This is a genomic window from Nocardia sp., assembly GCF_025465275.1.
Taxonomy (GTDB): Bacteria; Actinomycetota; Actinomycetes; order Mycobacteriales; family Mycobacteriaceae; genus Nocardia.
In genome coordinates this window covers 1-57,671 of sequence record NZ_JAODNK010000074.1, presented here as the reverse complement: position 1 = coordinate 57,671, position 57,671 = coordinate 1, and the positions used below count along the sequence as shown (strand labels likewise).

The following is a 57,671-nucleotide window of genomic DNA, read 5'->3' as shown; positions in this document are numbered from 1 at the left end:
GGTCGTGGCCAGCATCTGTCCCGAATTCCCGATATCGGCGATGAGGTTCTGCGCCTGCTCGGCATGAGCGCCGACCAGTTCTTCCAAGTTGTGCTGCTGCCCCAGGGTGATTTCGCGCGATTCCTGCGCGCCGACAACGAAGATCGGGAAAAGCTCCTCGAAAAGCTTTTCGACACCGAGCGATTCGGCACCGCCGAACAGTGGTTGATCGATAAGCGCCGCGCCGGCTCCGCCGATCTCGATACCCGCAAACAGGGCATCGATCGCCTCATCGCCCGGGTCGGCACCGCCGCGGGCCTCGCCGGCACCGAAACCGCCGGTCCCCTCGAATCCGTCGACTGGTCGCAGCGCCTGCTGGCAGCCGCCCGTGCGGCCCTGACCGGCACTACGACGGAACACGAACAGCACCAGTCGAATTCCACCCGGGCCCACGCGGCGGCCGAAGAACAGCGCCGCCTCCACGACCGCCACCGCCGTCTCACCGAGGCTCGCACCCAACTCGAGGCCTACGCCTCCGGCGCAACCCACCGCGACACCCTGCAAACCGAACTCGACCGAGCCCGCCGCGCCGAGCCCGTAGCCACCGCCCTCGCCGAGGCCCGCTCCGCCGCCGTGGCCCTCCGCCGCCGCGAAGACGACGCCACCCGCACCGCCGAACAACTCGCCGACCGCCTCCTCGAACCAGCCAGTGTCGAACTCGACGGAACTGCCTGGGCCGCAGCGGATCTGGCGACCGGTGAACTGTCGGCCAGTGAGCTCGCTCTGGAATTGGAGAGCATCGAACCGCCTGCGGCGGAGCCGGGCTCGGATTCGGTCAGGCGGGGGCTGGAAGCGGCTGCGCAGCGGTGGAGTGCGCAGATGGGGGCCTTGGACGAGGTGCGGGCGGATGCGGAGTCGGCTACGCGGCTGACGGGGGAGTTGGCGCGGCTGCGGGAGGAGCAGCGGGAGCTGGCCGAGACGGTGCGGAAGGTTACCGAGCGGCGCGCCAAAGTTCCGGAAGTTATTGCGGGGGTGGAGGTTCGACTGCGAGCGGCTACCGATGCCGCCGCGGGGCTGCCGGTGCTGGAGGCGGAGCGGGAGCGGCTGCGAGCGGCTGCCACGGCTGCGCTCGAATTGGAGCGGCGGCAGGGGGAGCTGACGCGGGGCAAGGCGAACTTCGAAGGGAAGCGGACCGCACATCTGGATGCGCGCGAGCGCACGCTCGCGCTGCGGGAACAGCGGCTGGCGGGGATGGCAGCCGAGCTGGCCGGGGCGCTCGTGGACGGAGATCCGTGCGCGGTGTGCGGGTCGGCCGAGCATCCCGCGCCCGCGCGAGCGGGTGAGCTGGCGGTGTCCAATGAGGCGGAAGACGCTGCGGTGAAGGTGGAACGGGCCGCCGAGACCGCGCGGGAACAGGCCGGGCAGCTGGTTGCGGAGCTGGAGCGCACCATCGAAGTGCTTGTCGAACGCGGTGGTGATGCGGATAAGGCGGAATTGGCGAGCGGACTGGCGGCCGCCGAGGCGCGTTGGGCCGAGGCGCGGGACCGGGCGAAGCTGGCGGACGGTCTGGCCACCGAACTTGATCGGCTGCGCGCCGAGGAAACCCGGCTTCAGGACGAGTTGCGGGACAGTGAGAGTCGCGGCAGCGCAACGATGGAACGCATGGTCGCTACCGACCGCCGGCTGGCCGAACTCACCGAGCGGCTGACCACCGCCGCGGGTGCGGACGGCACCGTGGATCGTCGCCGCGCACGCCTCGATGCGCTGGTCGCGGCCGCCACGGCATTGCGTGAGGCGCGCACGGAATCCGTACTCGCTCGCGAACAGGTCGCGGCACTGGCTGTAAGGGTCGAGAAGCTTTCGTACGACGCGGGTCTGGTCGAAACTGCCCCGCCGGTCATGGGCGAGAGCGGCCCGGATTACAGCGTCCTCGCCGAGTACGCCCGGGCCGTTGATGCCGCCTCGCGCACGGCACAGCGGCAGGCCGATATCGAAGCCGAACTGGTCGCTGCCGACCGTGCTCGCTCGCATGCGGAAACCGTGCTGGCCGAACCGGAGATCCAGGCCGCAGCCGGTATGGCACTCGGAGATCTGGCCGGGCTGGAAGCCGCTGTGACACAGGCGCAAACGGCTCTCGAGCTCGCCGTTGCCGCACACACCGTCGCCGCCCGCCGGGTCGAGCAACTCGAAGAACTGTGCACACAGCTGTGGGCGGCTGTGGACAGAATCGCACCCATCCAGCAGGCACACGACGAACTCGCCCGCCTGTCCGACGTAGTGTCCGGGCGAGGTGAGAACAACCGCCGAATGTCTCTGCGCTCCTACGTACTCGCCGCCCGTCTCGAAGAGGTGGCAGTCTCCGGTTCGGTCCGCCTCCGCCGAATGTCCGGCGGCCGTTACGAATTCGTCCACACCGATGCCGCCGGCCCCCGCGGCCGTCGCGGCGGCCTGGGCCTCGACATCCGTGACGACTACACCGGAGCGATCCGCCCCGCCAAAACCCTCTCCGGCGGCGAAACCTTCATGGCCTCACTATCTCTCGCCCTAGGCCTGGCGGATGTAGTCGCCGCCGAATCCGGTGGTCTCGTCCTGGACACTCTCTTCATCGACGAGGGTTTCGGCAGCCTCGACGCCGACACCCTGGACGCCGTCATGGGCGTCCTCGACGAACTCCGCTCCGGCGGGCGCGTAGTGGGGGTTGTGAGTCATGTGGATGAAATGCGCCAGCGCATCCCCAGCCGCCTGCACGTCATCCGCGGCCGCACCGGCTCCCGCCTCGAAACCGCCCTCGGCTGACCCCCTCAGACCAGCTTCGATTCCCGGTGGGGCTTGTGCGGGTGGCGGGTTCGACCGCGTCGCAGCGGTTACGACCCGGGGGGAAGCTACGGTCTCGACGACTGCCTGACTGGCGCTGGCGCAGGCCTTCGACGCCGTCGACGGCAAGGACGTGCGCATCGGCGGCGGCGTGGCCACGGTCCGGGCTTTTCTCGAGGCCGATCTGATCGACCAGATGCACTGTGCTGTGTCACCGGTCGAACTCGGTAGCGGCGAACGGTTGTGGACGAATCCCGGCGAACTCACCGACCGCTTCCACCTGGAGCAGATTCCGAGCCCGAGCGGGGTTGTGCACCACCTGTTCTGGCGCCGGTAACTGTCACGGCCGGTCAGTGCGCCTCGTGGTCGAGCAGCCAGCGCTTGACCGGCAGGCCCCAGCGGAAGCCGCCGAGAGTGCCATCGGTGCGGATGATGCGGTGGCAGGGGACGAACAGGGCTGCCGCATTGCGCGCACAGGCATTGGCGGCGGCCCGGGTGGCGGCGGGGCGACCGGAGGCAGCGGCGAAATCGGTGTACGTAATCGGTTCCCCGCCGGGCACTTTGCGCAGGACCTCCCAGGCGTGTACGAGGAATGGGCCGGAGAGCTGGCGGACGGTGATGGCGTCGATGGCCGTGATATCGCCTGCGTGAAAGTCAGTGACAGCCTTGGTGACTGCGCCGAGCGAATCGCGTTCGCGAAGTTCGGCGGGTCGCAGGGTGGCGTGGATGAGCCCGCGGAGGTTCTCCGCATCGGCGGTCCAGCCGGCCGCCAGGACCGCGCCGTCCGGGTCGACGAGGGCGGTAAACGGGCCGACGGGGGTGGTCACGGTGGCGAAATCGGCGGTCACAGAGACGGATTGAGTCACGGTACTGTTCTCGCTTTCCGGGCGCCGGGGGCGCCATCGGGGACGGTGGCAGGGTGGGCCAGGGCGTGCTTCCAGAGATGCATGGTCAGATAGGAGCGCCAGGGCGCCCAGCGGGCGGTATCGGTCAGATCGATGCCGAGCAGCCCGGCGCCGCGGCGGACGATCAGATCGGTGTGCAGCAGTACGTCCGGATCGGCCAGTAGCCGCATGGTGACGTAATCGGCGGTCCACGGGCCCACACCATCGAGGGCCAGCAGATCGCGCCGGAGTTCGGTGGCGGTGCGGCCCGCGTGCAGGATCAGGTCACCCTCGGCGAGGGCGCGGGCGGCGGCAACGATGGCTTCGATGCGCTTGGCCGGGCCGGTCAGCACCTCGGCGCCGTGTTCGGCAATGGCCGCGGCGGTGGGGAACAGGTGCGGGACCGGTCCGGGGATGGATTCGCCCAGGTGCTGCACCAGCCGGGCGCTGTGGGTATTGGCCGCCGCGACGGAGATCTGCTGTCCGATCATGGTGCGCAGCAACAGTTCCGGTCCGTCGAGGCAACCCGGTACCCGAATTCCGGGGGAGAGCGCCGCGCCCGCACTGTTTCCGGCCATACCCGCGGCCAGGGCCTCGTCGATGCCGACCGGGTCGGCGTCGAGGTCGAGGAAGTGGCGTAGTCGGGCGACGGTCGGCGCGAGGTCGCGCATATCGTGCAGCGCCAGCGAGGCGCGGACGTGCCCGGGCTGCACGGACATGCGAACGGTGGTGTGGCCGTGCGGGGTTCGCAGGCTACGGGTGTAGACCCCGTCCTCCCACAGTTCCAGTCCGGGCACGGCGTGCGAGGACAGGAACCATTCCAGCCAGGGCTTGTCGAGCGGCTCCCGGTACGGCAGTCGCAGTGTCAGCAGGCCATTGGTGGCGGGCAGCGTATCGCCGTTGCGGCGGCGGGATTCGTCGCGCAGCGTGGTCGGGCTGACCGCGAACACCTCCCGCACGGTGTCGTTGAACTGCCGGATGCTCGCGAAGCCCGCGGCGAACGCGATATCCGACATGGACAGCGGGGTGGTCTGGATGAGCAGCCGGGCGGTGTGCGCCCGGTGCGCCCGGGCCAGCGCCAGGGGTCCGGCGCCGAGTTCGCTGGTGAGGACCCGGGTGAGCTGGCGTTGTGAATAGCCGAGGGTGTCGGCCAGGGCGGGCACGCCGCCGCGTTCGATCACGCCGTCGGCAATCAGCCGCATGGCGCGGGCGGCCAGGTCGGCGCGGGTGTTCCACAGCGGGGAGCCGGGGGCCGCGTCCGGCAGGCAGCGGCGGCAGGCCCGGAATCCGGACTGCTGGGCCGCGGCGGCCGTGCGTAGGAAGGTGACGTTGGCAGGTTTCGGGGTTATGGCGGGACATGAAGGGCGGCAATAGATTCCGGTGGTGCGCACCGCGGTCACGAATTGCCCGTCGAAGCGGGCATCCTTGGTTGCCACGGCGCGGTAGCACCGCTCGAAGTCCAGCTCGTTCGCACTCACAGGAACCACGATCGCAGGATGCGCCCAACTTCGCTAGCGGAAATAGGACATGACTATCGGCGGAAATCGGACAAGTCGGATGCCAACGCGCCAACTGATTTCGCAACGGTCGGGGTAACTCCCTGGGTACGCCCAAAATTTGGTCGGCTCTGTACCGCCGGCACGCGTACTGAACGGTCAACGGCTCTCAGCCGGGCGCTGAAGGTCCGGGGAGTCGGGTTAGCAGCAGCGGTTGGCCGGGTTACGGGCTGCTGCGTCGTGGCGGTCGCGCCAGTAGTCGCGTTCGCTCGGGATCGGGGCGTCCGGGTGTTGCAGCCGCAGGTGCTGGACGTAGCGCTGGTAGTCGTTGCCGCCGAGGATCGAGTTGAACCACCAGATCACGGCGCGTGCGGCGCGGAGAACGGCGCGCCCCGCCGCCCGCAGCGGGGCTGCGGAGGACGGGGCGGTCGGTTCGGTCATCGGGAGATCACACCATCAGTGTGCGTGCGCCGCGGCCCCGCTCGCACGCACCTTGCCCTGTGCGACGAGATCGTCCCATTCCTTCTGCACTTCCTTCTCGGCCTTGGTGGCCAGGAACGAACTCGGCCCGAAGATCTTCGACGGCTGCTCCGGCGATTCGGTGCTTTCGCCGCCACCCTTGCGCAGCGCGCGAATACACACCCACAGCCCGATCAGCGCCACGATCAGCACCAGCACCGCGAACACGATCGACAGCGTGCCCTGGATGAAGGTATTGCGAATCGTCTTGTCCAGGTTCGAGATCTGCGTATTCAGCGCGGCGAGATTCGCCACGCCCTTGGGCAGCTGCCCGGAGTCGCGCGCGGCGACGTAGGCGTCGTGGGTGCGGACGGTGTTGTGGTGCAGTGTCCAGTACCCGATCTTCGGATCGCCCGAGAAGATCTTCTGGAACGACGCCGTCATGGTGACGATCAGATCCCAGACCAGCGGTACCGCCGGAATCCAGGCCCATTTCACCAGGCCCTTCTTCACCACGATGGCCAGCACCACGGTCAGCGCGACCGCCGCCAGCAGCTGGTTGGAGATGCCGAACAGCGGATAGAGCGTATTGATGCCGCCCAGCGGATCGGTGACGCCCATGAGCAGTACCGAGCCCCAGGCCGCGACCACGATGGCCGAGCAGATCCAGGCGCCGGGCAGCCACGACGGATCCTTGAAGCGCTTGGCCCCGGGCAGATTGCCGATCGAATCCGACAGCATGAAGCGCGCCACGCGGGTGCCCGCGTCGATGGTGGTGAGGATGAACAGCGCCTCGAACATGATCGCGAAGTGGTACCAGAACGCCTTCAGGCCCGAGCCGCCGATGAGCTTGTGCAGCACCTCCGACATGCCGATGGCCAGCGTCGGCGCGCCACCGGTGCGGGAGACGATATTGGCCTCGTCGACCCCGGCCGCTGCCGAATTCAGATCGGCGGCGGTGATCGGATTCCCGCCCAGCCCCAGGCCGTTCACGTAGGTGGCGGCCTTGTCGGCGCTATTGCCGGTGAGGGCAGGGCTGGCATTGATGGCGAAGTACAGGTGCTGGTCGATGATGCTGGCGGTGATGATCGCCATGACCGCCACGAACGACTCCATGAGCATGCCGCCGTAGCCGATCATGCGGGCCTGCGACTGCTTCTCCAGCAGTTTCGGCGTGGTGCCCGAGGACACCAGCGCATGGAATCCCGACAGCGCACCACAGGCGATGGTGATGAACAGGAACGGGAACAGATTGCCCGCGAACGACGGACCACTGCTGTTGCCCGCGAACTGCGAGATGGCGGGAGCCTTCAGCACCGGCATGGTGACGAGCACGCCGATGGCCAGCAGGGTGATGGTGCCGATCTTCATGAACGTGGACAGGTAGTCGCGCGGGGCGAGTAGCAGCCACACCGGCAGCACCGAGGCGATGAAGCCGTAGATGATCAGCATCCAGGCGATGCTGGTGCCGGACATGTTGAACCAGTCACGGCCCCAAGCGGATCCGGCCACCCAGTTGCCGGAGATGATGGCGAGCAGCAGCAGTGCGAAGCCGACGATGGAGATCTCGCCGACCTTGCCCGGCCGCACGAAGCGCAGGTACACGCCCATGAACAGGGCGATCGGAATGGTCATGGCGATGGAGAACACGCCCCACGGGCTACCGCCCTCGAGCACCCCGGTTTTCGCATTCGGGGTGGCGGCGAGCGCATTGACCACCACGATGCCGAGCACCGCGAGCAGGATCATCATGATGACCAGCACGGCCACGATAGCGGCCACGCCACCGACCACGCCGAGCTCGTCGCGGGCCATCTGCCCGAGACTGCGGCCGCGGCGTTTCACCGAGGCCCACAGCACCAGATAATCCTGCACCGCACCGGCGAACACGACGCCGACAATGATCCAGATGGTGCCCGGCAGATAGCCCATCTGCGCGGCCAGTACCGGTCCGACCAGCGGTCCCGCGCCGGCGATGGCGGCGAAGTGGTGCCCGAAGAGCACGCGCCGGTCCATCGGCATGTAGTCGCGGCCGTTCTCCAGCTCCTCGGCCGGAGTGGCGACGTCATCGCGCGGTTTGGTGATCTTCCATTCGATCAGCCGCGAGTAGAACTGGTACGCCAGCACATAGGTACAGAGGGCGGCCACCACGATCCACACCGCATTGACGTCCTCGCCGCGCGCTATGGCGAGGACCGTCCAGGCGATGGCGCCGAGAACGGCGACGGCGAAGAAGATGCCCTTCTTCGCGGGGGTCATGGGCGTCCGGTCCACGACGCCGACCGGGGGTAGGTCGGGGTCTGTCCGGAGGTATTCGATGGTCGCCATGCGACAACCCTCCCGTGCGGCGGATCTGAGTGCTGCAGATCTAAGTGCTGTGGATTTAACTGAAATGGGACAAACGTAGCGGACTGCACCCGCTTGGGAACCGGCTTTGCCCAGCCGTTCACCAAGTGTCGTACCGACAGGTATGGATGGCCCGGCGGATGCTTACGCCGGGGAACGCGGTGACGAGATCCGGCGCGGGGGCCCGCGAGTCCGCGTGTTCTCCGCGTGTCGCAGGTTGCGCTCCGTATGCTGCCATGCTGGCTCGAGACCTGCGTCACGTGGTCCCGCAGATGGGATCCGGCGCACTGCCGCGCCATGCGTAAACCGTGTTTCCACGACAGAGGAGACCTGGATGACTCTTGCCGGTACTGAGCTACGAATGCCCGACACGCTGTGAACAGGACCGTCACTCGGCGCACCCTGCTCCGCTCGGCGGCGGCAGCGTCGCTGGCCGCGGCCATGAGCGGGTGCGGTGGTGGTGACGACGATGCGGTGACCTTCTTCTTCCAGGCGCGGCCGGAGGAAGCGCGGTCGCGGTTGCACATCATCGACGAATTCCGCAGGCGGCGACCGGATATCAAGATCCGGACGATCATGTCCGGCCCCGATCCGCTGCAGCAGATGCTCACCTACTGTGCGGGCGGCAAGTGCCCGGACGTCTTGATGTCGTGGGAGCTGCTCTACGCCGGACTCGCCGAACGCGGCGTCCTGGTGGATCTGCGGGAATTCCTGGACCGCGATCCGCAGTACGCGGCTCAGCTGCACGAGGACGGGTATGCGCCGCTGCGGGACACCTTCCGGTGGCGGGGCGGGCAGTACGCGCTGCCGGAGCAATGGTCGGGGGTATTCCTCTACTACAATCGAAAGCTGTTCGCGGAGGCGGGAATCCAGCCCCCAGCGCGCTGGTCGGAGGCTTGGAGTTTCACCGAATTCCTCGCCGCGGCCACCGCGCTCACCCACCACGAATCCGGCGGCCGCACCCAGCAGTGGGGTTTTGTGGATGCCTGGGTGCCGTACTTCTCGGCCGCCTGCTTCGGTATGAACAATGGGGCCGAATGGTTCAGCCCGCCCGTGCAGCCGGTGCGGACCAATATCGGCGATCCGCGTTTCGCCGAAGGGCTGCAGTTCTATGCCGACCTCGCGGTGCGGCACGGTGTAGCTCCGACTGTCGCTGACCGGCAATCGGTTTCGGCGCAGGACCTGTTCCGCAATGGCAAGGCCGCCATGCTCATGGGCGGGCACTGGCTGTACTCGGAATTCACCGGGCACGGCGGGCTCGACTTCGATGTCACCGTGCTACCGGTCGGACCGCACGGGGGACCGGGGGCCATTACCGATGTCGGCAGCACCGGACTCGCCATTGCCGCCGCCAGTCCGCGCCGCGAACAAGCCTGGGAATTCGTGAAATTCGCGACCGGGCCGGAAGGTCAGGCCTTGATCGCAGCCTCCGGGCTGTTTGTGCCGGTGCTCAAATCCGCCATGTACACCACGGGTTTCGCTGATGCGCACCGCGGCATCCGGAATCTGGAGGTGTTCACCGAGGGGCCCGCGAATTCGCGTCAAATGGCCGTTACGCCCCAGTGGGGAAAGGTGGAGGCGCTGCTCGAACGTGGCTGCAATCGGGTGCTGCGCGGCGCGGCGACCGCGGATTCGCTCGGTGGCCGCACCGCCTCTGATATCGACGCTGTCCTGCGGGCGGCGACATGAGCGGCGTCGGGCGGGGAGCGACGGGGTGCTGAGCGGCGAGACTGCCGCCGGAGCCGAGGTGCGGCCGCCCATTACCGAGCGTGGCCAGGGTCGCGGCCGGGCGGGTTCTACGGCTCTGGCCAGGCGGCGGGCGCGGGCCGGAGCGTTGTTCATTGCGCCGAATCTCGCGGCTGTAGCCGTGTTTCTGCTGTTCCCGTTGGGGTTTTCGCTCTACCTGAGCTTCCATTCGTGGGATCTGTTCAGTGCACCGCGCTTTGTGGGTGTGGATAACTATCGACGGCTGTTTTCCGCCGACCCGCTCTTCTATATCGCGCTGCGCAATACGGCGGTATTCACACTGCTCACGCTGGTGCCGACAGTAGTGATCAGCCTCGCTGTGGCCGGTCTGCTGAATCGAAAGCTGGCCGGTATCGCGATATTCCGGACGATCGCCTTCCTGCCGCTGGTGGCCTCCACGGTGGCGATGGCGGTAGTCTTCCGCTTCATCTTCGCCAGCGATGACGGACTGCTGAATCGCCTGCTCGGCTGGATCGGTCTCGGTCCCGTGCCGTGGCTGACGGATCCGGACTGGGCGCTGGTATCGCTGAGTCTGGTCACGGTGTGGAAGAGCGTGCCCTTCGCGACGGTCATTCTGCTGGCGGCCATGCAGGGTGTACCCGAAAACCTTTACGAGGCAGCGGAAATCGATGGTGCGGGCGCGTTCCGGCGCTTCCGGTCGATCACCGTGCCGCTGATTCGCGGCGCGCTGTCCTTCGTTTTTGTCATCACCATTATCAATTCGGTGCAGGCGTTCGATCAGGCGTATGCACTGACGGGCAGTAACGGCGGTCCGGAGACTGGGACCTATGTGCTGGGAATCATGTTGTTCCAGAACGCTTTCCGCTTCTACGAGGTCGGCTACGCCTCGGCACTGGCCTGGGTGATATTCGCAATCCTGTTGGTACTGACGCTGATTCAGCTGCGACTGTCGCGCCGGGCGGAGGCGGACCTGTGAGGCGTACTTCCGGCCGCCGCTTCCTGAGTGGCGCGCTGATCTACCTGGCCTTGATCGTGGTGGCCTGGTGCGCGCTGCTGCCCATCCTGTGGGCCGTCTCGGCGTCGCTGAAGTCCGACGGCGAACTGCTCGATGCGGCACCGCTGCCCGCGCATCCCCAATGGTCCAATTACGCCGATGTTTTCGACGCCATCCCGCTGGGCCGCATGCTGCTCAACACCACTATCTACGCCGGCTGCGTGACGGCCGGTCAGGTCTTCTTCTGCTCCCTGGCCGGATATGCCTTCGCCCACTTGCGTTTTCCGGGCCGCGAGGCCCTCTTCCTCGCCTACCTGGCCACCCTCATGGTGCCGCTGACCGTCACCGTCATACCGCAATTCCTGCTCATGCGGGCCCTCGGCTGGATGGACACGCCCTGGTCCATGATCGTTCCCGGCCTGTTCGGCAGTGCCTTCGGCACCTATCTCATGCGTCAGTTCTTCCAAACCCTGCCCACCGAATTGGAAGAGGCGGCCACCCTCGACGGCTGCACGCCCTGGCAGATCTATTGGCGGGTCCTGCTGCCGCACGCCCGCCCCGCCGTCATGGTCCTGGCGGTCCTCACCTGGATCACCGTCTGGAACGACTTCCTCTGGCCGCTGATCATGATCCAGCGCAACGAATACGCCACCGCGACCCTCGGCCTCATCCGCCTGCAAGGCCAGTACTCCACCAACTGGCCCCTCCTCATGTCCGCCGCCATCCTGCTGCTCCTGCCCCTCCTGCTCCTCTACGCCCTGGCCCAGCGCTCCTTCGTCAAAGGCATAGCCATGTCTGGCCTCGGCGGCCGCTGACACCCCCGAAATTCGGTGTGCCGGGACGGCCGTGCATGGTCCATGCCAGTCGGGCCGAATGTTCGATGGCTCCGGCTGTCGGCCTCGATGCGGCGGACCCGGCCCAGGCTCGTGACTTTCTTATGGGAGCGGCACGCTCGCGGTGAACGGCGGGGTGGCGGCTGTATAGCGGCGGGCGAGGGTGCGGACGTGGTCGACCAGTTCGGGTGGGCTGTCTACTCGGAAATCCATCATGAGCATGCTCAGGTAGATGGCTATGGTTTCCAATCTGTCTGCGCCGGTGAGTAGTTGGCAGGTGTGGGCGTCGATCGGTTCCACGACGCCGACGGTGGGGTTGATGCGGGCTATGACGGTGTCGGCGGGTTCGAGAATCGTGACTCGGGCGTGGACTTCCCAACCGGTGGAGGCGATTTCGCGGAGGACGAAGGCGGCGAGGTCGTCGGCGGGGAGCGGGCGGGGCGCGAAATGGCGGGTGGCCGGGGTGAGCCGGCTGATGCGCGATACGGGGAGGGCTTGCCAGGTGTGGGTTTCCAGGCTGTAGGCGACCAGGTACCAGCGGCGCTGCCAGCTGATCAGGCGGTAAGGCTCGAGCTCGATCTCGTCGGCGTGCAGGGTGGTGGCGGCGCGGATGGCGGCGGCGAGAGTGGTCAGCGTGGCGGCGGGGACCGGGGCGTCGGGTTCGATGGAGCCGGTGACCGCCTGGCCGATATCGGTGGCGCCGCGGAGCGCGGTCACCTTGCGCTGCAGTCGTTTCGGCATGATTCGTTCCAGCTTGGCCCAGGCCCGCGTCATGCTCTCGCCGATATCGGCGATGCCGGTGGAACCGTCCTCGGCCAGGCCCACCGCGACGGCCACCGCGACCGCTTCGTCGTCGTCGAGCAGCAGCGGCGGCATATTCGCGCCCTGACCCAGGCGATACCCGCCGATGGGGCCGCGTTCGGCGTGCACCGGATAGCCGAGCTCACGCAGGCGGGTGATGTCCTGACGCAGCGTGCGGTCGGTGACCGCCAGGCGGTCGGCCAGGTCACGACCGGTATAGGTGTGGTCCTGCAGGAGCGAGAGCAGGCGCAGCAGCCGGGTTGTGGTCGAGGTCACATCGCTCCTTCTTCATCGGCCCAATAATTAGGAAGAAAACCAGCCTAATCGACTCATATCTTTATCTCAACGGATCGAAACAACCCGAGAGGCAAGAACAATGAGCACCAACTCGCAGACCGCCACCACCCCCGCCGCCGCCCTCGCCCCCGTCTGGCGGGATGTGCTCGCCACCTCCTACCGCGCACTCACCGACGCGGTCGCCGGTGTCGGCGCCGACCAGTGGCAGCTGATCACCCCGTGCTCGGAGTGGACCGTCACCCAGGTCGTGCAGCACGCCGCCGCCGACCAACTGGCCTACGCCCTGTCTCTCGGTATCGGCGAAGGCCCGGCCTACGACCCGTTCTCGCCCTCCGGCACCGTCGACGGCACTCCGGCCGAATTGGTCGCCGCCGCAGTCGAACAGACCACCGCCGCCTGGTCCACCGTCACCGACGCGGCCGAAACCGTCCCCACCCCGCTGCCGCACGGCGCGCTGCCGACCCCGGTCGCGGCCGTCATGTGCGCCCTCGACGCGGCCGTGCACGCCTGGGATATCGCCATCGCGACCGGGCAGCCGTCACCGCTGACCGCGGAGCTGGCTGGCCATCTGCTCACCGCCGCAACGGGTCTGGTGGAACCGCTGCGCCAGTGGGGCGCCTACGCCGCGGTTGTCGAATCCGATTCCGCGAGCGCCACTCCCGTGGTCGATGAGCTGCTCGGCTACCTGGGTCGCGACCCGCGCGCCTGAACCGCCGCGATAAATCGGCCACTCAGTGCCAAGCTGGGTGCGTGCATGAACTCGGTCTTGCGGGTGCGGCCCGGTCGGCAGGGGGCTGATGAAGGCGATCCCTGTCGTGCGCATTGTCGCCGCCCTCTTCACGCTGCTGGTTGTGCTCGCCGGAGCCACCGCCGCCGCACCGGTCGCCGTGCCGGGGTGGCAGGCGGTGTGGGCGACCGGCACGCAGCGGCCGGGTGACAACAGTTTCACGCCCAACTGGTCGATGGTCGGATTCGGGAATCAGTCGGTGCGCCAGGTGATTCGGGTCAGCGACGGGGGAACGCAACTCCGGCTGCGATTGTCCAACCAGTTCGGCACGAAACCCTTGCAGGTGACCGGCGCGACCGTCGCGCGCAGTGCCGGCGGTGCGGCCGTGGATCCGGATAGCCTGCGGCAGTTGCTGATCGGCTCCGAGTCGGCGTTCCGAATCGCGCCGGGGAGCACGGCGGTCACGGATCCGATCACCCTGCCGGTCGAGCCTCTGGAGCTGCTGACGGTGACGCTGTTCTTCGCCGATCCGACCGGCCCCGGGACGTATCACGCACAGGTGCTGGGCACCTCCTACCTGGCCTGGGGCGACCATCGATCCGATACCGCCCCAACGGCATTCACCGTGACCTCCTCGTCCTACTACTACCTGGCGGCGGTGGAGACCCAGCAGCTACGGCCGCGTTCCTCCGGGGTTGCGCTGCTGGGCGACTCCCTCACCGAGGGTGTCGGCTCCACCATGGACGCCCACCACACCTACCCGGAGGTACTTGCCGAAAGTCTTGTCGCACAGGGAAAGCCGCGTCCGATACTCAATCTCGGCATCGGCGGCAACTGTGTGACCGCGGATTCGCAGTGGATGGGGGAGAGCGCGATATCCCGCTTCCGCCGCGACGTCCTCGACCAGCCCGGTATCGGCGCCGTGGTGGTCCTGGAGGGCATCAACGACATCTGGCTCGGTGGCGGGAATCTGGCGACCGGAGGTCCGGGCCCCGGCGTCTCCGCGGAGCAATTGATCGCCGGCTATCGGTCCCTCATCACCCTGGCCCGCGCGGCGGGCATCCAGATCATCGGCGCGACCATTCCGCCCGCCGCGGGTTCCACCTTCGGTGACGGTGATCTAGTCCGTTACGACGACCGTGAGGGTGTCCGTAAGGCGGTGAACGACTGGATTCGCACCTCGGGCGAGTACGACGCAGTGGTGGATTCGGCTGTTGTGCTCGCAGATCCGGCCGATCCCGAGCGGCTCGCGCCCGCCTTCGACAGCGGCGACCATTTGCACCTGCGCGATGCCGGATATGTGGCCCTGGCGGCAGCCGTCGCGACGGTGCTCGACTGACCCGCGTGACCGCGAACGGCTCGAACTGCCCGGCCCGGGTCCGTTCCGCCCGAACTGCGCAGGTAGAGTCTTGTTCTCGTGAGTCTCACCCTCGGAATCGTCGGCCTGCCCAACGTCGGAAAATCGACGCTGTTCAATGCGTTGACCCGCAACGACGTGCTGGCGGCGAACTACCCCTTCGCCACCATCGAGCCGAACACCGGCGTCGTTTCGCTGCCCGATCCGCGGCTGGCCAAGCTCGCCGAGATCTTCCACTCCGAGCGCCAGCTCCCCGCCGTGGTGTCCTTCGTCGACATCGCCGGCATTGTGAAGGGCGCCTCCGAGGGTGCGGGCCTGGGCAATAAGTTCCTCGCCAATATTCGTGAGGCCGACGCCATCTGTCAGGTGGTGCGCGTCTTCGCCGACGACGATGTGATCCACGTCGACGGCAAGGTCGATCCGCTCGCCGATATCGAGGTCATCGAGACCGAGCTGATCCTCGCCGATATGCAGACCCTGGAGAAGGCGGTCGTCCGCCTCGACAAGGAAGCCCGCGTCAAGAAGGACCGCAAGCCGGTCGCCGATGCCGCCAAAAAGGCGCAGGAGATCCTCGACGCCGGCCGCACCCTGTTCGCGGCGCGCAAGGAACTCGATGTCGAGCTGCTGAAGGAACTTTCGCTGCTCACCATCAAGCCCTTCCTCTACGTCTTCAATGCCGACGAGGCGATCCTCACCGACGAGGCCAAGAAGGCCGAGCTCGCGGCCGCCGTCGCCCCCGCCGACGCCGTCTTCCTGGACGCCAAGGTCGAGTCCGAGCTCATCGAGCTCGACGAGGAATCCGCCGTCGAACTGCTGGAATCCATCGGCCAGACCGAGCCGGGCCTGCATTCGCTGGCCCGCGCCGGTTTCCACACCCTCGGCCTGCAGACCTACCTCACCGCCGGCCCGAAGGAATCGCGCGCCTGGACCATCCACCAGGGCGATACCGCCCCCAAGGCGGCCGGCGTCATCCACACCGATTTCGAGCGCGGCTTCATCAAGGCCGAAATCGTCGCCTTCGACGACCTCATGGCAGCCGGTTCCATGGCCGCCGCCAAGTCCGCCGGCAAGGTCCGGATAGAGGGCAAGGACTACGTCATGGCCGATGGCGACGTGGTCGAGTTCCGATTCAACGTTTGATCCTGCCCTGATCTGACGAACCCGCCTACGCGGCACGACATCCCGTCGGCGCGTCGCGCGGAGCGGCGAAGTAAATTTGCGCGCCGCCTGCCTTGTTGTGCGCCCGTGTTCCGCTATCGTTCATCGCACTGTTCGATGCTGCTACTGGCGCGCCTAGGCTGATTCGTCGTTTCCGGAGCACACGGCCGGTGCGGCACTGTCTGAGCGAGCCCCCGACCGTATCCGAAAGATCGAGGGAACGTGCCTGTACCCCTTTCTCTGAACGGCCGTCTGGTACGGCTGGAACCCCTTGCACCGCACCATGCTTCGGGTATATCGGAAGCAGCAGCGGGCGATCGGGACGATTTCGCGTTCACGCCTGTCCCACACAGTGTGGACGAGGCGCTGGAATATGTGGCGCAAGCGCTATCCGGGCATGCCGCCGGAACCTCGCTCGCCTTCGCCATTATCGCCGTCGCCAGTGGCCGGATCCTGGGCTCCACCCGGTTCACCCGATTCGACTACTGGCAGGGGCCGATGGTGTGGCCACCATTGCACGGAGCGCCGCCGGGGGATGCCCTGATGGCAGTGCCGGATGCGGCCGAGATAGGCAATACCTGGTTGTCGCCGGAGGCTCGTGGCACCGGCATCAACCTGGAGTCCAAGATGCTGCTGCTGCAGCACGCCTTCGAGACCTGGCAGGTGCGACGTATCACCTTCCGGGCGGATGTGCGAAATCACCGCTCGCGCTTGGCAATCGAGAGACTCGGCGCTACCAGCGACGGGGTCCGGCGGGCGCATTCGCGCGGGCTGGACGGTGAGGTCCGCAGTACGGCCTTCTACTCGATCCTGGAGGACGAGTGGGCGACTGTCCGGGCCACCATCGAGGGGCAGTTCGGCGGGCAGCCCGCGCCCAATCGGCTCATCGACGCCTGATCGATCGTTTTCCGGCGGTGCCGGCCCAGGTCGGCACCGCCGGAAAAGCAACGGACCTATCGGAAACCGATCGGTTTGGTTAACTGTCGGCGACTATACTTCTCGACGTTGCACAGGTCGGCGTCGAGCAGACAGGTCCGAGTCGGGTTTCTCGGCGTCCGGCACAACTTTCGGATGTGAAGCCAGTACCCGGGCGCGGGTCCGCACAGCGGTCCCTCTTTCTCGAAGGAGAAGCGCATGCCCGACCCCACGACCACCAAGGTCTATCTCTCGGACAGGCTGTCCGGTTCTCCCGCGCTGACCCTGTTCCTCGTGCCCGACCCACTCGTCCCCGGCCGCAGCATGCTGCATCTGCTCGAACAGACGCCGCTGACCGGCCGGATTCCCCGCCCGAACGCCACCCTCGTGGACTGGCTGCAGGTGCACTGCTCACCCGCCGTCCGCACCCGATTCCGGGCCTTCCGGCCGGGTATTCACGATCCGGGCCGGGCGCGCGCTGTACTGCACGATCACTTCATCGCCGATCCCGCCCCGATGGGCCTGGATATCGACGATCCCGCGGAAATGCTGCGGCTGGCGCTGCTACCCGAACACGATCTGGGTGTGCGGCGCATCGACGACTTCCACGATCGGGCCGTGCGCAATGCCATGCTCGCCGTCTACCGGCATTTCGGGGTGGATCGGCGCATTCCGCTCGTGTATCACGGGTTCGCCGAACCCGAGGACGGCTGGTTCGAGGAGCCCGCTGCGCAGGCGTGAGCCGGGCTCAGTTGGCCGGCACCACGGTCAACAGCGACCAGGGCCGGCGCGGCGCCTGGAATTGGAAGGTCTGCACATACATGCGGATCTCGGCGCGGGTCTCCGGTTCGTGCATGAGCAGCGTCCGCTCGCGCTCCTCGTTCGGGGTGGCGGCCTCGTTGTGCCACAGCCGATCCCACTCCGGTGCGCGCCGGCACAGATTGAGAATCTCCTCACGCCGCTCCGGGGTGATCACATCCGGCGCCATCGTCCGGAAGGTGGAGACCATGATCTGCGCCTCCGCCTCCCAATCGCCGAGCCGGTAGCGGGACATGGGTTCGAGCATGATGGCGGTCAGTAGATTCGCGCCGGGTCCGGTGCCCGGGAAGATCTCGCTGAAGGCGCTGTTCGCGGCCACCACGTCGTAGGCGCCGTCATGCAGGCACGCCGGATACGGGAGGCTGTGCAGCACCGCGAGATCGGCGGGCGGAAGCCGGGAGGGGTCGGACACCCTAGGCAGTGTGCGGTACAACTCTTCGGATCCACTTCGTATCTGGTTAAGCCGGATCACAAGACTGGGTGTTACCGCAGAATTTCTGCCATATTGGACACCCGGTTTGGTTTTAATTCGTAGTGGGTATTGGGGGTGGCTCGGCTCGATGGCGGACACGCGAATCGGTGTGCTGGGTCCATTGCACATCAGCATCGACGACCAGCGGGTGCCGCCAGGGGCACCCATGCAGTGCGCGGTGCTGGGCAGATTGGTCGCGGCGGGCGGGCGCGTGGTGCCCACCGACCGGCTCATCGACGACCTCTGGAGCGGTGATCCGCCCACCAAAGCCGTTGCCGCCCTGCAGGTGTACATTCACAACCTGCGCCGCGTGTTCGAACCCGACCGGCCGCGCCGGGCCCAGTCCCGCATCATCGTCTCCGAATCCCACGGCTATGCGCTGAATTTGGAGCCGGAGCAGGTGGATTCGTGGCACTTCGAACAGCTGCTGCACGGGCACGAATCGGCCATGCGCGATCCGGCCGTGCGACCCGACCCGCTGGAGCAGGTCCGCGTCCTGGACGCGGCACTGGGTTGCTGGCACGGTGGCGCCTTCGAATCCTTCGCGGGAATGCCCTGGGCCGCACAGGAAACCGCCCGCCTCGCCGCACTGCGGCTGACCGCCGCCGAATTGCGCGCGCAGGCCGCGCTGGAGATGAACCGGCCCGCCGAGGTGGTGCTTGCGCTGCGACCCATCTTCGAGGAGTTCCCGGGCCGCGAAGAGTGTGCGCGACTGCTGGCGCTCGCGCAGTATCGGCTCGGGCAATCCCTGGACGCGCTGGCCACGGTGCGGCACAGCCGCGAATTCCTCACCCTGGAGTTCGGCGTGGATCCCGGTCCCGGACTGCGGGATCTGGAGACCGCCATCCTCACGCATTCGGTGGAAACCGAGGTGCCGGCCCCGCCGATCGTGGTGCGGACGGCCGACCCGGACGTGCTGCTATCCCAGGATCCGCTGCGGGACAGTGGATATGCCGAACAGCGGGCCGGATTGCTGGCCGCCGCCGAGTCGGCCGCCGCCGGACAGGTGCGCCTGGTCTGGCTCTCCGGTGAGGCCGGAGCGGGCAAGACCACCCTCGCCGCCACCATTGTCACGCAGCTGGCCGGACAGTCCTGGACCACCGTCTTCGGGCGCTGCCCCGAGGTGGAGGGCGCACCGCCCGCCTGGGCGTGGTCCGAGGTGCTCACCGGACTCGATGCCGCCGATCCCGAAAGCTATACCGCCGCCGATGCTTTCACGCTGGCCCGGCGCGTGGTCCGCTCCTGCCGGGAACGGGCGGCCACCGGACCCGTCGCCATTGTGCTCGAGGATGTGCACGGCGCGGATACCGCCACCCTGCAGGTGCTGCGGCAGGTGGTGAACTGGCTGCGCGATCGGCCCATCTTCATCATGGCCACCATGCGCGGCACCGAAGCCGGTCCCGGCGTGCGTGATACCGCCGCGGCGCTGGCGCTGTTCACCGCCGATCGCATCGAACTCGACGGGCTCGATCTGGCCGGGACCCGGCGGGCCGCGGCCGCGGCCGGGCTCACCACGCTCGACGACCGCACCGTGGAACTATTGCGCCGCCGCACCGGCGGCAATCCGCTGTTCGTCCGCGAACTCGCGAAACTTGTTGCCGGGCAGGGCAGCACCGACGGTCTGCCGGACAGCGTGCGTGACCTGCTGGGCCGTCGCATCGCGCAACTACCGGACCAGGTGACCGAACTGCTCCGGCACATGTCGGTCTGGGGCGAGCACAGCGACGTCAATACCCTCGCCGCTTCCGCCGGCCACACCGCCGACACCGTCATCGACCTGATCGCCGGTGCCGAATCGGCCCGCCTGCTGCGTACCGAGCGCAGCGGCCGCATCGCCTTCGATCATGCCCTGGTCCGCGAAACCGTCTACTACGACATCCCGGTCCTGCGCCGCGCCCGAATGCACTGGGCCGCCTTCGAACTGCTCTGCTCCCGCACTCCCGCCGCGCCGTCGGCGCCCCCGATCACCGCCATCGATGCCCTTGCCCACTCGGCAGCGGTATCGAAAATCATTGCAGCGCAATCGGATAACGAGGCCGATTCCCCGGCAGTGCCGAGCAGGCGGGAGTTATCGCCCGGCAGCAGAATCGATGCCCTCGGCCATTCGGCGGCGGTATCGAAGGCGATAGTGCAGCCTTCCCTCGGTGGCGCTGCGCGCGTTGCTGATTCGCCGACGGAAGCGCCGGCGGTATCGGACGGCCATGGGTCGTCGTCCAGGGACGTGATAGAGGCGCTTGCCGATGCCGTGGGAATCTCGGGCGGCCGTGGGTTGTCGCCCGGCGATGTGATCGAGGCGTTCGCTGATGCCGCGGCAGGTTCCGAGGGTGGATCAGCGGCGTCATCGTCGTTGTCCAGCAGTGCTATCGATGCACTCACTGCTGCTATCGCGACACCGCGTAATGGAGACGCCGCGCGAACAGCTCTGTCCGGCAACGCTATTTACGCTGCTACGGACACTGCGGCTCCGGGAACGACCGGTACCGCACGGCCGAAGGCCTCCCGCACCGCTATCGATGCGCTTGTTCATGCGGTGGCGGTGCCGGGGAGTGTGCGCACCATCGCACAGGCATCGCCCGGTACCGATATCGATGCCCTCGCCCATCATGCGTCGCTCGGGGCGAATGCCGAAACCGCCGTGCGGGCACTGGAATTCGTGCGGGCCGCGGCTCGGCGGTGTGTGGAGCGCCGCATGCGGGCGGATGCGGTGCGCCGGTGGCGTTCGGTGCTGGCGCTGCACGATATGGCGGGTCATGGCGCCGCCACGGCCGCTCGGGCCGATCGGGCCGCGCTGCTGGAGGCGCGCTGTGAATTGGTGACGGCGCTCGCCTACGACGGGCAGCACATCGCCGCTCGCGCTGCCCGCGAGCAGGCGCTGGATCTTGCCGAATCGCTCGGTGGCACAGAGTTTCTGGCGCGGGCCGCGACCTGCTGGCCGACCCCGCTGATCTGGTCGGTGCACGATTGGCACACGCCCGATCCACGCCTTCGGGAACCGCTGAGCTCAACGCTGGCGGACCCGCGCCTACCGGTGTCCACTCGCATTCGTATTCGGGTCAATATGGTTTTCGACCGGGCGCTCGACGATCCGGCGGCCGCCGGTGTGGCCGCCGCCGACGCGAGTGCGCTGGCCGCGCCCGGTGCCGATCCGGAACTGCTCTGCACGGTGCTGAACGCGCAGGCGTTCGCGGCCTTCGCGCGCAAGGGTTTTCTGCGCGCCGACGATCTCAAACGCCATGCGACCCGCATGCTCCGCATTGCGACCGAGGCGGAACTCACCGAGTTCCGCGCGCTCGCGCACTATCTGCTCTTCCGTGCCACGCTCGCCGATGCCGACCTGGTCGCCGCCGCCGAACATGCCCGCAGCGCAGGCGAATACGCCACCGACGGCCAGCTCCGCCATCTGCTCGACGCCCTCGCACCCTTCGATATGGTGCTGGAATTGTTGCGCGGCAATACCGAGGGTGTGGCGCTCATGCTCGCCGTCGAGCCGGCGGCCGCCGCCGAGCTCGTGGCGCACTCGGCCGAGGGCGCGGCCGAACCGTCCCGTGAACCCAATGCCCTGCATATCGGCATTGCCATCTCGCTCGCGTGGGCGCGCAATGACATGTCCGAATTCGTCGACGAACTGCGCGAGCGGGCCCTGATCAAACCCGAACTGTTCGTCTACGGTTACGCGCTCGCCCTGCTGCACTCCGGCCAGGAGGAGGCCGCCCGGAGCGTGCTGCGCGAATCTCCGCCGCTCGCCCCGCAGTTCTGGACCACCTTCACCTCGGTGCGGGCGCGCCTGGCCATCGGCCTCGCCGATCGGGACTGGGCGCACGAGCTGTACGACCAGCTGTTGCCGTACGCCGGCACCATCGCCGGCCTGGAGAGCGGGGCCACCGTCCTGGGACCGATGGATCTCACGCTGGCCGAGCTGGCCGAATTCCTCGGCGACCCGGAACGTGCTGCCGCACACCGCACCGCCGCGGCCCGGCTGCGGGAGCGCATCGCCCTGGACCTCGCCCTGCTCGACGAACGTGCTGCCCCCAGCCGGGTTCCGGTGCGCACCCACCAGGTCCGCGAGGTTTCGCTGAGCCAGTCCTGCCGGGTCCCGGACCCCTCCGACTGACCGCCGGTGGGGGCGGCGTGCGCATTTCGTGGAGATCCTGTGGAGACGGGAACCTGTGATCATCGCGGGACGTCGAATACGTAGGGGCCGAATACCGGCGCCGGGATGCTGGGGAGGATCCGCATGACATTGCCTCGCGAAGAAGAGATACTGCGCGACGAAGAGACGCAGCGCGAACGGGAGAGTCGAACCGGCCGGGGGAGAGGGCGCTGGCTGGTGCTGATCGTCGTGCTTGCCCTGCTGGCGACCGGCGGTGTGGTGGGAGCCCGCTGGTGGCAAGCATATTCGAACGACAGAGCGCTGGCCGGGAAGCGCCTACAGGAATTCCCGGCGATCGACCGCTCCGGTCTCGATAACGTCCAGCTGCGGGTGCTGGATGTGGCGCAGCGCGAATACGGGCAGCAGCACGGCGGCACCACCTATTCCGAGGGCATCAAGGAACCGTGGTGCGCGGACTTCGTGAGCTGGGTGATGCGCGATGCCGGGCAGCCGCTGGAGAATCCGAATTCCGGGTCCTGGCGAATTCCCGGCGTCTCCACCCTGGAGCAGTTCTACCGCGAACAGCACCGTTTCGAAGAGCCGGGATATCAGCCACACCTGGGTGATGTGGTGATGTACGCGCCCGGAAGTTCGTTCGGCCAGCACACGAATATCGTGATCGCCGATGCGGCAGGCACGCTGACCACGGTGGGCGGCAATGAATTCGGCCGAATCAGCATTCATCGGTTCCGCCCGGCCGACCTACCGGGCGTGGTCGGATTCGGTCGATTGGGAACATAGCAGTTCCACATTATTGAAAAGCTGGCGCGGGAGGGTGGGACTTGCTGGGTATTCCGCTTACGATGGTTGTCGGCGGCGCCCGGCAGCGTCGCCGATCGATCCCTGCCCTGCTGCCCCCTCATCGGCAGGGCAGGGATCCCCGCCCGACGAAAGTAGCTGGATGACGCCGTCCGACGAACCGATGTGGATCGATTACGCCGAATTCGGCGAACGTTTCGTGGCGGCGGCGGTAACGGAATCCCGGATCGAAGCGGCGGTTTCCGGTATCGCCGGCCGCGGTATCACCATCGGCCCGTTCTCCATCGGGCCCGCCGGTCTGGCGCGCTTCGTAGCCAAGGGCAGTGTCGGGAAACCCACCGTCATTCGCCGCGGCCCGCATGTGCACTTCGATGTGGCGCTGCCGGTGAAACTCCGGGTCGACGTCACGCTCGGCGGCCAGCGACTGCGCCTGGAGGCAGTGGTCGATATCGACCTGAAGCTGCACGCCCGCACCGCCGACCCGCTGCTCATCGTCATTGATATTCCGCCGGTCACCAGCCGCGATGTCAGCTTCGTCATGCGTGCGCAGGCGATCGGCGCGGCCTGGGAGTTGCTGCTCGATCCCATTGCCAAGCTGGTGCAGCGTGAGGTCGCCAATCGGATCAACGGCATTCTCGACGATCCGGATGCGCAGCGCGGGCGCACCTTCGATGTGGAAGCCATCCTCAACGGCAGTAAATCGCCGTATCGCGGCCGGCCCACCCACGAGTGGATCGGCTACGACGAATTCGGGCACCGCTTCTTCGAGCGCATTGTGACCGCCGACCGGGTGCGGGAGGTCGTCGAATCCCTGGCGGGCAAACTCATCGAGGTCGGCCCGCTGCGCACCGGGCCGGGCAATAAGGCGCAGGTGGCGGTGCGCGGCACGGTGCGACTACCCAGGGTCGTGGCGTCGACGCATCTCGCCGCGGCCCCGAAACCCGAGCCCGTCATTGCCGAATTGCCCAGTCTCGCAGAGACTTCGGAGCCGGAGCCGGTCGGCGCCGACACCAAAGATCTGGTGACCTTCGATCTGATGATTCCGGTGAGTCTCGACATCACCGTGGATGTGCTGCAGTCCAATCGCTATCGCGCCGAGGTGCAGGTGCCCGTGGCCCTCACCGCTCGTGCCGCTGATCCGCTGTTGATTATTATCGACGCCGCGCCGCCCGCCCCCGAGGATATCGAGCTCGAGTTCAAGGCGAAGGGCCTGCGGGCCGCCGCGCTCGGCAAGCTTGCGGGTATTCGCAAACAGGTCGCCGTACAGGTGGCCTCCGTGGTGCGCGCCGAGGTAGCGGACGTCTCCCGCCGCACCATCGATGTGACCGCGCGTCTCGACGGCACTCGCGTCTGACTGATTGACAAAAATCCCGTTCGTCCGTTTTAGAACTTGTGGGACTCGTGGTGCTTATGGGCCCTGTGAGCCTGGCGATTCGCATGTGAATATGGTGGAATGAGGGCACGTTCAGGGCTCCCGGCGCGCAGATGATCTTCGGACCATCGGGGAAGGTGCGCCGGGCACGCCGCAATAGTTCTACCGGTCACGGGCAATTTTTCGGTTTTGCACCGTGATCGGCATGTTCGATCAGCGAGTGTGCGAAGGAGTTCCGCGATGCGTTCTATCCATGTCAACCGCCGGACTTTCCTACTCGGGGGCGCGGCAATCGCCACCGGTATTTCCGCCGGATTGACACTGCCCGCCCCCAATGCCGCTGCCCGGCAACAAATCGGCACCCTGCTCGACTATGCGGGCGGCGTGCCCGATGCCGGCGCCATCAGCGCCGACGGGCATATCGGTGTGATCCGGTACGTCTCCGATCGCCGGCCCGGCGCGGAATGGATGACCGGAAAGCCTTTGCTGGCGCGCGAAGTCGACGCGCTGTCCGCGGCCGGACTCGCGGTCGTGTCGTGCTACCAGTTCGGCAAGGGGCCTACCGCCGACTGGCGTGGCGGCCTGGCGGCCGGAATCCAGCACGCCACTCGCGGGCTGGTGCTGCACAAGGCGGCGGGCGGTCCCGATACCGCCCCCATCTACGCCTCCATCGACGACAACCCCAGCGATGAGGACTTCGACAATCTCATCGAGCCGTACCTGCGTGGCTGGGAAACCGTCATCGGGCACGAGCGGACCGGTGTGTACGCGAACTCGCCGACCATCGACTCCATTCGCGGCGCGGGCCTGGGTTCCTACTTCTGGCAGCACAATTGGGGTTCACCCAAGGGTTACGTGCACCCCGACGCGCACCTGCACCAGTTCGAGATCGACAAGCGCTCGGTCAGCGGCATCGGGGTAGATGTGAACGCGGTGCTCGCGCAGCAGTATGGGCAGTGGTGGTAATCCCGCCCCCTGAGACACTCGTGCCCCGCTGCCGATGGCAGCGGGGCACGGTCGTTGATAGGCGAATCTAGGTCTGGCAGTGGCAGGTTGGATCATCACGCAGATCGGGCTCGTCCGGTACCACGCGCAGCGTGAGGTGCCGGTCCCGGACTTCGTCGTCCTCGCCCTGGGAGAAGGCCTGGCGGTTGCCCTGCCAGGAGAACAGCGACCAGCGCGACAGCCCGGAGAACGCCGAGCCGATACTTCCGAACGATGCCGACGAGATGAGGGATCCGAACGATCCCGCCGATCCGATCGACAGCACCGACCCCACACTGCCGATGGACAGGATCGAGTACGCCGACCCGATGGACAGGATCGATCCTTCCGAACGAATCGACAGGATCGATCGGCGCGATTTCAGACTCCCCATGGGAGCGTTCACAGCGGCCATACCTAGCGGTCTACCACACCGATCCGCGTTCGGAAATGATTTCGCCCCTGTTCCGGACCGCTGATAGCGGAATGGAACAGGGGCGGAATTCTTGATTGTCAGACGGTGAAGAATCCGACCGTCGGCAGGAACGAGCAGCTGATCGGCTGGGTTTCGGGATCGGCCTGGGTGGTCAGCGAACCGGAGACCACGGCGACAACACGACCGGCACCGGTATTGACGATGGCCGACAGCGTGGCCGGACCGCCCGGATTGATCTTGGCCTCGTCGGTCAGGTTCTGCACGCCGCTCTGGCGGGTGTCCAGATTCAGCCACTGCACGGTCATCGGCGGATTCTGAATCTCGCTGGGGCTTTTGGTACCCAGCGCGGTGAAGACGAATCCGGCCTGACCGGCGGCGGGTCCCGGCGGGGGCAGCGTGGCCGGGCCGGGCACGGCGAGCGCGGTGCCCACCGAGTCGGCGCCCGAGCCGATGCAGCCCTTACCGATTGTCGGCCACAGGAACTGGGCGATGACCGGTCCGTCCTTCGGCAGGTCCGGGCCGCCACCGCCACTGCCGTCGAGGAAGGTGATGATCGAGTTCAGCGTGGTCTTGATCTGCGGCGGCAGGTTCAGGCCGGCCAGGATCTGCTTGGCCTGATCGAGGATTGCGGTCTGCGGACCGGGTGCCGCGATATCGGCCGGACCGGCGGCTGCGCCGATGATGGCCGGAATCAGCGAGGCGAGTGCATCGACCGAAACCCCTTCGGGGATCATCGGAATCGTCGCGGTGGTCTGCTGCGGGGCCGGTGCGGGTTTGGCGAACGCGGTGTTCGGCACGGCAACAGTGGCGCAGGCCGCCAGGGCCAGCGCTGACATTGCGAATCGCGATCCTCGGGTGCGAAGCACTGGTGTAGCCGTCCTTACCTTCGGGTACATCTAGCAGCGATGGAGACATCGCTCCGCGCCACTCTAGGGACCGGGCTGCCCGGTTGTACAGCCACGGTGTGATCTTGCTGTCCTATATCCGGCAACGCTATCGAACGTCCGACCAGAATTCGTGTTACTGGTGGGGTTAGTGATGCGAATGTTACAGCAGAGGGTGTGCGTTTCCCGGCACATTTCCTTCTGGGACTACTCTTGTCGTCGCCCGCACGCCCACCGGTGAAGCCCGACCGGAAATCCCGCCGCCCGAGCTGAAAGTCTGTGCCGTGAATCGACACTTCCGCCTGGCCGTAGCGGCACTGGTGCTTTCGGTACTGGCCCGTCTGGCCTGGGTGCTGCTCCTTCCGAACGGGATGAATTTCGTCGACCTGCACGTCTACATGGACGGGTCGGCCGGCCTCGGCAGCGGCAATCTGTACGACTACACCGATGCCAGCAAGACCCCCGACTTCCCGCTGCCCTTCACCTACCCGCCGTTCGCCGCGCTGGTGTTCTATCCGCTGCACTTCCTGCCGTTCACATTTGTTGCCCTCGCCTGGCTGTTGCTGACCATGGCGGCGCTGTACGGGGTGGTATGGATCGCGCTGGAACTCATTCTCGGGAAAGAGGCGCTGCGCGAACAGCATTGGCGCACAGCGGCGGTCGCGTGGACGGCGGTCGGCCTGTGGCTGGAGCCGGTGCGGACCACGCTCGACTACGGCCAGGTCAATGTGTTCCTGGTGCTGCTCGCCATGCTCGCGGTGCGCAGTACCCGCTGGTGGGTGTCGGGAACGCTGATCGGCGCCGCGGCCGGGGTGAAGCTGACGCCCGCTGTCACCGGGTTGTACTTCGTGGCGCAGCGGCGCTGGCTCACGGCGGTGTGGTCGGCGATCGTTTTCGCCGGGACCGTCGGCCTGACCTTTCTGATCACGCCCGGCGAGACCCGGAAGTACTTCGGTGAGCTGCTCGGCGACGCCACCCGGATCGGCCCGGTCGCCACGGCGTCGAACCAGTCGCTGCGCGGGTCGCTCAGCCGCATCCTCGGTCACGATGTGCAGACCGGGCCGCTGTGGATCGCGGCCGTCCTGGTGAGCGCTGTGCTCGCGGTCCTGGCCTGGCGGGCGCTGGGCCCCGGCGACCGCATGGGCACGCTCATCATCGTGCAGTTCTTCGGCCTGCTGGCCTCGCCGATTTCCTGGTCACACCATTGGATCTGGTTGATTCCGACCATTCTGTGGCTGTGCTACGGCCCGCTGCGCGCGGCCGCGGGCGCGCGGATCCTGGCCGGATACTGGTTGGTCGTCACGCTGATCGGGGTGCCCTGGGTGCTCATGTTCTTCCAGCCCACCATCTGGACTATCTCCCGGCCGGGCATCCTGTCCTGGCTCGGCACGGTCTACACGGCCGGCGTGCTGGTCTTCTACATCTGGGTGATTCGGGTGGGCCGGATCAGCCCTGTAGGTGCAGTCGATCGATCTCGTGCGCAAGAGCCACATCCAGCGCGGTGAGACCATCGGCGTCATGTGTGGAGAGTGTGAAAGTGACTCGCCGCCAACGGATGTCGATATCCGGGTGATGGTTGGCGGCCTCGGCGGCGACGGCGACACGGCGGACCAATTCGATACCGGCCAGGAACGATGCGGCCTCGATCGTGCGGGCGATGGTGTCCCCGGTGCGGGTCCAGCCGGGCAGATCGGTGAGGGCCTTGGTGATCTCTTCTTCGGACAGCGGCGCAGGGGTCATGGTTCCGGTGTACTCCCGGTTCGGCTGCCGCGCTCGGGTTTCAGGCCGCGCGGGCGGCTTTGAGACCCTTCTTGAGGTCCTTGCCGCAGCAGCCTGCGGCCTCGAGCTTCTTCATGCGCATGATGACCACAGGGCATTTCACGCACCGCGTCTTCTTGCGGCAGCATTTCTTCTTCGGCTTCAGACGCGAAACGTCCTTGGCCTTCACCTTGCCCATGTTGGTTAGCTTAACCTAAGTCGGGCGGGTTAAAGGTGTGACTTCGGCGAACGGTAATGTATAGCTCGCCGCATGCCCGGTGGAATCTCGAGTTTCCCCATGCATGACCCGCCGGGTCGGGCCAACCCTTTGCACCAGGAGGAATCTAACGTGTCGTCTGTCGAGTTCCGTAACGTCGCCATTGTGGCGCACGTCGACCACGGCAAGACAACACTGGTCGACGCCATGCTGCGTCAGTCCGGCGTGTTTGCCGAACGCGCCGAGCTGGTCGACCGGGTGATGGACTCCGGTGATCTGGAGCGCGAGAAGGGCATCACCATTCTCGCCAAGAACACCGCGGTGCACAGGCATAACGCCGATGGTTCGCTCACTGTCATCAATGTGATCGACACCCCCGGCCACGCCGACTTCGGTGGCGAGGTCGAGCGCGGTCTGTCCATGGTCGACGGTGTCGTACTGCTGGTGGACGCGTCCGAGGGCCCGCTGCCGCAGACCCGCTTCGTACTGCGCAAGGCGCTCGCCGCCTCGCTGCCGGTGATCCTGGTGGTCAACAAGACCGACCGCCCCGACGCCCGTATCGAAGAGGTCGTCGAAGAGAGCCACGATCTGCTGCTGGACCTGGCCTCCGATCTGGACGACGAAGCCTCCTCGGCCGCCGAACTGGCTCTGGACCTGCCGGTCATCTACGCCTCCGGCCGTGAGGGCAAGGCTTCCACCACCCGTCCCGAGAACGGCCACGCCCCCGGCGTGGACAACCTCGACGAGCTGTTCGACGTGCTCATGAAGTACGTCCCCGCCCCCAAGGGTGATCCGACCGCGGCGCTGCAGGCGCACGTCACCAACCTCGACGCCTCCCCGTTCCTCGGCCGTATCGGCCTGGTCCGCATCTACAGCGGCACCCTGCGCAAGGGTTCGAACGTGGCGTGGATGACCCCCGAGGGCACCAAGACCGTCAAGATCACCGAGCTGCTGCAGACCATCGGTGTCGAGCGCAAGCCCGGCGAGGAGGCCATCGCCGGTGACATCGTCGCCATCGCGGGCATCCCGGACATCATGATCGGCGACACCCTCGCCGATGTGGACAACCCGGTTGCGTTGCCGCGCATCACCGTTGACGAGCCGGCGATCTCCGTGACCATCGGCACCAATACCTCGCCGCTGGTCGGCAGAGTGTCGGGCCACAAGCTCACCGCCCGTCAGGTGAAGGCGCGCCTGGACCAGGAACTGGTCGGCAATGTCTCGCTGCGCGTGCTCGACATCGGCCGCCCGGACGCCTGGGAGGTGCAGGGTCGTGGTGAGCTCGCGCTGGCCATCCTGGTCGAGCAGATGCGCCGCGAAGGCTTCGAGCTGACCGTCGGCAAGCCGCAGGTGGTCACCAAGACCGTCGACGGCAAGATCCACGAGCCCTTCGAAGAGCTGACCGTGGACTGCCCCGACGAGTACCTGGGCGCCGTCACCCAGCTGCTGGCCGCCCGCAAGGGCAAGATGGTCCAGATGAGCAACCACTCCGCCGGTTGGGTGCGGATGGAGTTCATCGTCCCGTCGCGCGGCCTGATCGGTTTCCGCACCGACTTCCTCACCGACACCCGCGGCACCGGTATCGCCAATGCCGTGTTCGACGGTTACGCACCGTGGGCCGGCGAGATTCGCGCCCGCCACACCGGTTCGCTGGTGTCCGACCGCGCCGGCTCGGTCACCCCGTTCGCCATGATCCAGCTGTCCGATCGCGGCCAGTTCTTCGTGGAGCCGGGCGCCGACACCTACGAGGGCATGGTCGTGGGCATCAACCCGCGCGCCGAGGACCTCGACATCAATGTCACCCGTGAGAAGAAGCTGACCAATATGCGGTCCGCCACGGCTGATGTGTTCGAGACCCTGGCCAAGCCGCTGCACCTGGATCTGGAAGCGGCCATGGAGTTCTGCACCGACGACGAGTGTGTCGAGGTGACCCCCGAGGTCGTCCGCGTCCGCAAGGTCCTGCTCGGCGCCACCGAGCGCGGCCGCGAACTGTCTCGCAAGAAAGCTCGCGACCGCGGTGCGCAGTAGTATCTGGCGCTGACCCGATACGGTCGTTCGCAGGCGTGCAGCCCGCGGACGACCGTTTCGTTCTTGCCTGCTTCAGGTTTGGGCCGCTTGCCGCGCTGTATTGGTTCGTGGCCCGTCTCGGTCTGGACTGACGGAGCGGGGGAGCGAAGCGGAGGAGCGGAGGAGGGAAGAGCGAGACTCCCAGGGCCGCGAACCCGCCCGGAGCGAAGCGGAGGGCAAATTGGACACAGTGAGAACGGGGCCCCGGGTGCACGCATCGTTGCGGGCGGTGTTGGTGATGGTGGCGACGCTGCTGGCGGTCGCCACCGGGTGCACCGCGAATCCGCCTCCGCCCATCGAGAGCACCGACAGTCCGAAGACGCAGCCTGCCAAGCCGGGGAGCAATTCCGTGGTGGTGGCGGTGGATGACATCGGCATCGGCTTCAATCCGCATCTGCGCTCGCAGCAGTCGCCGGCGGCGGCCGCGGTGTCGTCGATGGTGCTGCCGAGCCCCTTCCGGCCGGCGCCCACTCCGGCGGTGCCGGGCGGCACCGACTGGGTGCTGGATCCGGCGCTCATGGTGTCGGCGGAGGTGACCTCGCAGGAGCCGTTCACCATCACCTATCAGATCAAGAACGAGGCGTCCTGGTCCGATGGCGCCCCCATCGCGGCGGAGGATTTCAAATACCTCTGGCAGCAGATGATCACGCAGCCCGGTGTGGTGGATCCCGCTGGGTACCGGCTCATTTCGGATATCAGCTCCTCGGCGGGCGGTAAGACCGTCACCGTCACCATGCGCGAGGAGTACCCGGCCTGGCGGCAGCTGTTCGCGGATCTGCTGCCGCAGCATCTGGTGAAGGATTCCGGGTTCGAGCAGGGCCTGATGGACACCATCCGGGTCTCCGGCGCGCAGTTCCGCATCAAGCAGGCCGATCGCGGTCGCGAGGAGATTCTGCTCGAACGCAATGACCGCTACTGGGGCAAGCCCGCGGTCCCGGATCAGATTCTGTTGCGGCGCGGTGGAACTCCCGCGCAGGTGGCTGAATCGCTGCGGGTCGGGGACGCGCAGATGGCGCTCGTGCATGGCGGGGTCGCGTTGCAATCGCAGCTGGCGGCCATTCCGTCGGTGCGCACGGCCGTGATGGCGCAGTCCCGGGAAATGCAGCTGGTACTGAACGGCCGGGTCGGGGATCTGGCCGATATCCGGGTGCGGCGAGCCGTGCTCGGACTGCTGGATCCGGTGCTGCTGGCCACCGTCGGCGCGCAGACCGGCAGCTGGGTGGAGCCGGTGCGCGCACAGGTGTTGGCGCCGTCCGATCCCGGCTATGTGGCGACCTCGCCGCCGCGGCTCGGCACGGACGAGGTGTTCGGGCTGCTGAACGAGGCCGGATACGGCCGTGCGCCGGAGACTCCCGCCACGCAGTCGCCGACTTCGCCCGCGCCGCAACCGCGTCCGATCGCCAAGAACGGTAAGACGCTGACCATCCGGATCGGCGCGGTGGAGGGTGACGATTCCACGCTCGCGGTCGCCAATACCGCCGCCGACCAATTGCGCAGTGCCGGAATCGATGTCAATGTGCGCAGCATCGCGGCCGCGCAGTTGTACGGCAAGGACGACACCGATCCCGGTGTGGACGCCATTGTCGGCTGGGAGCGGGCGGGCGCCGATCCGGCGACCGTGCTGGCCTCACGCTACGGCTGCCCGCCGGTGGTGGCGCCCGACGCATCCGGCGCAAGCAGTGACACCGCCGTCGCGGATGCGGCGAAGAAGTCGCCGTCCAATCTGTCCGGTGTCTGCGATCCGACGCTGCAACCCGGTATCGACGCCGCCCTGCGCGGTATCGATGTCGGCAAGGTGATCGCGGAGTCGGAGCCGAAGCTGTGGGATCTGGCGACCGTCCTGCCCATCGTGCAGGACACCCAGGTGGCGGCGGCCGGACCGCGCGTGGACGGGGCTTCGCTCAGTGGCGCCATCCAGATCGGCGTCTTCGCCGATGCCGCGAACTGGCACCGGCTGCCGTGACCGCGCCCGAAACCGGTGGGCTGCTGCTGGTGCACGCGCATCCCGACGACGAATCCATCACCACCGGTGGCACCATCGCGCACTACCGGCGGCGTGGTGTGCCGGTCACCGTGGTGACCTGCACCCTCGGTGAGGAGGGTGAGGTCATCGGGGAGCAGTGGGCGCAGCTGGTCGCCGATCAGGCCGATCAGCTCGGCGGCTATCGGATTCTCGAATTGACCAGGGCCCTGGCAGCTTTGGACGCCGCACCCCCGCGACTGCTGGGTGGCGCGGGCCGCTGGCGGGACTCCGGCATGGCCGGGACGCCGGCGGCACGGAATCCGCGAGCCTTCGTGAACTCCGGTGACGAGGCGGTGCAGGCGCTGGTCCAGGTGATTCTGGAGCTGCGGCCGAGCGTGGTGATCGGCTACGACCCGCGCGGCGGGTACGGGCATCCGGACCATATTCGCGCGCACGAAATCACCATGGCGGCAGTCGATCTCGCGGTGGAGGAGGGGTGGGAGGTGCCGAAGGTGTACTGGACCGTCACCGACAGCGCCACGCTCGCCATGCACACCGAAGCGCTCAAGCGGCGCACCGTGGATCAGCTGCCCGGCGCGCTGCCGCGCGGCTGGCGACTGCCGCACGATGGCGAATTGGCTTGTGTGCCACACGAATCCGTCACCACCACGGTGGATATCGCGGACGCCCTTGCCGCCAAGCGCGCCGCTCTGCGTGCGCACGCCACCCAGGTGACGGTGGCGCCGTCCGGCCGCGAGTTCGCCCTGTCGAACGATATTGCCCAGCCGGTGCTACCGGAGGAGCACTACATCCTGGTGCGCGGCCGGCGCGGCCAGGCCGGTGCGGACGGCCGGGAGCACGACCTGTTCGCCGGATTGACCGACACGTATGTTTCACAGTCGACCGGGATGAGACACTGACCCCCATGTACAACTGGGATCTGCAGAATGCGATCGCGGCGTTCGTCGAGAGCCAGCGCCCCAACTTCCAGGCACAGCACGATCTGTATCTGACGGTGCTGTACGGCTTCGTCGATCTGCAGAGCCACCTGCTGACCCTGCTCGGCTTCCCGCCGGTGTCGTGACGGCCGCAGTCAGCGCTCGTGCGGACGATGCGGCGAGCCTCGGGGTCCGCGCGGGCAATAAGTGGGTGGGCGCTGCCATAGCGCTGTTCCTGACCGTCGACGCACTCATCACGCTGGTGCTCGAGGTCCTCTACCTGCCGCTGTACGCGGGTCACGCGACCGTGCACGAGAGTGCGCCGCTGCTGGCCGCCGCCGCGCCGCTGGCGTCGACCAGTACCACCGCGGGGGCCATCCCGCTGCCTCTCACGGCACTGGTGGCGGCCGTGGTGAATGTGCTGCTGGTGGCGGGCATGTCCGTGGTCAGCACGCGCACTGCCGTCATGATCATGCCGCTGACGGTGTGGATCCTCGGCTTCCTGGTGTGCGCCAGTTCCGGTCCCGGTGGCGACATCATGCTCATGAGCGACTGGCCGACCATGCTGTTGCTCATCTGCGGGCTGCTGCCGTCCGGGCTGTACCTGTACTGGCGCGCCACTTCCCGCTACGCGCACGAGATCGCGGCGGCTCGCTAGCGTCGTCCGCCGTTTCCTGTCGTAGGGCGGTGTCACACTTTCCAGGCCTGCGTCGTCAGCCTGTCGAATCGCGCTGAACCGGCCGTGCGCCGCAGCGCTCGGAGACGACATGCTGACCAGGGACGAGGAATGACCATGGCTTTCGAACAATTGCGCAGTGCGGTCCGGGGCCGGGTGCTGGCACCCGGTGACATGGATTTCGAGCAGGCGGTGACGCCGTGGAATACCGCCATCACGCAGCGGGCGGCGATGGTGGTCGAGGCCGCGGACGCCGATGATGTGGCCGCGGTGGTGCGGTTCGCGCGGGCGGCGGGCCTGGCGGTCGCGACCCAGCCCACCGGGCACGGTGCGACCGGTGATATCGATACCGCGATCCTGCTGCGTACCGGGCGGCTCGATACCGTGCGGATCGATGCGGCGGCGCGGCTCGCACGGGTCGGCGCGGGCGCGAACTGGGGACAGGTGCAGGCGGCGGCCGCGGAGCACGGCCTGACCGGTCTGGCGGGCAGCAATCCGGTGGTGGGCGTGACGGGGTACACGCTGGGCGGCGGTCTGGGCTGGTTCGGCCGCAAACACGGCTGGGCCTCGGATGCGGTGCGCGCCTTCGAGATCGTGGATGCCGAGGGTGCGGCGGCCCGAGTCACGCTGAGCAGCGATCCGGAACTGTTCTGGGCACTGTGCGGCGGTGGCGGTGATGTCGCGGTGGTGACCGCACTCGAATTCGAGCTGTTCCCGGCGCCGGAGCTGTACGGCGGCCGCGTGGTGTGGCCGGGCGAGCGCCTGCCGGAGGTCTGGGACGCGTTCCGTGAGCTGACCTCTCGGGCTCCGGACGAGCTGACGGTGTGGTTCCACCGCTTCCAGTTCCCGAACGCACCAGAGATGGTGGCGCTCGACGTCGCCTACCTGGGTGCCGCGGAGCAGGGGCGCGAACTGGTGGCGGTGATCGATCGGCTGGGCGGCGCCGCCTCCGATACCCGCGCTGCCATGTCCACGGGGAATCTCGGTGATATCTCCGCCGAGCCGACCACGCCCAGCCCGTCCGTCTCGCGTGCCGAGCTGCTCACGGACCTCGATGATGCGACGCTCAAAGTGATTCTGGCCGAACCGGTTGCGCCGCTGCTCAATATTCAGGTGCGGCATCTGGGCGGCGCGCTGACCCGGCCGGGTTCGGGTGCGCGCGGTCCGGTCGCCGAACCGTATCTGCTCTACCTGCTCGGTCTCGGCATTCCGCAGTTGCGAGATGCGGTGTCCGCCAAGCAGGATGCGGTGGTCGCAGCGCTGGGAGCGCACGTGAGCGGCGCGAAGCCGTATACGTTCCTCGCCGCGGGGGAGTCGGCTGCCGCGGCATTCGATGCGGCGACTCTGGATCGGCTGCGGGCGGTCAAACGAGACCGCGACCCGCACACGGTGATTCGCGCAAACTTTGGCGTATGAAGTCAATAGTTTGTCGAGATGATTTGAACCTGTAGTCGATTCGGGATGTTTCCGTTACTCTCTCGACGAGAGAAGCGTGACGTATCGCTCATTTCTGGCGGTGTGGCATGAAGTGGGGCGCCACGGCGTTCGGGAGCGGGAAGTATCACTGTGGGCAGCTGGCGGAACCTGCGCAAATCCCTGGGCAGGACATCTGATTCGGGCGGCCGCGGTGTCCGCGGCTGGGTGAGTATCCGGGTCCGGTTGATGGGGATCGTGCTCATCTCCAGTGTCACGCTGCTGGCCATCGGCGGCGGCGCGGCCGTCTATCTGGTGAAATCCGCTCGGGAAGCGAAGCAGTGGGCCGAATTGGCCAGCAGCACCACCTCTCCGGCGATTCTCATGGTCTCCGGACTCGAGGAGGAACGGCGACTGTCCGTACTGTCCCTCGCCGGTGAGACCGATGCGGTGGCGGGGCTGCCCGATGCGCGCAAACATTCGGACGAGGCGCTGGCGGCGGTCATTGCCAAGGGTGATGCGGCCCGCGAGCTCAATCCCGATGGCGCTGCCGCCGAAATCGCGGGCTACGACAAGCTTTTCAATATGGTGCCGGTCCTGCGCAGCGGGGTCGATTCGCGGCAGATGCCGGCGGACCAGGTATTCGGGTTCTTCACGCAGGTGATCGGCACCATTATCTCCGCCTCCATGGTGGCGGCCCGGGTGGCGCCGGCGGCCAAGATCGGCATCGAGCTGGGCTACGCCGTCGAGCAATTGCGGGCGGCGGAGGCGCTGTCGCAGGCCGACACCATGGGCGCGGTGGCGCTGACGACGGGTGAGATGTCCGCGGCCCAGCTGCTCGAATTCAGTAATCGGGTGGGCGAATTCCGCAGTGAGGTGGCCTATTCCGCCTCGGTGCTGAAGGACCAGCGGCTCGCCCAGCTGAATGCCATTACCGGTGATCCGGCCTGGCAGCAGGTCACCGTCATGCAGGACGCCCTGATATTGCGCGGCCCGGTATCCGATACCGATGCCGACAGCAGTACCGACAGCTCGGCGAAGTCCCGCGACCGGGCAGCACCGAAGGCCGCCACCCCGCTGCCCCTCGGTGTTGCCGCATGGCAGACGGCGTCCGGGCAGATCAATGCCGCATTGCAGAAGCTGTGGGAGGACCAGAGCCGGGACGCGCACGTCCTCGCCCGCAAGCAGGGCGAGGATGCCACCCGCAATTCGCTGCTCGGCGGCGCGGCCGTATTGCTCATTGCGACACTGGCTTTCGTGGCGGCCCTGCTGCTGGCCAACCGCTTCATCGGCCGGATGCGCCGATTGCGGCACGACACCCTGGAATTGGCCGATGAGCGCATGCCCGAGCTGATTCGCAAACTGGGCGAGGGCGCGGACGTCGATATCAATGCCGAGGTGTCGCGGCTGGACTTCGGCACCGATGAGCTCGGCCATGTGGCCGATGCCTTCAACCGCGCCCATATCGCGGCGGTGTCGGCGGCGGTCGCCGAGGCGAAGACCCGTGCGGGCATCAATGCGGTATTCCTCGATATCGCGCACCGCAGCCAGGTGGTGGTGCATCGCCAGCTCACCCTGTTGGACCGGGCCGAGCGCGAGGAGAAGAACGCCGATCAGCTCGAATTGCTGTTCCAGCTGGACCATCTCGCGACCCGGGCCCGCCGCAATGCCGAGAATCTGATCATTCTCGGCGGTGAGCAGCCCGGCCGGCGCTGGCGTAATCCGGTGCTGCTGCTCGATCTCGTCCGTGGCGCGGTGGCGGAGAGCCTGGACTACACCAGGATTCAGACCGGGCGGCTGCCCGAGGTACGGATCGCCAGTCATGCCGTCGCCGATGTGATTCATCTGCTCGCCGAGCTCATGGACAATGCGACGACCTGCTCCCCGCCGGAATCGCATGTCACGGTGTCGGCGGTGGTGGTCGGCCGGGGTCTGGCCGTCGAGGTCATCGATCAGGGTCTCGGTATGTCGGAGGCCGAATACGCGGAACGCAATGCGGTGCTGGCGAATCCGCCCGACTTCAGTGTGGCGACGCTGTCCGGCAATACCCGGCTGGGGCTCTTCGTTGTCGCGAAACTGGCTGGGCGGCACAGCATTACGGTGCGTCTGGCCGAGTCCGTGTACAGCGGTGTGCGGGCGGTGGTGCTGATTCCGTCGGCGCTGCTGGAGGTCGCCCCGCCGCGCGCCGAGATGCCCGGCGGTGGGCCGAACGCGTTCGACGTGACGCCCGCCTGGTCGAATGCCGTGCGCTCCGATCAGTTCCCGGCGCTGCGGGCGCCGCTGCCCAGCGCCCCGATCCGGGAGCCGAGCCCGACGGCGATCTCCGCACTGGTGGGTAATCCCGCCCCGGTCGCACTGCCGCCGGTCCCGGTCCTCGCGCAGGAGCTGGGCGACCGGCCGCACCTGCCGCGCCGGAACCGTCCCGGCGGCCCGGAGGAGAGTGCCGAAGCGCCGGTTCCCACTGCGCCGCGTCAGCGCACTCCCGACGAAGCGCGCAATCTCATGAGCGCCATTGCGAAGGGCACCCGGCAGGGCCGCCAGGTGCGCCCGGAATCCGAGAAGGGACCACAATGACCACCTCCCAGCGAATCGACCTCGGCTGGCTGCTCGACGAATTGGTGAGCGGACTGCCCGACGCGCAGGCGGCGGTGCTGCTGTCCACGGACGGACTGCTGCTCGGTTTCTCGAAGGGCCAGGAGCGCTCCGACGCAGAGCGTTTCGGCGCCATGGCCTCGGCGCTGCACAGTCTCGCGCGCAGCGCCGGTCAGCATTTCCGGGCCGGTGGGGTCTGCCAGACCGTGGTGGAGCTGGATCAGGCGGTGCTCTTCATCACCGCGGCCGGGGAAAATGCCTGCCTGGCGCTCCTGGCCGCGGAGACAGCCGATATGGGCCTGGTGGCCTACGGGATGAATCAGACGGTGCAGCGCGTCGGCACGCATCTGTCGGTCGACCCGCGAAATCATGCGAGCAGTCCGCAACGGCCATGAACGAGCCGCGAGAGCACTGGTATGAGGAGGATGCCGGACCGCTGGTCCGCCTCTATGCCGTGACCCGCGGCCGCGGCCGGGTCGAGCGACCGGAGCTGGATCTGACCACGCTGGTGGTCGATGCGTATCCGGGAATGGCGCTGCGGCGCACCGAACCCGAGTACACCATGATCGTGCGGCTGTGCCGCACACCGCTTTCGGTGGCCGAGGTGGCGGCGCACCTGCGGCTGCCGGTGACCATGACCAAGGTATTGCTCGGTGATCTGATCGACGACGGGCGGCTGGTATACCGGTCACCGCCGATCCCCACGGGCAACAGCTCCGATATGGGGCTGCTGCACGCGGTGCTGGCGGGTATCAGGTCCCTCTGATCGCGGTCAAATCAGCTGTGCCGCCAGCCGTTTGGCGTTCATGTAGGCGATGGCCTCGATGGACACCATGGGATTGACACCCGGCGCGGTGGGGAAGCTGGAGCCGTCAGCGACCACGATATTCGCGACATCCCAGGTGACACCGTCGGGGTTGGTGGCCGAGAGCTCCGGGGAGCCGCCCATGCGGGCCGAGCCCATAATGTGCAGTGCGCCCAGCGCGCACTGTCCCGGACCGTAACCGGCGCGCTTGCAGGCGGCGTCGAATTCGGCGTGTGAGCCGCGCACACCCGGCTCGTAGGACACCCCCGCCTGATGTCCGGAGAAGATGCGGCGGGCGCCGGCGGCTTCGAGAATCGATGCCGCGCCGGTGATTCCGGTGTGCAGGTGTGCGGCGTCGTAGTCCGACAGCCGGTATTTCACGATGGGCTCGCCGTCGCCGTCCACCGAGACGGTGCCCGAATCGCGGTCCCGGGTAATGATGCCGATGGCATCCGAGCGCGCGAAGTCCAGCATGGTATTGCGATGATCGGCGGCGCCGCGCCAGCTCATGAAACCGGTGCCCAGGCCCGGATGGATCGGCCCGGTCTCGTAGATGACGCCGTAGCCCTTACCGTCCAGATCGGCGTGGTGGCGGCTGATGCGGGTCTGCAGCCCGCCCTCCCACGGCCGGATCTCCTCGTCGAAGACGCCGAAGACCGCTGCGGCCGGATGCAGCCGCAGGTGGCGGCCGATGTTCTTATTGCGCAATCCGGAACGCTTCAGCAGCGCGGGCGTCTGGATGGCGCCGGCGGCCACCACTACCGCGCGGGCCTGCACGGTGATCTCGACGCCGTTCGAGGTGCGTGCCGAAACTGCCTCGGCGCGACCATTTTTCACGTCTATTCGGCGCACGTCGGCATCGATCACCAGGCGCGCACCCTTGGCGGCGGCATCGGCAAGCCAGGTCTTGTTCACCGACTGCTTGGCGCCGAGGCGGCAGCCGTAACCGCAACGGCCGCATTCGATACCGGCGTCGCAGGCGTCGGTGACATTGCGGGGCAGGGTGTCGATATCCCACCCGAGCGCCTGGGCGCCGCGCTCCAGCACGCCGTCGCGCGCCGACAGCGGCGAGTGATTCCTAGTGACCCCCAGCCGCTTCTGCACCACCTCAAGCGCGTCGCCGAATTCGTCCTCGGCGAACTGCGGGGCGCCCAGCTCGGCCCATTCGTGGCGGACGCTGTCGGGTGTGGGCAGCGAGGTGCTCCAGTTGACGACCGTGCCGCCGCCCAGGCAGGTGCCCGCGACCAGGGTGATCTGGCCTTCGGCCGAGCCCGCGGGGCCGGGCGCGTAGAGATTGGTCAGGGCGTCGAGCTCGCCGCCGCCGAAGTCCCGGTCGTCGTAATAGTTTCCGCGTTCCAGCACCACCACGTCGAGACCGGCCTCGGCGAGCACCGCCGCCGCCGCACCGCCGCCCGCGCCGGAACCGATGACCACGACATCGCAAGTGAGCGTGGTGGATTCGGTGAAGCGCAGCGGAGCGAGCGCCGGCTGGGGCGCGGTCTGCAGGGCGCCGGCCGGGGCCGGGTAGCCGATTTCCTTCCACAGTGGATTGGTGCCGGTCGGTCCCGGAGTGACGTTGTAGGCGAGTAGTGAGGCGCCCTTGAGGGCCTGGAAGATGGCGCGGACCGGTGCGAGCCGGGAGTCGCCGAGCCGCAGCAGCGCCGCTTCCCGCTGCTCCTGCGTCAGCGTCGAGAAGCGCCGCAGGCCATTGCCGGTGAGCAGTCCCGTCAGCCGGGAGTCCCACAGTCCGAGCAGTGTCGCGAGCTGCTTCTGCTCCGCCTCGCGCGGATTGCGCCCCAGGATCTGGAAGATGGTGTCGACAGCCCCGAGCTCCGTCGCCGCCGGCAGCGTCAGCCCGTCCCCGGGCAGGAACGTATCGCAGATCAGGCCCAGTGCGGCCCGCTGTTCGGCTGTTGGTTCCATGACGAATCCACCCTTCGTAATTCTCGGTGATTTCTACCACAGCACCGGAATGTCCGCTTACTTTTTGGCGCTGTCATCTGGTCAAAGTCTCTGGATCGCAGGTGAATTGGCAGTTACATCGCGCAGCGGTTCCACGTGCCGATCCGGGGTGTGACGACGCCCACATTACTGCCGATGTCACACCTCGGCAGGCTGCGTCGTCGACCTGATGTAGCCGCACAACGAACGAGAAAAGAGCAGACAATGACCCGCTTCGCCCTGTACGAGAACGAGATCGCCGCCAAGTTCAACAAGCGCCTGGTGACCGCCGCCCGGGTCATCGACGAGTCCCCGCTGGACAAGGCGATTCAGGAGCTGGTGAAGATTCGCGCCTCCCAGATCAACGGGTGCGGAATGTGCCTGGATATGCACACCAAGGATGCCGTCCACGCCGGTGAGACCCCGGTGCGCCTGGCCCTGATCGCCGCCTGGCAGGAATCCAATGTCTTCACCGAGGCCGAGCGCGCCGCCCTGGCGCTGACCGAGGAGGGCACCCGCCTGGCCGACAACAGCCGCGGCATCGGCGAGGACACCTGGGCGCAGGTCCGCAAGTCCTTCGACGACGATCAGATCGGCGCGCTGATCTCCCTCATCGCGACGATCAACGCCTGGAACCGTCTGAATGTGATCGCGGGCATGGCAGGTGGCGACTACGTCCCCGGACAGTGGTGACCAGCTGACCTGACATACCGCGAATCAAGGCCCGGCAGTGGATCATTCGATCCGATGCCGGGCATCGTTCGTAGTTCGGGCAGTGCGCGGCTCAGCGGATTCCGAGCTGACCCGGCGTGACCGCCTCGATCAGCGGCCAGGCTTGATCGAAGGGGATGTCGATCACGTGATAGCGCTTCTTGCCCGCGGCCGTCGCGGCGGTGATGGTCGCCAGTCCGGCGCGGCGCTGGAACCAGGATTGCCGGACCGTCCAGCCGATAATGCCCGGGCCCTCCAGGCAGTCGCGGTCGCGATCCAGGGAGCCGCTGCGGGTGATGAGCCAGGTGGGGTTGCCGTGGGCGGCCGGGATCACGGTGTGGCCGAGGCCGCGGTAGCGGTCCTGCGCCAGTGCGACTGCCGAGGCCGCGGCCACCGCCAGCAGTATCCACGGCCAGGCCGGAATATCCACGCCCGCAAGGGATGTGATGAGTAGCGCCGCCGCGATGAGCGCCAGGGGGCCGAGCGCGCGGGTGAACCGGCGGCGCTGCGCGGCCGGGCCGTGTGACCGCAGAGCGGCGGTCACCGGTGGCGGGACGGTCAGGTGTGCGTCGTCGATGGCGGCGCCGGCGCCGAGCAGATGCGCGACGGTGTGATCGACGGCGGTCCGGGGCGCCTGGGGGAGCACCTTCTGACGAGATTTGGTGCCGGTCATGATGGTTTCGAGTTCGGCGGCGCCGGCCATGCGCAGCAGTAGCGGCTCGTTGACGGTGACTCCGCGCAGGCGCGCCAGATCGAGGGTGATCTGCCGGGTGGTGAACAGGCCGTGGCGGATATGCAGCGTGGTGCCGTCGTCGGTGACCCGCAGCCCGTAGTAGGTGGCGAGGTAGCGGGCGCAGGCGGTGAGGCTGACGAACAGCACCAGGAAGACGAGGAGGGCGGCGATTGCCAGGGCTATGGCTTGTGCGCCACCGTCTTCCAGGCCCTGCACGGCGTCGGAATTGACAATGACCTTCGCGAAGCCGTACTGGAACGCCAGGCCGAGGATCGGGGCGATGATCGCGAATCCGGTCAGGGACAGGGGGGCGTACCGCACCCACTCCGGTCGCCAGTGCGCGATTTCCACCGGCGGCTTGGCTTCGGGGGCCGGGGTGTGCGGTTTGCCGAGCACCACGGTGCTGTTCGCGGCAGACTCCGGAACCTGCTGTGCGGCAGTATGTTCCGATCCCATATGGGTGTGCTCGAGCAGTATGGTGCGCAGCGCCGGTACCAGCTGGGCGTCGAGTGAGTCGAGCCGGAACCGGTCCTTGCGTTCGGCCTGCTGGCCGGTGCCGATGGACAGCACGGCCAGACCGAGCACCCGATGCAGCAGATCCGCCTCCACATCGACCGATCGCACCCGATTGCGCGGCACCGAAAGCCGTTTGCGCTGAAACAATCCCGTGCGCAGTTCCAGATTGTCCGCGGTGATGCGATAGGTGGTGGTGAACCAGCGGGTGAGCGCGAAGGTGATGATGACCGCCACCACGCCGAGGCTCCACACCGGACTGTCGCTGCGCGCACCGGCGATCAAGGTCGCCAGCAGCACCGGGATATAGCGGATGAGCTCGGTAATGGGATGCACCAGCAGCATTCGCCGATCCAGCCGCTGCCAGGATTCGGCCTCCGGCACGCCGGGCGCGGCCGCCGGGTCCGGAAGTGCCGGGGGCGCATAGGGCGGTTGCGCATCGGCCGGTGGCGCGTAGGGAGATGGCGCATAGGACGGGGGCGCGTAGGGCGGTTGCGCATCGGACGGGGGCGCATCGGGCGGGGCCGCGTAGGGAGATGGCGCATAGGACGGTGCGGGATCGGGGCCGGGCGGATGACTCATGTCGCGTCTCCGCGATGCCGGGCCGCGATCTCGGTGAGCTGTGTGACCGTGCGCCGGGCGTCCTCGGTGTCCAGGGCGCTGATGTGCACGGCCCCGGCGGAGGACGCGGTGGTCACGGTGACGGTGGCCAGCCCGAGCAGCCGCTCCAGCGGTCCCCGGTAGGTGTCCACCGTCTGGACGCGACTGATCGGCGCGACCCGGCTCTCCTGCGTGAACCACCCGGTACGCGTGTAGACGGCCTCATCGGTGATCTCCCACCGGTGCACGGCGTACCGCCACAGCGGCACCGCCACGATGCTGAATGCGGCTGCCACCACCGCGATTCCGAGGATCCACACCTGCGCCGTGCGCCGCGGCGGATCGACGATCATCCAGATGATCAGCGCGACGAACGGGAAGATCCACGACAATGTGGCACTGAGCGCCCACAGCAGTTTGGCCCGCGGACTCGGGTGCCAGGCCGGGTCCGCCATGATGCCGCCCCCGGCGGTGCGAAGCTCGCCGGAGGCACTGCGGACGTCGCCTGAGGCGGGACGATCGGACATACCCGCCATGCTTTCACGATTCCGCCCCCCAGCGCGGCAGTTGCCACACCCCGCAGCGCCCATCGAGACCGCACACCCCGCCCCGCTTTCCCACACCCCGAATACACACTGTCCGATCAAGAGCAGCGCTGTGTTGTCCACCGTCGGGACCGCGCAGCCGGTTCCGGTTCGGCGCGGCGCGAATTAGCGTTGTCCGACCAGGAGTGGCGCTGTGTTGTTCACCGTCGGGATCGCGCAGCCGGTTCCGGTTCGGCGCGGCGCGAATTCACGCTGTCCGACTAAGGGTGGTGCTGTGTCGTCCGTTGTCGGGACGGCACAGCCTGGGTCTGGTTCACACGGTCCGAATATGTGCTGTGGGGCGTGGAGGGGTGCTGTGTGGTGGAGGGGCGGCGGGGGTTAGCGGGGGGTGATTCGGAAGAGGCCGCTTAGGGTGCCTTGGTATTGGATGCGGCCGGGGGCGATGGTGCCGACCATTTGGAGGGTGTCCTGGACTGTGGTGGCGCCCAGGGATTGTTCGCTGTCGACCTTGCCGGTGGCGGCGTCGATGACGGTGAATTTGTAGGTGTCGGCTACGCCGCCGGCGCTGCCGGTGGGGAGTAGGCCGGCGCTGCCGGAGCCCAGTGCGCCGTAGCGGGCGACTGTGTAGATCTTGCCGTCGGCCAGGGAGAGGCGGGGGACTGCGGCGGAGGGGACGGTGTCGGTCCAGACCACCGAGCAGCCGGAGCCGGTGACGTCGATGCGGGTCATGCCGCCGGTGAAGGAGGCGCTGGCCGGTTGGCTGGGGCCGGCATTGGCGGGCAGTTGCGGATACGGGTAGCCGTAGGTGCTGGCGACGAAGAGGCTGTTGCCCGAGCCGATGGGGGAGTTCTCGGTGCCGTCGATGGCCGGGACCGAACAGACGCTGTGGCCGGTGGCGGTGTCGAAGACCAGCAGGCTTTCCTTGGGCGCCGCGTTATCGGTGATAGCGACGTATTCGGTGCCGTTGCCGGGTCCGAAGAAGGTGGGGGTGGCGCCGGTGCCCCAGCTCAGCTGGCCGGGCTTGCGGGCGGGGCCGCGATCGTAGGGCTGCCGCCACAGGATCTGCGGATTGCCCGAGGAGTCGGCACTCAGCTGGTAGAGCGCGTGGTCGGTGGCAATGGAGACGCCCTGCGGCGCCGAGGAGATGCTGTTGGCCACCGTTTCGCCGGGCGCGAGTTCGATGGCGCGGGCCGCGCCGGTGGCCGGATCCACGAAACCCGCCGCACCATTGTCGGTGGCGAACCAGACGCGGCCGTCGTAGTCGGGCGTCACCGCGGCGACATGATCACAGTCCCCGCTGCCGCAGTGTGCGGTAACCGCCTGCGATACAGGCGTTTTCGACGCGATGGACAGCGCCCAGGACCCGTCCGCGCCGCGCTGGTGCCCGATGCGCAGCAGCTCGCCGCTGCCGTCGACGGTGACCATGCGGTCCTGCTGGTCGAGGTAGGCGTACACGCCGCCGAGCAGGCTGCCCTTGGTGAGATCCAGTGTGGCGAGCGTGTTTCCACTGTTCGGATCGAGCAGCAGCACCTCCGGCGACCGGTCCGTGATCTTGGTGCACAGCGCCTGCGGCAAACCGTCCGCGCCCTGCAGGATGGTCGGGCAGGCCGCGGCCTCTTCGTGGAAGTCGGCATTGATACCGCCGGTGCCGGGTCCGGGGAGCGGGGTGGAATCGGAGGATTCCGCATCACCGTGCATGGTCGCGGTGCCCACCGGTCCCAGATAGGGATTGGCGGGCGGCGGCGGACCGAAGGCGGCCGAGGCCGGACTCGTGGCGATGGTCAGCATGAGCGTCGCACCGGCCGCGGCGACGACGGTGGCGCGGCTGAGTCTCTCGAGCACGGATTCCCGCTTTCTGTAAACGTCCAGTGCGAATATTCGAATCGAATGATGCGAGTAATCGTGGCGGATGACCTTAGAAGAGCAGCCAGGCCCTCGCAAGGTTTTGCCCCATCCGTCATGTCACATCGGGCGATCACCGCCGGAGTGCGCGAGGATATGCGGGGGCGACGGTGGAATAGCCTGCCGTACTGCCCGGTTGCCAACCCTTATGGCACCCGAGTCGGATCAGCCGGATGGATGGCGCATGATCGAGAGCGTGACGGATCTACCGAACCCGAGTACCCCACCGGCTCCGCCCAGCCCCTCGGGGATGCGCCGGGCGTTGCGGCGGGCGCGCGACGGCGCGACGCTCAACCTCGACGAGGTGGTGGTGCTGCTGCAGGCGCGCGGCGCCGACCTGGAAGATCTGAGTAAATCCGCGGCCCGGGTGCGCGATGCGGGACTGCGCGAGACGGGCTATGCGGGCGAGACGCTGCCGATCACCTACTCGCGCAAGGTGTTCATCCCGCTCACCCATCTGTGCCGCGACAAGTGCCACTACTGCACCTTCGTCACCGTGCCCGGCAAGCTGCGCGCCGAGGGCAAGGGCATGTACCTGGAGCCCGACGAGGTCCTCGAGATCGCCCGGCAGGGCGCCGAACTCGGTTGTAAGGAAGCACTTTTCACCCTCGGTGACCGCCCGGAGGAGCGCTGGCCGGAAGCCCGGCAGTGGCTCGACGAGCGCGGCTACGACTCCACCCTCGACTATGTGCGCGCCATGTCCATCCGGGTACTCGAGGAAACCGGCCTGCTGCCGCACCTGAATCCGGGCGTGATGAGCTGGGCCGAAATGTCCCGCCTCAAGCCGGTGGCCCCGTCCATGGGCATGATGCTGGAGACCACCTCCACCCGCCTGTTCACCGAGCCGGGCCAGGCGCACTACGGCAGCCCGGACAAGGATCCGGCGGTGCGGCTGCGCACGCTGACCGATGCGGGCCGCCTGTCGGTGCCGTTCACCACCGGCATTCTGGTGGGCATCGGCGAGAACCTCACCGAGCGCGCCGAATCGATTATGGCGATTCGCAAGTCGCACAAGGCTTTCGGGCATGTGCAGGAGGTGATCGTGCAGAACTTCCTGGCCAAGCACGACACCGCCATGCGCAATACCCCCGATGCGGGTCTCGAGGAGTTCTGCGCCACCATTGCCGTGGCCCGGCTGCTGCTCGGCCCGAAGATGCGGATTCAGGCCCCGCCCAACCTGGTATCGCTCGCCGAATGCCGCGCGCTCATCGATGCCGGTATCGACGATTGGGGCGGCGTCTCGCCGCTCACGCCCGATCATGTGAATCCGGAACGGCCCTGGCCGAATCTGGAGACGCTGGCGCAGGTCACCGCCGATGCGGGCTATGTGCTCACACAGCGCCTGACCGTGCATCCGAAGTATGTGCAGGCGGGCCACCCGTGGATCGATCCGCGGGTGTCCGGGCACGTGGCCGCACTGGCCGATCCGGCGACGGGCCTGGCGCGCGAGGTGAATCCGGTCGGTCTGCCCTGGCAGGAGCCGGACCACGATTGGGAGTCGGTCGGCCGGGTCGATCTCAATACCGCCATCGACTCCGAGGGCCGCAATACCGAGTCGCGCAGTGATTCCGCGCTCGCCGGTGACGGCCTGGGCGCCTTCGGCGACTGGGAGACCATTCGCGAGCAGGTCAAGGAGCTCGCGGTCGTCGCGCCCGAACGCTTCGACTCCGAGGTGCTGGCCGCGCTGCACGCCGCCGAGAAGGATCCGGCGGGGCTCACCGACGATCAGTACCTGGCCCTGGCCACGGCCGACGGCCCGGCCCTGGAAGCCATTACCGCGCTGGCCGATCAGCTGCGCCGCGATACCGTCGGTGACGATGTCACCTACATCGTGAACCGGAATATCAACTTCACCAATATCTGCTACACCGGCTGCCGCTTCTGCGCGTTCGCGCAGCGCAAGGGTGATGCGGACGCTTTCACGCTGAGCGCGAACGAGGTCGCCGACCGCGCCTGGGAGGCGCATGTCGAGGGCGCGACCGAGATCTGCATGCAGGGCGGTATCGATCCGGAGCTGCCGGTCACCGGCTACGCGGATCTGGTGCGCGCGATCAAGGCGCGGGTCCCGAGCATGCATGTGCACGCCTTCAGCCCCATGGAGGTCGTCAATGGGGCTTCACGTGGCGGGCAGAGCATTCACGACTGGCTCTCGGCCCTGAAAGAGGCTGGGCTGGACACCATTCCGGGCACCGCCGCGGAGATTCTGGACGATGAGGTGCGCTGGGTGCTCACCAAGGGCAAGCTGCCCACCTCAGCCTGGATCGAGGTCATCACCACCGCGCACAAACTGGGTATCCGCTCCAGCTCGACCATGATGTACGGGCACGTGGACAATCCGAAGCACTGGGTCGGGCATCTGCGCGTGCTGCGCGGAATTCAGGACGAGACAGGTGGTTTCACCGAATTCGTACTGCTGCCGTTCGTGCATCAGAGCGCACCGTTGTACCTGGCCGGAGCCTCGCGCCCGGGGCCGACCATTCGTGACAACCGGGCCGCGCACGCGCTCTCGCGCATCATGCTGCACGGCCGGATCGACAATATTCAGACCAGCTGGGTGAAGCTCGGCATCAAAGGAACCCAGTTGATGCTGAACGGCGGCGCCAACGATGTGGGCGGAACGCTCATGGAGGAGACCATCTCCCGCATGGCCGGCTCCGAACACGGCTCCGCGAAATCGGTCGAGGAACTCACCGAGATCGCCACCGGCATCGGCCGCCCCGTCCGCCAGCGCACCACCACCTACGGTGTCCCGCCGCACCATTCGCCGGCCTCCCTGACAGTCGCCTGACCCCACGGACCATGTACTCGAAGGTCGTGGTGTTCTGGTCATGCGTTCCGTGGGTCATGACGCTCAGGTCGTGTACTCGAAGGTCGTGGTGTTCTGGTCATGCGTTCCGTGGGTCATGACGCTCAGGTCATGTACTCCAAGGTCGTGGCCCGCCCGGTTCTGGACTGAGTGGAGCGGGGGAGCGAACGGCTCCATAGACCTGCGCCTTGGAGGAGCGGAGGGAGGGAAGAACCGGGCAACAGGGCCACGACCCGCCCGGAGCGAAGCGGAGGGCAAAATAAACACAGCCCCGCCCGGAGCGAAGCGGAGGGCAAATTAAACACAGCAAGTTAGGACAGGCTGACCAGTAGTAACCTGTACCGGCCGGGATACTGTTCCGGCGGGGCGGACTATCCCGCATGTGAGGACAGACTAGGAGAGCGGCAGTGCCGTACATCATCGCTGAACCGTGCGTTGACGTGAAGGATAAGGCGTGCATCGAGGAGTGCCCCGTGGATTGCATCTACGAGGGCGGGCGCATGCTCTACATCCAACCGGACGAGTGCGTGGACTGTGGTGCATGTGAACCGGTGTGCCCGGTAGAGGCCATCTTCTACGAGGACGACACTCCGGATCAGTGGAGCGGTTACATCAACGCCAATATCGAGTGGTTCGACGATCTTGGTTCGCCCGGTGGCGCGACCAAGGTCGGCAAGGTGGACTTCGACGTGCCGTTCATCGCGGCGCTACCCCCGATGGCCGCGGAGTAGGTCTTGACCGCGCGTGGCCGGGTGAGTGCGCTACTACCCGATTTCCCTTGGGACACCATTACTTCCGTCAAGGCGAAGGCTGCTTCGCACCCGGGCGGCCTGGTGGATCTGTCCGTGGGCACACCGGTCGATCCGGTGGACCCGCTGATCCAGCAAGCCCTGGCCGCGGTGGCGGCGGTGCCCGGCTACCCGACGACGCACGGGACACCCGAACTGCGCGAAGCTGTTGTCGCAGCACTGAAGCGGCGGTTCGGGATCACCGGCGTGGCGCCGGAGGCGGTGCTTCCGGTGATCGGCACCAAGGAGCTGATCGCCGGACTGCCGCGCACGCTGGGGCTGGGCGCCGGCGATCTGGTCGTGATTCCCGAAGTGGCCTATCCGACCTACGAGGTGGGCGGGCTGCTGGCGGGTACCCGAATTCTGCGGGCGGACAGCGTGACCCAGCTGGGTCCGGAGAAGCCGGCGCTGATCTTCCTGAATTCGCCGTCCAATCCGACCGGCAAGGTGCTCGGCGTCGAACATCTGCGCAAGGTGGTCGAATTCGCGCGCGAGCGGGGCGCGATCCTGGCCTCCGACGAGTGCTACCTGGGCCTGTCCTGGGAGGGCCGCGCGATCTCGATCCTCGATCCCGAGGTGTGCGACGGCGACCACACCGGACTGCTCGCCATCCACTCGCTGTCCAAGACCTCCAATCTGGCCAGCTACCGCGCCGGTTTTGTCACCGGCGATCCGGCGGTGGTCGCGGAATTGCTCGAGGTGCGCAAGCACTCCGGCATGATGCTGCCCTTCCCGATCCAGGCCGCCATGACCGCGGCGCTCGGCGACGATACGCACGAGGCGCAGCAGCGCGAGCGTTATCGCGCGCGCCGCGAGCTGCTGCGAAAGGCCTTGCTGGAGGCCGGGTTCCGGATCGACGATTCGCGGGCCGGACTGTACCTCTGGTCGACCCGTGACGAGCCCTGCCGCACCACCCTGGACTGGCTGGCCGAACGTGGCATTCTGGCCGCGCCCGGCGAGTTCTACGGCCCGCGTGGCGCACAGCATGTGCGGATCGCGCTGACCGCCACGGACGAACGCATCGCCGCTGCGGTTGAACGCCTGACCAGCTGATTTACTCCTGCCCACCGGGTCGTGCTAACGTCTACCGCGTTGCAAGGCCCGGTGGTTTTGCTTCGACATCAAGCATGGCCCTGTAGCGCAGTTGGTTAGCGCGCCGCCCTGTCACGGCGGAGGTCGCGGGTTCGAGTCCCGTCAGGGTCGCTGTTCCACCTCTCTGGAACTTTTGCGCACGGCCTTGGAGCCGTTTCCCGTCGGGCACGCGTGCCTGCGGTTGAGAGCCGAAACCATTTTGGACGTACCCGGTGAGTTACCCGGATCTTGCGAAATCAGTTGTCGCCTTTCAGAACCCCGTTTCCGGGTTCGCTAATGTGTTGCGCGACACGCTTTGTCGACTCGCCGATCGAAGTGTTCAGTTTTGCTCAAAAGTGACACACAGGTACTTCACAGTTCGTATAACAGGTTCCCACCTAGGTCTCGATGAGGAGCCGATCCATGCGCGGATTTGTGTATGAAAACACTGGTAGCAGCCAATTTGGCAGCAATGTCAGCCGCCGGGGGTTTTTAGCTGCAACAGGTGTCATTTTGGGGGGAGCCGTATTGGCTCGGGCGGTCTCGGCGCAGGCAGCGCCGGCCAAGCAATTGTCCGATGGGGACAAAGTTCCGGTGCTGATCATCGGTACGGGCTATGGCGGTGCGGTAGCTGCGCTGCGGCTGGCCCAGGCCGGGATCGATGTCGCCATGGTGGAGAAGGGTATGTCGTGGTCGCAGGCCGGCTCCGACGGAAAGATCTTCTGCAACATGCTCAGTCCCGACGGCCGGTCGTTCTGGCTGCGCACCGAGACCGATCAGCCGGTCAATCACTTCATGGGCGCGCCGTACAACAAGTCCATCAGCAAGTACACAGGTGTACTGGATTCCGAGCAGTTCAGTGGGATTCGCGTCTACCAGGGTCGCGGCGTCGGCGGCGGCTCACTGGTCAACGGCGGCATGGCGGTGACGCCGAAGCAGGAGAACTTCGCGAGCATCCTGCCGTCGGTGGATGCGGGCCAGATGTACAGCACCTACTACCCGCGCGCCAATGCCGGGCTCGGGGTCAACCAGATCGATCAGAGCTGGTTCGAGACCGCGGACTGCTATCAATTCGCGCGGGTCGGGCGCAAACAGGCTCAGCGGTCCGGGTTTTCGTACACCTTCGTGCCCAATGTGTACGACTTCAACTACATGAAGCAGGAGCAGGCCGGGACCGCCACCCGCTCCGCGCTGAACGCCGAGGTCATCTACGGCAACAACTTCGGCAAGAAGTCGCTGGACAAGACCTATCTCGCAGCGGCTCTCGCCACCGGCAAGGTCGGCATTACGGCCCAGCACGTTGTCACCACCGTGTCTCCGACCGACGGCGGATATTCGGTCGTCATGAATCAGATCGATACCAGCGGCACTACGGTGGCCACCAAAACCGTTGTGGCGCAGAAGGTGTTCTTCGCCGCGGGCAGCGTCGGCACCAGCAAGCTGCTGGTGACGCAGAAGGCCACCGGCAAGCTGCCCAATCTGCCGGATTCGGTCGGCAGTGGCTGGGGCAATAACGGCAATGTCATGGTGGCCCGGCAGAACCAGGCATGGGACGCCACCGGCAGCCTGCAATCGTGTATTCCCTGTCTGGGCATCGACAACTGGGCTGACGCCGGTGGTCCGGCCTTCGCCGAGGTCTCGCCGTTCCCGGCGGGCATCGAAACATTCGCCAGCCTCTATCTGGCCATTACCAAGAACCCCAACCGCGGCACGTTCACCTACAACTCCGGCAGCGGCGGCGTGGACCTGAACTGGCAGACGGCATGGAATCAGCCGGGCATCGATGCGGCCAAGCGCATCTTCGACAAGATCAACAGCAAGGAAGGCACCATCTACCGCACCGACCTGTTCGGCGGGGTCAAGACCTGGGGTGATGATTTCGCCTACCACCCGCTCGGCGGTTGCGTGCTGAACAAGTCCACCGACAACTACGGGCGACTGCCCGGCTACAAGGACCTGTACGTGATCGACGGATCGCTCATCCCCGGCATGACGACGGTGAATCCGTTTGTCACCATCACCGCACTGGCCGAGCGCAATATCGAGAACATCATCGCCAACGATCTGAAGTAGCCGGAGAATTTCCGGCGCGTGTCCGTCCCAGCGGTCGTGTTGTCGCGATAGCCTGGGATATGGACGCTGTCACGGTTGTCCCTGTCCCCGTAAACGAACCGGTGCACACCTATGCACCGGGCAGTCGAGAACGTGAACTGCTGACGGGCAGGCTCGCCGAAATCTCCGCAGGATCCCTCGACGTGCCGCTGGTGATCGGCGGCAAACATCAACCCGGTACCGGTGAACGTGCCGACCTAGTCATGCCGCATCGGCATCGACATGTGCTCGGCACCTTCACCGACACCACTCATGAGGAGGCGAGCGCGGCCGTCGAAGCCGCGACCGCCGCCGCCCCGGCCTGGCGGGCGCTACCGTTCGACGAACGCGCGGCCGTCCTGCTCCGGGCGGCGGACCTACTGGCCGGGCCGTGGCGCGAGACCATTGCCGCCGCCACCATGCTCGGACAGTCGAAATCGGTGCAGCAGGCCGAGATCGACGCGCCCTGTGAGCTGGTCGACTTCTGGCGCTTCAATGTCGCCTTCGCCCGGCAGCTCATGGAGCAGCAGCCGCAATCGTCTGCGGGCGTGTGGAATCGGATGGACTACCGGCCCCTGGAGGGGTTCGTGTACGCCATCACACCGTTCAATTTCACCGCCATCGCCGGGAATCTGCCCACCGCTCCGGCGCTCATGGGCAATACCGTCGTCTGGAAACCCTCACCGACACAGACGCTTTCGGCGTATTACACCATGCAGCTGCTGGAGGCCGCGGGCCTGCCGCCCGGTGTGATCAATCTGGTCACCGGCAACGGCAGGCGGGTTTCGGAGGTGGCGCTGGAGGATCCGCGGCTGGCGGGCATCCACTTCACCGGTTCGACGCCGACCTTCCAGTTCCTGTGGCAGAGCGTCGCGGCGAATATCAGCCGGTACCAGAGTTATCCGCGGCTGGTGGGTGAGACCGGCGGCAAGGATTTCATTGTCGCGCACTCCTCCGCCGATCCGGATGCCCTGCGCACCGCCATGATTCGCGGGGCCTACGAGTATCAGGGGCAGAAGTGCTCGGCGGCCTCGCGCGCCTATATCGCCAAGTCGGTGTGGCAGCAGATGGGCCACGACTTCCTGACCGAGGTGGACGAGCTCACCTATGGCGATGTCTCGGATCTGTCGAATTTCGGTGGGGCGGTGATCGATCGGCGCTCCTACGACAAGAATGTCGCGGCCATCGAGCGGGCCCGGGACCAGGGCATCGCCATCCCGGCCGGCGGCGTCTACGACGATAACGAGGGCTGGTTCGTGCGGCCCACGGTGCTGTTCAGCGATGACGCCGGCGACGAATCCTTCGCCACCGAGTACTTCGGGCCCATCCTGTCGGTGTACGTCTACGACGACAGCAGTCCGGACGGGTATGCGGATGTGCTGGCCGCCGTGGACTCGACCTCGCCCTATGCCCTGACGGGTGCCATTTTCGCCCGCGATCGGCAGGCCGTCGAACAGGCCGCTGCCGCACTGCGATTCGCGGCCGGGAACTTCTACGTCAATGACAAACCCACCGGTGCGGTTGTCGGGCAGCAGCCCTTCGGCGGTGCGCGTGCCTCCGGGACCGACGACAAGGCCGGGTCGTATCTCAATCTGCTGCGCTGGGTCGCCCCGCGCACCGTGAAGGAAACCTTCGTCACCCCCACCGATTACCGCTATCCGCATATGGAGACGCCGTGAAGCCGGCGACCGATTCGAGCAGGAGGCGCCGATGAACCCGTTACGGCCGTTGATTCTCGCCGCGGCGGGTTCGCCGCGCATGAAGCGGGCTTTGACCGCGACCCCGGTCACCGCCGGAGTGGTGCGGCGGTTCGTGGCGGGGGAGACCCGCGCCGAACTCGCCCCGGTGGTGCGGGCACTGCTCGCCAGCGGGCGGTCCGTCAGCGTCGACTTCCTCGGGGAGTACACCACCGAGCGGTCGATGGCGGATGCCGCTGTGGCGGAATACATTTCGCTCATCGACCAGCTCGCCGAACTGGATCGGGCGGTGCCGGTGGCGGCCGGCGGCCCGACCACCTCGCCGCCCGCGCCCGCCGGAGCGCCCGCGTCCGCCCCGGCGGAGGATGCGGTGCCACGGGTCGAGGTATCGCTCAAACTGTCGGCGCTGGGGCAGTCGATCGCGGTCGACGGGCCCGCCATTGCCGCCGAGAATCTGCACAAGCTGTGCGCCAAGGCGGTGGAATCCCGGGTGTGGGTGACGGTGGACGCGGAGGATCACACCACCACCGACGACACGCTGGCAGCGGTGCAGCAGGCGCGCGCCGAATTCCCCTGGCTGGCAGTGGCGATGCAGACCTACCTGCGTACCGCCGAGGACAATTGCCGGGATGCGGCGGCCTCGGGTACGCGGGTTCGGCTGTGCAAGGGGGCATATCAGGAACCGGAGACCGTCGCCTATCAACGGCGGGCCGAGGTGGACGCGTCCTATCTGCGCTGCCTGGATGTGCTCCTGCGGGGCGGCTGGTATCCCATGGTCGCCTCGCACGATCCGGCCATGATCGAGGCGGCGCTCGCGCTGTCGGCCGAACACCGGCGCAGCCCGGGGGATTTCGAATTCCAGATGCTGTACGGGATTCGTGATGCCGAGCAGCGCCGGCTGGTCGACGACGGGCACGCGCTGCGCGTCTACATTCCGTACGGCACCCAGTGGTACGGCTACCTGATGCGCCGGCTGGCGGAGCGTCCCGCGAATATCGGTTTCTTCCTCCGGGCTCTCACCGAGCGCGGGTAGAACTGCCGAATCCGCAGGAACCGGAGGTGTGAAACGGGGGCCTGCCACAGTGCCCCTAACTTCGATGGCACCGGATCTTTCGGCTCGTGAGCCGTTTTCGGCGCGGTTACGTTCAGCGCCATGGACAGCGTTCCGCGTACCGCGCGTGGTAATCGCCGGCGGCGGTCCGGCAGCCCGCTCTACGGTCAACTACTCACCGCCACGGTCGAATCCGCGGCCGATGCCCTCGCCATCCGATTCAATCCGACCGGGGAAAGCGAAGATCAGCGCGAGATCACCTATGGCGATCTGGATGCGCGATCCTCGCAATTGGCGCGGGAACTGATCGGCTGCGGGGTGGGTCCCGGCGATATGGTCGCGATCGGCATTACGCGGTCCATCGAATCGGTGCTGGCGGTATGGGCCGTCGTGAAGACGGGCGCGGCCTACGTGCCCGTCGACCCGGCCTATCCGCCGGATCGCATCGACTACCTGCTCACCGACTGCGGCGCGGTACTGGGCCTCACCCTCGGGGAGTACCGTGCCGCGCTCGGCATCACAACCTCCTGGATCGAACTGGATGATCCGCCGGTGGCGCAGCGGATCGCCCGGCATCCGGCGCATCCCGTCTCCTATGCGGACCGGGTGCGCACCCTGACCGAGCAGCATCCCGCCTACGTCATCTACACCTCCGGCTCGACCGGAACACCCAAGGGTGTGGTGGTCACCCACACCGGCCTGGCCGGATTGATCACCGCCGAAGGTAAGCACTACGACATCACCGCCGCCTCCCGGGTGCTGTACGCCAGCTCGCCCAGCTTCGATTTCTCGGTGCTCATCACCCTGCTGACCTTCACCGCCGGGGCGACGCTGGTGATCGCGCCCACCACGGTGTTCGGCGGCGCGGACCTGGCCGAACTGCTGCGCCGGGAGGCCGTCACCCATGTGCCGATCACGCCGGGTGCGCTGGAATCGGTGGATCCCGCCGGGCTCGATACGGTCAGCACCGTGGTTGTCGGCGGCGAGGCCTTCCCGCCGGAACTGCTGCAGCGCTGGGACGCGCCGCACCGCTCGATCTACAACGCCTACGGGCCCACCGAGACAACGATTCTCGTCACCAGCACCGCCGCGCTGCGCCCCGGAGACCCGATCGTCATCGGTTCCGCCGTCGCCGGTGTCGGGGCGTTCATCCTGGACCCGCGGCTGCGGCTGGTGCCGGACGGGGTGATCGGCGAGCTGTATCTGTCGGGACCGGCGCTGGCACAGGGCTATCATCGGCGGCCGGATCTGACGGCGGAGCGGTTTGTCGCCAGCCCGTTCGCCGACGGCGCCGGACAGTCCGGGCGGCGGCTGTATCGCACCGGTGACCTGGTGCGGCGCAGGGAATCCGGGACCATCGAGTATCTGGGCCGCGCGGATCAACAGGTGAAGATTCGCGGTCTGCGGATCGAGCTCGGTGAGATCGACACTGCGCTGACGGCGCATCCGGACGTGGATTACGCGGCGACACTGGGCAGAACGCTGCCGTCGGGTGCGACCGGGCTGGTCTCCTATGTGCTGCCGCGCGCCGGAAATACCGTCGACACAGGGGAATTGGCGGCCTTCGTCGGAGGGGCACTACCCGACTACATGGTGCCCGCTGCCATTGTGGTGCTGGACGAGATCCCGCTGACGCCGGTCGGCAAGCTGGATCGGGATGCACTACCCGAACCGGTCTTCGCGGCCAGGGAATTCCGGGCGCCGTCCACGCGCGTGGAAGTGGTGATCGCCAAGGTGTTCGCGGCCCTGCTGCTGCGGGACGAACCCGATCCGCGCGTCGGCGCGGATGACGATTTCTTCGAACTCGGCGGCAATTCGCTGCTCGCGGCGCAGGCCGCGGCGCGTATCGGCAATGAGCTGGGCCTACGGGTGCCGGTGCACCTCCTGTTCGAGGTGTCCTCGGTAGCCGCCCTCGCACAGGAACTTTCGATGGACGCGGCTCCGGTCGCCGGTGCGGCGCTGGGTTCGCTGTCGCGGCCGGAACGCATTCCGCTGTCGTTCGCGCAGCAGCGCATGTGGTTCTTGAATCGTTTCGATCCGGGCAGTGCGGTGGACAATATTCCGCTGGCGGTGCGGTTGAGCGGTGCCATCGATGTGGAGGCGCTGCGCGCGGCGGCCCGGGATCTGGTTGCGCGGCACGAGGTATTGCG

Annotated in this window: 45 protein-coding genes, 1 tRNA gene and 1 pseudogene (1 of these 47 running past the window's edge); 33 read left to right on the top strand and 14 right to left on the bottom strand. The window is 67.2% G+C overall.

The features are described from left to right. Together JWN03_RS17615 and JWN03_RS17610 are read left to right on the top strand one after the other, a co-directional pair. Positions 1–2,775 carry the 3' portion of an AAA family ATPase gene (locus tag JWN03_RS17615; protein WP_297615852.1) on the top strand. The gene continues 363 nt to the left of window position 1, outside the view, so the window shows 2,775 of its 3,138 coding nt (coding positions 364–3,138); the start codon falls outside the window, past its left edge; its stop codon occupies positions 2,773–2,775. A gap of 115 nt (positions 2,776–2,890) precedes the next feature. Next, positions 2,891–3,130: pseudogene (locus JWN03_RS17610) on the top strand (dihydrofolate reductase family protein); the annotation flags it as partial. Positions 3,131–3,143: 13 nt separating this feature from the next. Here JWN03_RS17610 and JWN03_RS17605 read toward each other — a convergent pair. The 4 genes from JWN03_RS17605 to JWN03_RS17590 all read right to left on the bottom strand — a co-directional run bounded on the left by JWN03_RS17605 (position 3,144) and on the right by JWN03_RS17590 (position 7,960). Continuing rightward, a complete protein-coding gene (locus tag JWN03_RS17605) occupies positions 3,144–3,641 on the bottom strand; it encodes a methylated-DNA--[protein]-cysteine S-methyltransferase (protein ID WP_441343013.1) in 498 nt (165 codons plus the stop codon). A 14-nt stretch (positions 3,642–3,655) separates the two neighbouring features. Next, positions 3,656–5,155: an AlkA N-terminal domain-containing protein gene (locus JWN03_RS17600; RefSeq protein ID WP_297615848.1), complete on the bottom strand. Its 1,500-nt coding sequence runs from the start codon at positions 5,153–5,155 to the stop codon at positions 3,656–3,658. 219 nt (positions 5,156–5,374) lie between these two features. Next, positions 5,375–5,614, bottom strand: a complete 240-nt coding sequence (locus JWN03_RS17595) for a YbdD/YjiX family protein (RefSeq protein WP_297615846.1) — start codon at positions 5,612–5,614, stop codon at positions 5,375–5,377. Positions 5,615–5,629: 15 nt separating this feature from the next. Then, the gene (locus JWN03_RS17590; protein ID WP_297615844.1) at positions 5,630–7,960 is read right to left on the bottom strand and encodes a carbon starvation CstA family protein; all 2,331 of its coding nucleotides are present in this window, start codon (positions 7,958–7,960) and stop codon (positions 5,630–5,632) included. Between the two features lie 393 nt (positions 7,961–8,353). Between JWN03_RS17590 and JWN03_RS17585 the strand changes: the two genes are divergently transcribed. The 3 genes from JWN03_RS17585 to JWN03_RS17575 all read left to right on the top strand — a co-directional run bounded on the left by JWN03_RS17585 (position 8,354) and on the right by JWN03_RS17575 (position 11,494). Further along, positions 8,354–9,667: an ABC transporter substrate-binding protein gene (locus JWN03_RS17585; RefSeq protein WP_297615842.1), complete on the top strand. Its 1,314-nt coding sequence runs from the start codon at positions 8,354–8,356 to the stop codon at positions 9,665–9,667. A 115-nt stretch (positions 9,668–9,782) separates the two neighbouring features. Continuing rightward, on the top strand, positions 9,783–10,661 hold the full coding sequence (locus tag JWN03_RS17580) for a carbohydrate ABC transporter permease (protein WP_297616087.1): 879 nt from the start codon (positions 9,783–9,785) through the stop codon (positions 10,659–10,661). Continuing rightward, a complete protein-coding gene (locus JWN03_RS17575; protein WP_297615840.1) occupies positions 10,658–11,494 on the top strand; it encodes a carbohydrate ABC transporter permease in 837 nt (278 codons plus the stop codon). Before JWN03_RS17580 ends, JWN03_RS17575 begins: the two co-directional genes overlap by 4 nt. 120 nt (positions 11,495–11,614) lie before the next feature. Here JWN03_RS17575 and JWN03_RS17570 read toward each other — a convergent pair whose 3' ends face one another. Further along, positions 11,615–12,589: a helix-turn-helix transcriptional regulator gene (locus JWN03_RS17570; protein WP_297615838.1), complete on the bottom strand. Its 975-nt coding sequence runs from the start codon at positions 12,587–12,589 to the stop codon at positions 11,615–11,617. Between the two features lie 100 nt (positions 12,590–12,689). Here JWN03_RS17570 and JWN03_RS17565 point away from each other — a divergent pair, with 100 nt between their 5' ends. From JWN03_RS17565 to JWN03_RS17545, 5 genes are all read left to right on the top strand, one after another. Continuing rightward, on the top strand, positions 12,690–13,319 hold the full coding sequence (locus JWN03_RS17565; protein WP_297615836.1) for a TIGR03086 family metal-binding protein: 630 nt from the start codon (positions 12,690–12,692) through the stop codon (positions 13,317–13,319). Positions 13,320–13,407: 88 nt separating this feature from the next. Then, a complete protein-coding gene (locus JWN03_RS17560; RefSeq protein ID WP_297615834.1) occupies positions 13,408–14,676 on the top strand; it encodes an SGNH/GDSL hydrolase family protein in 1,269 nt (422 codons plus the stop codon). Positions 14,677–14,754: 78 nt separating this feature from the next. After that, positions 14,755–15,834, top strand: coding sequence for a redox-regulated ATPase YchF (gene ychF / locus JWN03_RS17555; RefSeq protein ID WP_297615832.1), 1,080 nt, complete (start codon positions 14,755–14,757; stop codon positions 15,832–15,834). A 240-nt stretch (positions 15,835–16,074) separates the two neighbouring features. Then, positions 16,075–16,749: a GNAT family N-acetyltransferase gene (locus tag JWN03_RS17550; RefSeq protein ID WP_297615830.1), complete on the top strand. Its 675-nt coding sequence runs from the start codon at positions 16,075–16,077 to the stop codon at positions 16,747–16,749. A 237-nt stretch (positions 16,750–16,986) separates the two neighbouring features. Next, positions 16,987–17,508, top strand: coding sequence for a hypothetical protein (locus JWN03_RS17545; protein ID WP_297615828.1), 522 nt, complete (start codon positions 16,987–16,989; stop codon positions 17,506–17,508). Between the two features lie 7 nt (positions 17,509–17,515). On the opposite strand, the gene JWN03_RS17540 is transcribed toward JWN03_RS17545, so the two are convergent. Continuing rightward, positions 17,516–17,998 carry an MmyB family transcriptional regulator gene (locus JWN03_RS17540; protein WP_297615826.1) on the bottom strand — a complete coding sequence of 161 codons (483 nt, stop codon included), beginning with the start codon at positions 17,996–17,998 and terminating at the stop codon, positions 17,516–17,518. 148 nt (positions 17,999–18,146) lie between these two features. Between JWN03_RS17540 and JWN03_RS17535 the strand changes: the two genes are divergently transcribed. The 4 genes from JWN03_RS17535 to JWN03_RS17520 all read left to right on the top strand — a co-directional run bounded on the left by JWN03_RS17535 (position 18,147) and on the right by JWN03_RS17520 (position 25,305). Beyond that, the gene (locus tag JWN03_RS17535) at positions 18,147–22,169 is read left to right on the top strand and encodes a BTAD domain-containing putative transcriptional regulator (protein WP_297615824.1); all 4,023 of its coding nucleotides are present in this window, start codon (positions 18,147–18,149) and stop codon (positions 22,167–22,169) included. Positions 22,170–22,292: 123 nt separating this feature from the next. Continuing rightward, complete coding sequence (locus JWN03_RS17530; protein WP_297615822.1) at positions 22,293–22,949, top strand: CHAP domain-containing protein; 657 nt, start codon at positions 22,293–22,295, stop codon at positions 22,947–22,949. 160 nt (positions 22,950–23,109) lie between these two features. Next, complete coding sequence (locus tag JWN03_RS17525) at positions 23,110–24,321, top strand: hypothetical protein (RefSeq protein WP_297615820.1); 1,212 nt, start codon at positions 23,110–23,112, stop codon at positions 24,319–24,321. Positions 24,322–24,579: 258 nt separating this feature from the next. Further along, positions 24,580–25,305, top strand: a complete 726-nt coding sequence (locus JWN03_RS17520) for a DUF1906 domain-containing protein (protein WP_297615818.1) — start codon at positions 24,580–24,582, stop codon at positions 25,303–25,305. Between the two features lie 67 nt (positions 25,306–25,372). On the opposite strand, the gene JWN03_RS17515 is transcribed toward JWN03_RS17520, so the two are convergent. Both JWN03_RS17515 and JWN03_RS17510 read right to left on the bottom strand, forming a co-directional pair. Then, entirely contained in the window at positions 25,373–25,738 is a 366-nt protein-coding gene (locus JWN03_RS17515; RefSeq protein WP_297615816.1) for a hypothetical protein, read from the bottom strand. A gap of 98 nt (positions 25,739–25,836) precedes the next feature. Continuing rightward, complete coding sequence (locus JWN03_RS17510) at positions 25,837–26,595, bottom strand: Rv1157c family protein (protein ID WP_297615814.1); 759 nt, start codon at positions 26,593–26,595, stop codon at positions 25,837–25,839. A gap of 302 nt (positions 26,596–26,897) precedes the next feature. Here JWN03_RS17510 and JWN03_RS17505 point away from each other — a divergent pair, with 302 nt between their 5' ends. Further along, positions 26,898–28,148: a mannosyltransferase gene (locus JWN03_RS17505; protein WP_441343012.1), complete on the top strand. Its 1,251-nt coding sequence runs from the start codon at positions 26,898–26,900 to the stop codon at positions 28,146–28,148. On the opposite strand, the gene JWN03_RS17500 is transcribed toward JWN03_RS17505, so the two are convergent. Next, complete coding sequence (locus JWN03_RS17500) at positions 28,090–28,383, bottom strand: 4a-hydroxytetrahydrobiopterin dehydratase (protein WP_297615810.1); 294 nt, start codon at positions 28,381–28,383, stop codon at positions 28,090–28,092. The genes JWN03_RS17505 and JWN03_RS17500 overlap by 59 nt on opposite strands. 40 nt (positions 28,384–28,423) lie before the next feature. Continuing rightward, positions 28,424–28,600, bottom strand: a complete 177-nt coding sequence (locus JWN03_RS17495) for a hypothetical protein (RefSeq protein WP_297615809.1) — start codon at positions 28,598–28,600, stop codon at positions 28,424–28,426. Positions 28,601–28,750: 150 nt separating this feature from the next. Between JWN03_RS17495 and typA the strand changes: the two genes are divergently transcribed. The 9 genes from typA (at position 28,751) to JWN03_RS17450 (ending at position 39,033) form a co-directional block, all read left to right on the top strand. Then, positions 28,751–30,646, top strand: coding sequence for a translational GTPase TypA (typA, locus tag JWN03_RS17490; RefSeq protein ID WP_297615808.1), 1,896 nt, complete (start codon positions 28,751–28,753; stop codon positions 30,644–30,646). Between the two features lie 277 nt (positions 30,647–30,923). After that, entirely contained in the window at positions 30,924–32,648 is a 1,725-nt protein-coding gene (locus JWN03_RS17485; protein WP_297616085.1) for an ABC transporter family substrate-binding protein, read from the top strand. Further along, on the top strand, positions 32,645–33,568 hold the full coding sequence (gene mshB, locus JWN03_RS17480; RefSeq protein ID WP_297615807.1) for an N-acetyl-1-D-myo-inositol-2-amino-2-deoxy-alpha-D-glucopyranoside deacetylase: 924 nt from the start codon (positions 32,645–32,647) through the stop codon (positions 33,566–33,568). The genes JWN03_RS17485 and mshB overlap by 4 nt, the downstream gene beginning before the upstream one ends. 5 nt (positions 33,569–33,573) lie before the next feature. Further along, on the top strand, positions 33,574–33,732 hold the full coding sequence (locus tag JWN03_RS17475) for a hypothetical protein (RefSeq protein WP_297615806.1): 159 nt from the start codon (positions 33,574–33,576) through the stop codon (positions 33,730–33,732). Then, a complete protein-coding gene (locus JWN03_RS17470; protein WP_297615804.1) occupies positions 33,729–34,244 on the top strand; it encodes a hypothetical protein in 516 nt (171 codons plus the stop codon). Before JWN03_RS17475 ends, JWN03_RS17470 begins: the two co-directional genes overlap by 4 nt. A gap of 135 nt (positions 34,245–34,379) precedes the next feature. Beyond that, on the top strand, positions 34,380–35,678 hold the full coding sequence (locus JWN03_RS17465) for an FAD-binding oxidoreductase (RefSeq protein WP_297615802.1): 1,299 nt from the start codon (positions 34,380–34,382) through the stop codon (positions 35,676–35,678). A gap of 225 nt (positions 35,679–35,903) precedes the next feature. After that, complete coding sequence (locus JWN03_RS17460; RefSeq protein WP_297615800.1) at positions 35,904–38,249, top strand: sensor histidine kinase; 2,346 nt, start codon at positions 35,904–35,906, stop codon at positions 38,247–38,249. Beyond that, positions 38,246–38,662, top strand: coding sequence for a roadblock/LC7 domain-containing protein (locus tag JWN03_RS17455; protein WP_297615798.1), 417 nt, complete (start codon positions 38,246–38,248; stop codon positions 38,660–38,662). Before JWN03_RS17460 ends, JWN03_RS17455 begins: the two co-directional genes overlap by 4 nt. Beyond that, positions 38,659–39,033, top strand: coding sequence for a DUF742 domain-containing protein (locus tag JWN03_RS17450; RefSeq protein ID WP_297615796.1), 375 nt, complete (start codon positions 38,659–38,661; stop codon positions 39,031–39,033). Before JWN03_RS17455 ends, JWN03_RS17450 begins: the two co-directional genes overlap by 4 nt. 6 nt (positions 39,034–39,039) lie before the next feature. On the opposite strand, the gene JWN03_RS17445 is transcribed toward JWN03_RS17450, so the two are convergent. Continuing rightward, the gene (locus tag JWN03_RS17445; RefSeq protein ID WP_297615794.1) at positions 39,040–40,995 is read right to left on the bottom strand and encodes a GMC family oxidoreductase; all 1,956 of its coding nucleotides are present in this window, start codon (positions 40,993–40,995) and stop codon (positions 39,040–39,042) included. A gap of 243 nt (positions 40,996–41,238) precedes the next feature. On the opposite strand from JWN03_RS17445, the gene JWN03_RS17440 reads away from it, so the two are divergent. After that, positions 41,239–41,706 (top strand): carboxymuconolactone decarboxylase family protein, encoded by a 468-nt coding sequence (locus tag JWN03_RS17440; RefSeq protein ID WP_297615792.1) that lies wholly within the window; start codon positions 41,239–41,241, stop codon positions 41,704–41,706. Positions 41,707–41,797: 91 nt separating this feature from the next. Here JWN03_RS17440 and JWN03_RS17435 read toward each other — a convergent pair whose 3' ends face one another. The 3 genes from JWN03_RS17435 to JWN03_RS17425 all read right to left on the bottom strand — a co-directional run bounded on the left by JWN03_RS17435 (position 41,798) and on the right by JWN03_RS17425 (position 45,957). Continuing rightward, positions 41,798–43,552, bottom strand: a complete 1,755-nt coding sequence (locus JWN03_RS17435; protein ID WP_297615790.1) for a PH domain-containing protein — start codon at positions 43,550–43,552, stop codon at positions 41,798–41,800. Then, a complete protein-coding gene (locus JWN03_RS17430) occupies positions 43,549–44,025 on the bottom strand; it encodes a PH domain-containing protein (RefSeq protein WP_297616083.1) in 477 nt (158 codons plus the stop codon). Before JWN03_RS17430 ends, JWN03_RS17435 begins: the two co-directional genes overlap by 4 nt. Before the next feature lie 468 nt (positions 44,026–44,493). After that, entirely contained in the window at positions 44,494–45,957 is a 1,464-nt protein-coding gene (locus tag JWN03_RS17425; RefSeq protein ID WP_297615788.1) for a hypothetical protein, read from the bottom strand. Between the two features lie 244 nt (positions 45,958–46,201). Between JWN03_RS17425 and JWN03_RS17420 the strand changes: the two genes are divergently transcribed. The 8 genes from JWN03_RS17420 to JWN03_RS17385 form a co-directional block, all read left to right on the top strand. Continuing rightward, positions 46,202–48,805, top strand: a complete 2,604-nt coding sequence (locus tag JWN03_RS17420; protein ID WP_297615786.1) for a bifunctional FO biosynthesis protein CofGH — start codon at positions 46,202–46,204, stop codon at positions 48,803–48,805. Positions 48,806–49,230: 425 nt separating this feature from the next. After that, positions 49,231–49,554: a ferredoxin gene (gene fdxA / locus JWN03_RS17415; protein WP_297615784.1), complete on the top strand. Its 324-nt coding sequence runs from the start codon at positions 49,231–49,233 to the stop codon at positions 49,552–49,554. A 3-nt stretch (positions 49,555–49,557) separates the two neighbouring features. Continuing rightward, positions 49,558–50,664, top strand: coding sequence for a succinyldiaminopimelate transaminase (dapC, locus tag JWN03_RS17410; RefSeq protein WP_297615782.1), 1,107 nt, complete (start codon positions 49,558–49,560; stop codon positions 50,662–50,664). Between the two features lie 76 nt (positions 50,665–50,740). After that, positions 50,741–50,814: transfer RNA gene (locus tag JWN03_RS17405), tRNA-Asp, on the top strand. Positions 50,815–51,105: 291 nt separating this feature from the next. Next, positions 51,106–52,755 carry a GMC oxidoreductase gene (locus tag JWN03_RS17400; protein ID WP_297615780.1) on the top strand — a complete coding sequence of 550 codons (1,650 nt, stop codon included), beginning with the start codon at positions 51,106–51,108 and terminating at the stop codon, positions 52,753–52,755. 59 nt (positions 52,756–52,814) lie between these two features. Beyond that, the gene (pruA, locus tag JWN03_RS17395; protein WP_297615778.1) at positions 52,815–54,452 is read left to right on the top strand and encodes an L-glutamate gamma-semialdehyde dehydrogenase; all 1,638 of its coding nucleotides are present in this window, start codon (positions 52,815–52,817) and stop codon (positions 54,450–54,452) included. Between the two features lie 31 nt (positions 54,453–54,483). Continuing rightward, positions 54,484–55,503 (top strand): proline dehydrogenase family protein, encoded by a 1,020-nt coding sequence (locus tag JWN03_RS17390; protein WP_297615776.1) that lies wholly within the window; start codon positions 54,484–54,486, stop codon positions 55,501–55,503. A 120-nt stretch (positions 55,504–55,623) separates the two neighbouring features. Then, a partial coding sequence (locus tag JWN03_RS17385; RefSeq protein ID WP_297615774.1) for a non-ribosomal peptide synthetase occupies positions 55,624–57,671 on the top strand: 2,048 nt, incomplete at its 3' end.

Excerpts from the sequence above, each read along its gene's own strand:
- JWN03_RS17595 (WP_297615846.1), bottom strand. The coding sequence starts at position 5,614 with ATGACCGAACCGACCGCCCCGTCCTCCGCAGCCCCGCTGCGGGCGGCG.
- JWN03_RS17590 (WP_297615844.1), bottom strand. The coding sequence starts at position 7,960 with ATGGCGACCATCGAATACCTCCGGACAGACCCCGACCTACCCCCGGTC.
- JWN03_RS17565 (WP_297615836.1), top strand. The coding sequence starts at position 12,690 with ATGAGCACCAACTCGCAGACCGCCACCACCCCCGCCGCCGCCCTCGCC.
- JWN03_RS17560 (WP_297615834.1), top strand. The coding sequence starts at position 13,408 with ATGAAGGCGATCCCTGTCGTGCGCATTGTCGCCGCCCTCTTCACGCTG.
- JWN03_RS17545 (WP_297615828.1), top strand. The coding sequence starts at position 16,987 with ATGCCCGACCCCACGACCACCAAGGTCTATCTCTCGGACAGGCTGTCC.
- JWN03_RS17535 (WP_297615824.1), top strand. The coding sequence starts at position 18,147 with ATGGCGGACACGCGAATCGGTGTGCTGGGTCCATTGCACATCAGCATC.
- JWN03_RS17530 (WP_297615822.1), top strand. The coding sequence starts at position 22,293 with ATGACATTGCCTCGCGAAGAAGAGATACTGCGCGACGAAGAGACGCAG.
- JWN03_RS17525 (WP_297615820.1), top strand. The coding sequence starts at position 23,110 with ATGACGCCGTCCGACGAACCGATGTGGATCGATTACGCCGAATTCGGC.
- JWN03_RS17520 (WP_297615818.1), top strand. The coding sequence starts at position 24,580 with ATGCGTTCTATCCATGTCAACCGCCGGACTTTCCTACTCGGGGGCGCG.
- JWN03_RS17515 (WP_297615816.1), bottom strand. The coding sequence starts at position 25,738 with ATGGCCGCTGTGAACGCTCCCATGGGGAGTCTGAAATCGCGCCGATCG.
- JWN03_RS17510 (WP_297615814.1), bottom strand. The coding sequence starts at position 26,595 with ATGTCAGCGCTGGCCCTGGCGGCCTGCGCCACTGTTGCCGTGCCGAAC.
- JWN03_RS17500 (WP_297615810.1), bottom strand. The coding sequence starts at position 28,383 with ATGACCCCTGCGCCGCTGTCCGAAGAAGAGATCACCAAGGCCCTCACC.
- JWN03_RS17495 (WP_297615809.1), bottom strand. The coding sequence starts at position 28,600 with ATGGGCAAGGTGAAGGCCAAGGACGTTTCGCGTCTGAAGCCGAAGAAG.
- JWN03_RS17485 (WP_297616085.1), top strand. The coding sequence starts at position 30,924 with ATGGTGGCGACGCTGCTGGCGGTCGCCACCGGGTGCACCGCGAATCCG.
- JWN03_RS17475 (WP_297615806.1), top strand. The coding sequence starts at position 33,574 with ATGTACAACTGGGATCTGCAGAATGCGATCGCGGCGTTCGTCGAGAGC.
- JWN03_RS17465 (WP_297615802.1), top strand. The coding sequence starts at position 34,380 with ATGGCTTTCGAACAATTGCGCAGTGCGGTCCGGGGCCGGGTGCTGGCA.
- JWN03_RS17455 (WP_297615798.1), top strand. The coding sequence starts at position 38,246 with ATGACCACCTCCCAGCGAATCGACCTCGGCTGGCTGCTCGACGAATTG.
- JWN03_RS17450 (WP_297615796.1), top strand. The coding sequence starts at position 38,659 with ATGAACGAGCCGCGAGAGCACTGGTATGAGGAGGATGCCGGACCGCTG.
- JWN03_RS17445 (WP_297615794.1), bottom strand. The coding sequence starts at position 40,995 with ATGGAACCAACAGCCGAACAGCGGGCCGCACTGGGCCTGATCTGCGAT.
- JWN03_RS17440 (WP_297615792.1), top strand. The coding sequence starts at position 41,239 with ATGACCCGCTTCGCCCTGTACGAGAACGAGATCGCCGCCAAGTTCAAC.
- JWN03_RS17435 (WP_297615790.1), bottom strand. The coding sequence starts at position 43,552 with ATGAGTCATCCGCCCGGCCCCGATCCCGCACCGTCCTATGCGCCATCT.
- JWN03_RS17430 (WP_297616083.1), bottom strand. The coding sequence starts at position 44,025 with ATGGCGGACCCGGCCTGGCACCCGAGTCCGCGGGCCAAACTGCTGTGG.
- JWN03_RS17420 (WP_297615786.1), top strand. The coding sequence starts at position 46,202 with ATGATCGAGAGCGTGACGGATCTACCGAACCCGAGTACCCCACCGGCT.
- JWN03_RS17400 (WP_297615780.1), top strand. The coding sequence starts at position 51,106 with ATGCGCGGATTTGTGTATGAAAACACTGGTAGCAGCCAATTTGGCAGC.
- pruA (WP_297615778.1), top strand. The coding sequence starts at position 52,815 with ATGGACGCTGTCACGGTTGTCCCTGTCCCCGTAAACGAACCGGTGCAC.
- JWN03_RS17390 (WP_297615776.1), top strand. The coding sequence starts at position 54,484 with ATGAACCCGTTACGGCCGTTGATTCTCGCCGCGGCGGGTTCGCCGCGC.